Genomic DNA, 56,249 nt, shown 5'->3' on the forward strand with positions numbered 1-56,249 from the left:
AAAGCGGGCGATATGAAAAAAATGGGACTCGATTATGAGGAGCTAAAGCAAATTAATCCACGGATTATTCAATGCTCGGTGACCGGATTTGGTCAGACAGGTCCGCTTTCTGCAGAGCCGGGATTTGACCCCGTTATTCAGGCAATGAGCGGTTTAATGGATGTAACAGGACATTCTGATGGGGAAGCGACTAAAGTAGGAGTGCCAATTGCGGATATTTTAACATCCCACTATGTCGTAATCGGAATATTGTCTGCACTAAGGATGCGTGACATGACAGGCAAAGGCCAATTTATAGATCTGGCACTGCTTGATGTGCAAATGAGTTCCCTTGCAAATGTTGCAAGCGCGTATCTAAATACCGGTTTCAAGTCGAGCCGTCTTGGCAACCAGCATAATAATGTAGCGCCGTATCAAGTGTTTGAATGTTCGGATGGGCCGCTCATGTTCTGTGTCGGCACGGAAGATCAGTTCAAAAAGTTTTGCGAAATGATTAATCGCGATAGCTGGGTGACAGATGAGCGCTTTAAAACGAATTCGTTGCGCAAACAAAATGAAGTTGTGCTGGCAGGCTATATTTCCGAAATTACAAAAACGAAAACACGTGATGAATGGATCGAGCTCTTGCAGAAGTATAAAATTCCTGGAGGACGTGTGAATACTGTGGAGGAAGCGTTTCAGCAGCCGCAAGTAATCGCGCGAAATTTAGTAGGCGAAATCGAACATCCATCATACGGGACAGTGAAATTTGTAAAAAATCCTTTACAGCATTCAGAGCTTAATATTTCCTATGATTGCGGGCCACCGCAGTTAGGGGAGCATACGGAAAACCTGTTGAAAATTAATAAAAACTAGTTATACGGTAAATGTTCGGGTGAGATTTACAGATTATCAATTGAGTATTGTTTGAACAATAGTTTGATTTCTACTGTCGGAAAAGATAGGTGAAAAGTTTGTATGACTTTTAACATAGCCCCTTCTTTTTTAAATTGACTAGTTTTGCTACTATTAGGAAAAGGGGGGCTTTTGGATGGAACAACAGAAATTTGAAAAAATGTATTTAATGCAAACCGTACAAAAAACAATAGTAATTTTGCGTGCTTTCACGAAAGAACAGCCAAAGCTTTCTTTAACTGAATTAAATAAAAAGACAGGAATCGGTCTATCAAGCTTGCAACGTTTTGTTGCTACATTAGTATATGAAGGTTTTTTAATAAGGGATGACCGGACAAAGCAGTATCAGCTTGGTTTATCGCTAATTCACTTGGGGAAGCTTGTTGAGGAGGAATCAAGTATCATTACGATTGCCCAGCCAATTCTTCAGCAGTTGAACAAAGTGACGAAAGAAAGTATTTCGATGAGTATTATTGACGGCAATGAGCGCCGCTGTATTATGAATATCGAAAGTTCGTATGCTTTGTCGGCACGCAATCATGTCGGGGATACATCACCGTTATACGCGGGGGCCTCTGCAAAATCATTGCTGGCTTTTTTGCCGCAGGAAGAAATTGATCAATATTTGGATGAAGTGACGATGGAACATGTAACGGAAAATACGGTTGTCGATCGTGACCGGCTACTGGAGCAATTGCAGGAAATTCGGAATCAGCAATATGTTTTTACCAGGGCTGAGCGCATTATCGGAGCCTGTTCGTTCAGTACAGCGATTATTTCAAACGGGCGGCCGGTTGCATCGATTGCGATTATCATTCCGGAGGCACGCTTTGATGAAGATCAGTTTGAGGAATTACGTGAACTTATTTTGCGTGCAAAAGTCGATATTGAAAAACAGCTGAATAAATAAAACAATCCAACCGGGTGAAAAATCGGTTGGATTATTTTTTGTTAGAAAGAAAAAAACACTTTCTGCTCAAATCGAACAGAAAGTGCCTTGTGAAATTAGAATTGTAGATGTTTCTCGATATAAGCTTTTACTTCAGCGATCGGCATACGGATTTGTTCCATTGAATCACGGTGACGTACTGTTACTTGACCGTCTTCTTTTGAATCGAAATCGTATGTGATACAGAATGGCGTACCGATTTCATCTTGGCGGCGGTAACGTTTACCGATAGATTGTGACTCATCGAAATCAACCGGGAATGCTTTACGTAAATCAGCCCAAACGTCGCCAGCTTCTTCCGATAATTTTTTAGAAAGTGGCAATACAGCTGCTTTAAATGGTGCTAAAGCAGGGTGGAAGCGTAAAACTGTACGAGTGTCGTCGCCTTCTAATTGCTCTTCTTCATAAGCGTCGCATAAGAATGCCAATGTTACACGGTCTGCACCTAATGATGGCTCGATGCAGTACGGTACGTAGCGTTCATTTGAAACTGGATCAATATAAGTGAAGTCTTCACCTGAATGTTCCATATGCTGTTTCAAGTCGAAATCTGTACGGTCAGCGATACCCCATAGTTCGCCCCAACCGAATGGGAAGCGGAATTCGATGTCTGTTGTTGCATTTGAATAATGTGATAGCTCATCATCTTCATGATCGCGTAAACGCATTGAATCTTCTTTCATGCCTAATGCAAGAAGCCAGTTTTTACAGAACTCTTTCCAATATGAATGCCACTCAAGGTCTTCACCTGGTTTACAGAAGAATTCAAGTTCCATCTGTTCGAATTCACGAGTACGGAATGTGAAGTTACCTGGTGTAATTTCGTTACGGAAAGATTTTCCGACTTGGGCAATACCAAATGGCATCTTTTTACGCATTGAACGTTGAACATTTTTGAAGTTTACGAAAATACCTTGTGCTGTTTCCGGGCGCAGGTAAATTTCGTTAGATGAAGACTCAGTTACACCTTGATGCGTTTTGAACATTAAGTTGAATTGGCGGATATCTGTGAAATCGATTTTTCCGCAGTCCGGACAAGCTACTTCAAGCTCTTCCATTTTCTCTTTCATTTGATCAAAAGTCATACCGTCGACGATAATTTCTTTGCCTGTTTTTGTTAAAGAAGCATCTTCAATCAATTTATCTGCACGGTGACGCGCTTTACATGATTTACAGTCGATCATCGGGTCATTGAAGTTACCTACGTGACCAGATGCAACCCATGCTTTTGGATTCATTAAAATAGCAGCATCCAAACCTACGTTGTGTTCAGATTCCTGAACGAATTTTAGCCACCAAGCTTTTTTTACGTTGTTTTTAAGTTCTACACCAAGTGGACCGTAATCCCAAGTGTTTGCTAAACCACCGTAAATATCAGATCCCGGAAATACGAATCCGCGGTGTTTTGCTAATGATACAATTGTCTCCATTGATTTTTCTGCCATGAAAAAAACCTCCTATAAATATTTAATCAATCATGCCTCGGCATAATTGCGTCCAGATTTTTAGACCCACAGGATGTGGGTCAGTCAGCCGTTGTCACAGAATGTGACGTATTTAGGCTGACTTCTTTTTTCATCTAAAAAAATCTGTGACATCTGCCAGAGCTTATTTTTATTCAGCGAGTGTATAAACACTCGCTGAATAAAAATAAAAGCACCCGTCTCCGGGCACAAAAGCTCTGCCCGGGGACGAGTGCATCAAGACGATGTACCCGCGGTTCCACCCCGCTTGTTTTTAAATAAATAAAAACCTCTTTTATAAAAATAGCTCAGGGGCGCCGTTTCTCAATTCATTGTAGGCTTGCACTATCCCTACTCGCTTATGTTAGAATTGATACTTATTAATCCCTTCATCGCTTACATATTAATATTCATAAACAACAAGTGAGTTGTTCGCTAATATTGTAGCATGGGTTTGTTTTCTTCGCAATATAGAAGGAAATAGTATATAATAATTAATGATAAAGTATAACATTATTTGAAGCGGGTGAGTCCAATCGAACTCAATAAACGTCAAGATGTAATCTTGCAAATTGTAAAAGAAAATGGCCCAATTACGGGCGAACATATCGCTGAGCGCCTTGGATTAACGCGCGCTACATTGAGACCTGATCTAGCTATATTAACGATGGCTGGATTTTTAGATGCGCGGCCACGTGTCGGCTACTTCTATGCAGGCAAAAAAACAACGGCTGCCTTTACGGAATCAATGCTGAATTTAAAAGTGAAAGATTTTCAGTCGATCCCGGTAGTTGTTCCGGATGATATGACAGTCTATGATGCGATTATCCATATGTTTTCCGAGGATGTCGGAACACTTTTCGTTATTGATAAAGATGAAATATTACAAGGTGTGCTGTCTCGAAAAGATTTACTTCGTTCGAGTATAGGAACACAGGATTTAAATAAAATGCCTGTGCATATAATTATGACGAGAATGCCGAATATCGCCTATTGTGTTAATTCGGATTCATTAATCGTGGCGGCCAAAAAGTTAATAGAACGTGAGATTGATTCCATGCCGGTTGTTGAAGAAACTGAGCGGGGATTGGTCATTACCGGACGGTTAACGAAGACGAATATTACACGTGCATTTATTTCATTAGCTGAAACGCATGATTTATAGGTGATATTATGAAAAAATTGACTATATTTGTTGTATCAGATTCGGTCGGTGAAACTGGAGAAGCTGCTGTAAAAGCGGTAGTAAGCCAGTTTCGGCCGAATTTTGAAAAAGTAAGGATTCGAAAGTTTCCGCATATTGCAAATGTGGATGTGCTTGAAAAAATTGTCCAAATTGCTATCGCAAATGAGGCAACGATTGTTTTTACGCTTGTTGAAAAACAGATGAGACAAGCACTTCAAAAAATCGCAAGTGAATACAAGGTTCATGCAATCGACTTATTGGGCTCGATGCTTGACTTGATTGAAACTTCATTTGATGAAATGCCGTTGCAAAAGCCGGGCCTTGTCCATCAATTGGATGATGATTATTTCAAAAAGATTGATGCAATCGAATTTGCTGTTAAATATGATGACGGGCAGGATCCGCGCGGCATTTTGCTGGCGGACATTGTTTTGGTCGGTGTATCGAGAACGTCTAAAACTCCATTATCGCAATATTTAGCTCATAAACGGTATAAAGTGGCGAATGTGCCGCTCGTTCCGGAAGTGGACCCCCCAGCGGAATTAATGCAAATCGATCCGAATAAATGTTTTGGTTTAGTCATTACACCGGAAAAGCTCAACAATATTCGAAAAGAGCGTCTAATAACATTAGGGTTAACTGAAAATGCATTTTATGCTCAACATACTAGAATTGAGCAGGAAATTAGCTATTTTTATAGTATTGTTGATAAAATAGGTTGTCGAACGATAGATGTAACGAATCGTGCTGTCGAAGAAACAGCACACAAAATAATTGATATGCTAGAGCTTGATTGTAGATAGCAACCATAGCCGCCTCTTCAAAAAGGAAGAGGAGGTTTTTTTGGTGGAATAATATTTGAGATTTTTAAGAAACTAAGTGAACTATACTTTTGTTCCAGAATAATCTCGCATATTTCGCGGAATTTCGACATTTTTAGTTATATTCTGATTATTTTTTGAAATTATATAGCAACTATAGTCTTTTTGTTTTATAATAATAAAATTGTGGTAAAAATAATTATTATAGGGTAATTACAAATTTGTAATAAGAAATTTTGTCGTATTTTAGAGGATATTTGTAATTTATCTCGAATACTGTAGATGGTGATAATGTGGCTGGAAAAATACCCGAACATGTGATTGAACAAATTCGCTCGCAGTCCGATATAGTCGATGTCATTAGCGATTATATGCAGTTAACGAAGAGAGGGCGCAACTATTTTGGATTATGTCCATTCCATGGTGAGCAAACACCCTCTTTTTCCGTATCCAGCGATAAACAGATATTTCACTGTTTTGGCTGTGGGGCAGGAGGAAACGCCATTACTTTTGTAATGGATATGGAACATCTGTCGTTTCCGGATGCACTCATTAAACTAAGTCAACGTGCGGGAATCCCGCTTGAAATGGAATTGTCGACCGATCAATCGGTGTCGAATTCACCCATTTCAAAAAAAGAGCAGCAAATGCGAGAGGCTCATACGTTTGCAGTGGAGTTTTATCATCATATTTTAATGAATACAGAAGATGGCGAACCTGCATTAAATTATTTGCTTGAAAGAGGATTTACACGTGAGCAAATCGAAACACATCAGATAGGATGGGCGTTGCCGAATTGGGACACGCTGTCACTCTTACTGGAGCGCAAAGGATATGATCCTGAAGAAATGGCCGAAAGCGGTCTTATTATTCGTAAAGATAGTGATGACAGCTACTTTGACCGTTTCCGGGGACGGATTATGTTTCCGATCCGAGATGAAAATGGAAAAACGATTGCATTCTCAGGCAGGATTTTAAATTCCGATGGCGAAGATGCTAAGTACTTAAATAGTCCTGAAACGCCGATCTTCCATAAAAGTCAAGTACTTTATAATTTGGATAAGGCGCGGGCATCTATTCGTAAATCAAGACAAGTAATTTTAATGGAAGGCTTTATTGATGTTTTAGCAGCAAATCAAGCAGGTATATACAATGCTGTAGCAACGATGGGTACGTCTCTAACGCCCCAGCATATTACAAAGCTCAAACGCTTAGTTCAGCAAATTACGATTTGCTATGATGGTGATAATGCTGGTTTTGAGGCTGCCAAGCGTGCTGCACAGATGCTTCATCAAGAACAGATTAAAGTTGAGGTCGCTGTTTTACCAGATAAACTTGATCCGGACGAATATATTCGTAAACACGGACAAGAGGCATTTAAAAATCAAATAATAGAAAAGCCGCACGCTTATATTGCATTTATGATGATGCATGCGAAACGCGGCAAAAATTTCCAATTTGAAAATGACACACTTCAATACATTCAAGAAGTTCTGGAAACATTAAAAAATAATACTTCTCCAACTGAACGTGATTTATACATTCGTCAATTGGCAAATGAAACAAATATTTCCCAAGAGGCGATCAGTACCCAATTAAGAAAAATGGTCGCGGATAATGTGAAAGAGCAGAAACGCGATCAGAAAATGGTGGAAGAACCAACTGCTTTGCTTCAGAGGGAGCGTAAAAAAGACGCAACAGACCGTGCGGAAAGTATACTTTTAGCACATATGTTGCATGATGTAAATATTGTGAATAAAGTTCTCAGAGAGGGAAATAACGAACCTTTCATCCATGAGGAATATTTATCCGTATTTGTTCGTTTAATTGGTTTTTACGAAGAATATGAAATGGCTGATTTCCATCGATTCGTCGAAGTGTTGGATGATCATGATTTACGAAAAATCGTGATGGATGCTGCGTTACTTGAACGTGACCCTGATAATGGTGAAGCGGAGATAATTGATTGTTTAAAGCAAATCGAAAAACGCCGATTAGAACTAAAGATTGAACAATTAAAGCACGATCAAAAAGAAGCAGAAAAAATGCATGAGCATAGACGAGCACTTGAGATTGCCCAACAGATAATTGCATTAAATAGAAAGATAAAAATGGGCGTTTAACGCGATTTGTTTTTAGAAGGAGGAAGGTTTATGGCGGACAAGTCAAAACATTCAAAAGATACGGTAGTAAACGGGGTTTCATTAGAACAGGTAAAAAAGCAACTTTTAGCTAAAGCAAAGCAGGTTGGCGAAATGTCAATGAAGGAAATCTCTGAAACATTAGCATTTTTTGAACTGGAGAATGAAGAGATTTTCAACTTTGCCGATGAAATCGAAAAAAATGATGTAACAGTTGAAGGAAAAGAAGAATTTGAAGAAGAAGCGCTATCTAAGCAAGAATCAAGCGAAGAAGCATTCGACTTAAATGATTTAAGTGTTCCTCCTGGCGTTAAAATTAATGACCCGGTACGTATGTATTTAAAAGAAATCGGACGTGTGGATTTACTTTCTGCAGATCAGGAAATCCGTTTAGCGGAACGTATCGAACAAGGTGACGAAGAAGCACGTAAACGTCTGGCCGAAGCTAACTTACGTCTTGTAGTTTCGATTGCTAAACGCTATGTAGGCCGTGGAATGCTGTTCCTGGATCTTATTCAGGAAGGTAACATGGGTCTGATCAAAGCGGTTGAAAAATTCGACCACCGTAAAGGGTTCAAGTTCTCGACTTATGCAACTTGGTGGATTCGTCAAGCGATTACACGTGCGATTGCAGACCAGGCACGTACAATCCGTATTCCGGTACACATGGTTGAAACGATCAACAAATTAATCCGTGTACAACGTCAGCTTCTTCAGGATTTAGGCCGTGAACCTTCTCCAGAGGAAATTGGGGAGGAAATGGATTTAACACCTGAAAAAGTTCGTGAAATTCTAAAAATTGCTCAAGAGCCTGTATCATTGGAAACACCGATTGGGGAAGAAGACGATTCGCATTTAGGTGATTTCATTGAAGACTCGGAAGCACAATCTCCTTCTGATCATGCAGCATATGAGTTATTGAAGGAACAGTTAGAAGACGTGCTGGATACTTTAACAGACCGTGAAGAAAACGTATTGCGTTTACGATTCGGTTTAGATGATGGCCGTACGCGCACTTTGGAAGAAGTAGGTAAAGTGTTTGGCGTTACACGTGAACGTATTCGTCAAATCGAGGCGAAAGCATTACGTAAACTACGTCATCCATCTCGCTCAAAACGCTTAAAAGATTTCTTAGAATAAGCTAAACAGGGAAAAGATGAAGGAGTATATTACTCTTCATCTTTTTTTGTGTAAATATATCAGGTAATTACTATTTTCCAAGAATAATGGTATTGCTTTTTACCGATGATGTTCATTCAGGAATTATTTACAATATGAATAGCATATAAATACAGATTTGGAGCGAAACGATGTCAAATCCTAAAAAACAAATTATTATGAATGAAATTACATTTTGGAAACAAAACAAAATGTTACCGGAACATTATTGCGATTTTTTGATGACCCTTTATTCGGAAGGAAACCATCAAGAAGAGATTGCAGGGAAATCCAAAAATGCAGTCATAAATGTCGAAAAACGCAGAAACCGCATTGTATCGATGTTCTTCCCGATCAGTGCAATTGTTATTTTGTTGCTGCTGTTTACGATACAGTTCGAATGGGTTGTCATTTCAGTTGCCGCTGTATTTGCAGCAGGCTCTCTGATCGGGGCTATCTATTTTGCAAAAAGAAATCATCTAATGGCAGTGATGCTTCAGCTGGCGACCGCTTTATCCATTTTAGGTGTGACATTGAAAGTGAGTACAACGTATTTCGCCGGCAACAATGAAATGCTTTATATAATCCTTATTGTAAACTGTGTATTTTGGCTTTTAAGCGGCTTCATACTGAAGATTATTTATTTTACGATTTCAGGCATTCTTGGTTTAATTGCCATCATTAGTGCATGGATCTATTTTCTATAGGAAACCTAAAATAATACATACACCCTATACTATTCTTTTAAGCTATGCGGAAGTCGTGGAACTTTTATGCATAGCTTTTTTTGTGACCGTTTTACAAAATACTCTGCAAAATACATATATTTTCTGTAAAAATACATATTTTTAGATTACAATAGAATTGAAATGAAATAGGCTGAGAGGATGAATGGTATGCATTTTGATTTGACAACAGAGCAAGCGATGTTACAAAAGATGATACGTGAGTTTTCCGATGAAGTAGTGGCACCAGGAGCAGTCGAGCGCGATAAAACGAAAGCCTTCCCAGTAGAAATTTTTAAAGAACTTTCCAATATGGGCATTATGGGTCTGCCTTTTCCTGAACAATATGGCGGGGCGGGTGCAGATACAATCAGCTTTGCAATCGTTACAGAAGAGTTAAGCCGTACATGTGCTTCGACAGGAATTACATATTCGGCTCATATTTCATTAGGCGGTGCACCTTTACACTTATTCGGTACGGAGGCGCAGAAGGAAAAATACTTAACGCCGATCTGTACGGGTGAATCATTCGGCGCATTTGGTTTAACAGAGCCTAATGCCGGTTCTGATGCAGGTGGTACAGAAACTGCCGCTGTGTTGGATAATGGAGAATTTGTCATTAACGGGTCGAAAGTTTTTATTACTAATGCAAGTTATGCCAAACATTTAGCGTTAACAGCTATTACAAATCGGGATGGAAACAAAAAAGAAATTAGCGCCATTATAGTCCCGACTGATGCAAAAGGATTTACGATAAAGTCGAAATACGAAAAGATGGGCCTGAATGCCTCGAATACAACAGAATTGATTTTAGAAAATGTCCAAGTGCCGGAAGAGAACTTGCTTGGGGTCCGGGGAAATGGCTTTAAACAGTTTTTAACGACGCTGGACGGCGGCAGGATCGGTATTGCGGCAATGGCTGTTGGAATCGCACAGGGCGCATTAAATAAAGCCGTTCAATATGCAAAAGAACGCAAGCAATTCGGAAAGGCGCTGGCGGAGTTTCAGGCAACGCAGTTTAAATTGGCTGATATGGAGGTAAAAATACAATTAGCGCGGACATTTGTATACAAAGCGGCATGGCTGAAAGATCAGGGACGTCCATTCGGAAAAGAAGCTGCTATCGCAAAATACTATGCTTCCGAGATGGCAATGGAAGTTTGCGATGAAGCAATTCAAATTCATGGCGGCTACGGCTATATGAAAGAGTATGAAGTAGAGCGCTTTTTACGTGATGCAAAACTTTTGGAAATCGGTGAAGGAACATCTGAAGTACAGAAAATGGTAATTGCAAGACATATATTATGATAGAAATAGCAAATTGGTAAAATTGTTACAAAGCTAGTAAAACTTGTTCGTAAAGTCTTTCAGTTTTCTATAGAATCAAGTACAATTAATATTGTTTACTAGGCAAATGTCTAGCATGAAATAGAATATTTAATGAGGGAGGGGAACGCAATGAGAAACAATCCACTTATTCCTTACGTACTTATCATGGCATTCGGTATCGGACTAATTTTCTTCATGTCATTTGAGGGTGCAGCTGATAAAAACAGTGCGGACGGCGAACATTCAGGGGAAACTGCTGAATTAAATGGTGAAGATATTGCTCAAAAGAACTGTATTTCGTGCCACGGTGGTGATTTGACGGGTGGTGGAGGTCCTTCAATCGTTGGATTAGATGCTGAGCATATTAAAGACTACGCATTAAATGGTTCGGAAAACGGCGCTATGCCGCCAATTCTTAATAACGAAGCAGAAGCGGATGCAGTAGCAGAGTATATTTCAGGTTTATAATGAATAGCCAAGTGCAGAAATGGAGTGATCCTGTTCTGCACTTTTTTGTATTCTGGAAAGAGACGTTTATGTAAAAGTTCTATATAATAGGGGTAGTTTGTGATATAGAAAAGAGGATATATAAATATGAACGCACAAAAACTTTCAAAACGACTTGAAACGGTCGCTTCATTTGTCCCCACAGGAGCAATTGTAGCTGATATCGGAAGTGACCATGCCTATTTACCATGTTATTTAGTGCATAAAGGAATTGCTGCACGTGCAGTAGCGGGCGAGGTTGTAAAAGGACCTTATGAATCAGCCGTAAAACAAGTTCGCACTGAAGGCTTAACAGATAAAATTACAGTGCGCATGGCAGATGGACTGGCTGCTGTTGAAGAAGCGGATGAAATTACAGCTGTAACGATTGCAGGGATGGGCGGACCATTAATTGTGTCCATTTTAGAAAAGCATCCACAAGCTTTAAAAACGGTAACCCGTTTAATTTTACAGCCGAATATTCATGCAAAAGCGATCCGTGAATGGGCAATTGCTAATGGCTGGGCAATCCAGGATGAGGTCATTTTAGAAGAGGACGGTAAAATTTATGAGGTCCTAGTATTACAGCGCGGGGAAATGAAATTAAATGAAGCGCAAACATTGCTTGGGCCAAAGCTGATGGAAACGAAAGTACCTGTTTTCATTGAAAAGTGGTCACGTGAAATCGCAAATTGGCAACGTGTTCAACAAGCAATTTCAGAAGCGGAAAAAACACCTGAAAATCAGGAAAAGTATGAACAACTAACACATTACATTAAAATGGTACAGGAGGCGATTGCGTGAAATCCGTAAATGGCAACGAGATTATCCAATTATTTGAATCATGGTCACCTAAAAAATATGCATGCATGCCGAATGACCCCATCGGATTGGCCATTGGTACGTTAAATAAGCCAGTTACAAGAGTGCTTGTAACACTGGACGTGACACATGAAGTCGTTGATGAGGCAATCGACAACGGCTGCGAGCTTATTATTGCACATCACCCGCCAATCTTCATGAAGCTCTCGAACTTGCGTACAGATAATCCGAAAGGTGCACTGTATGAAAAGTGTCTGAAAAATGATATTGCAGTGTATGCAGCGCACACGAATCTCGATGTAGCGCCGGGCGGAGTCAATGATTTACTGGCAGATGCTTTACAACTGGAAAATCGTAAAATTCTGGATGTGTCCTTCGAAGAAAAAATGATGAAGCTAGCTGTCTTCGTACCTACCGATGATGCAGACGCTTTGCGTGATGTACTTGCTAAAGCCGGAGCCGGTAATTTAGGCCACTATGAGGCGTGCAGCTATACATTGCAAGGTAAAGGCCGTTTCCGTGCAACAGAAGGAGCAGATCCGGCTGTAGGGGAGATCGGCGAGCTTCACATCGAGGAAGAGGAAAAGGTGGAAGTCGTATTTCCGCAATCGATGAAAAATAAAATATTAAAGGCGATGCTTAACAGCCACCCGTATGAAGAGCCTGCATATGATTTGTTTACGATGGATGTTGACACGAATGAACAAGGACTTGGCCGAATCGGTAAGTTAAAACAACCGATGACATTACGGGAATTTGCCGGGTTTGTGAAAGTGCAGCTGGACGTGCCTTGTCTGCGTGCAGTTGGCCCCCTTGATCGTATTGTCCAGAAGGTTGCAGTTGTCGGAGGAGACGGCAATAAATATATTCGCACTGCAAAATTTGCAGGGGCAGATGTATTTGTAACAGGTGATATCGGCTTCCACATGGCACAGGATGCAGAAGTGGATGGCTTAAGCATTATTGATCCGGGTCATCATGTTGAAAAGGTCATGATTAAAGGTGTTGCAGAAAAAATGACTTCTTTATGTGCGGATCAAAAGTTACCAGTTGAATTTATCCAGTCTAAAATCAACACAGAACCGTTCCAGTTTATTTAATGTGAAAATCAAAAAGCCCATTTTTCTCGAGTGAGAGAAAAATGGGCTTATATTTAAGAGTTTTCGCCTTATTATTGAAATTTCTAGTTACGTACAGGAATCGCCTTTGCAGCCATTTCCTCGTCAAAGTCATTTTCGGATTTTGCCACTACGACACATGCTACACCATTACCAATAATGTTTGTTACAGCACGAGCTTCAGACATGAAACGGTCAACCCCGATTAATAGAGCAATACCTTCAAGCGGTACCATAGGGAATGCGGCTAATGTTGCAGCTAGAGTAATGAATCCCGACCCTGTTACACCTGCTGCCCCTTTTGAAGTAATCATTAATACCCCAAGAAGTGTGATAATTTCTAGCCAGGATAAATCAACACCATATGCCTGTGCGATGAATAATGCTGCCATCGATAAGTAAATAGAAGTCCCGTCCAAGTTGAAGGAGTATCCGGTAGGTACAACTAATCCTACTACTTGCTTCCCGCAACCATAGTTTTCTAACTTTCGCATCATCGCTGGTAAAGCCGATTCGGAAGAAGATGTACCGATTACGATAAAAATTTCTTCCTTAATATAGGCAATGAAGCGGAAAATGTTGAAGTTAAAGTACTTCGCAATTAAACCAAGCACGACTACAACAAACAGGAACATTGTAATATATACTGCGGCCATTAAAAGACCAAGAGATTTTAATGAACCTAAACCGAAATTACCAATTGTGTAAGCCATTGCACCGAACGCACCAATAGGCGAGAATTTCATTACAATCCCCACGATTTTGAAGAAAATTTCAGATACTTGTTCAAAAAATGTTATTACAGGACGCGTTTTTTCGCCTAAAGATGCCGCAGCAATACCGAATAGTACAGCAGCAAATAAAGTTGGAAGTAAAGCACCTTCAGCTAATGCACCAACAAAATTTTCAGGAATAATATCGTAAATGAATCCGCTTAAACCAGCTTCACTATTTTCTTCAGCAGCAGTTGTATATTTCGAAATATCCGTTTCTCCAGCTTTAGATGTATCGATTCCAGCCCCTGCATTTATGACAACAGCTACCATAATACCAATTGCAAGAGCGATTGTTGATACAATTTCGAAGTAAAGTAATGCTTTACCACCGATTTTACCAACCTTTTTCATATCACCCATGCCACCAATACCAATAACAACCGTTAAGAAGATAATTGGAGCGATCAACATTTTAATTAATTTAATAAATAAGTCAGCTAAAATTTTAAGACTTGCGCCGAATTCTGGCCAAAATGCACCGACGATAACGCCAAGAATGATGGCGATAATTACTTGGACTGTTAGATTTTTTAGTAATTTCAATTTTGCTTCCCCCTCTAATTTATCTATGGTAACGTTTACATTTGCAATAATAACGTAGGATTATTCGGAATATTTATTTTGTTGATAAAAAACATATCGTTCATTTTGGTCAATTTTTACTGCAATGATCTGAAACATTGATATAGCAAGGGTTTGCTTTGTTATAATACTGTTATAAAAGTTGAAGGTTTTGTACTATAACAAAAAGAAAGACTACTTATTTTCATAAGTAGTCGAATATTGTTTATTTTGTTCAATTGTTATTATCTTGAATTTCTTCACGAAGCTGTTTCAGGAAATCTTTATTACTTATTTTTTCATAGGAGCTATAAATAGGCTGTAATGCTTCCATCCATTGTTTACGTTGCTGCTCTGAAATAGTATAAAACTGAATATTCTCGTCTGCTTTTAGCTGCTGGTAGTTTTCTGCATTTAATGCGACTGCTTGATCATGCTGCCAGCGCTGCATTTCATCAAGTGAATCTTGAATTATTTTTTGCTGGTCGTCAGTAAGCGATTTCCAAAAATCGGCGTTCATCATTACACTGTAGGCAAGTATGCCGTGATTCGATAAGGTAATATTCTGTTGCATTGAATAATAGCCCTTTGAATATAAATTTGAAATTGTATTTTCCTGAGCAATGATTTCGTTATTTTGAATAGCGATGTATAAATCATTGAAAGTTTTTAAAATCGGCTTTGCTTTTAATAACAAAAACTGTTCTTTTAGTATATCACTTGGCATTATACGGATTTTGAGATCTTTAAACTGATCAACCTCAAGGAGTGGTGTTGTATTGGAAGCCATCTGTTTAAAGCCGTTATGCCAGAATGTCAAACCATGTACATTAATGCTTTCCAGCTCTTGCAGTAAGGAATCACTAAGATCGCCGTGCAGTATCTCATATACCTGTTCGTCTTTTTCAAAAATAAACGGCAGGTCAAGAACTTGCCAAGAAGGGAGTGCTTCTGTCATTTTGGAAATGGAAGGTGCAATCATTTGAATATCACCTTTTTTAAGTGCTGCTAATTCGTTCTCATCATTGTACAAAATACCATTTGGATAAATTTGCACTTGGATTTTGCCGTTTGATTTCTCTTTTACAACTTCTGCAAACTTATTAACCGCAAGCCCTTTTGGTGTATTTTCAGCTACAACGTGACTAAAGTTAATTACAATTTGGTCATCAAGCCCAACTTGCTCGTCGTCGTAAGGTAAGTCTTTTGTATTCCACACGTCGAAACGGGTTGAGATAGTAATGATTAACAGTAAAGCAGCAACGATAGCGGTTATGATATAAAGGCGCAATAGGATTCCCTCACTTACATTGAAATTTTTTGAATGTTGTAGAAAATCTCCACATACTTCGAAGTTTGTTATATTATATAGCAAAAAAGGAGGCACAAAATGAAAATGAAACAATTATCAATGAACGGAAAAATTGTGCTGCTTACCTTTTTCATTATTGCTTTCTCCTTTTTCGTAGCAGGAATATTATTGTTAAGCAATCTAACACGGGAACATGAAGAAACGGTAGGTAGCCGTGCCATGCTGATTGCCCGGACCATTTCGGATTTGCCGGAAATTCAAAAGCAGCTTGAAGAGCAGGATATACAATTGGCACAAACGATGATTACCCAAATTGTTCACGATATCAAAATTATTAATAAAGCGGAATATATTGTTGTCATGAATATGGATCGTATAAAATTATCGCATCCGTCTCCGAATCAACTAGGTCAAAAAAGTCAATCATCGGATATGCATGCTGCATTTAATGAAAATTATTATATTTCAAAAGCAATTGGAGAACAAGGCAAGACAATCCGGGCATTTGTACCAATTTTAAACGAGCAAAAAAAACAGGTTGGGGTTGTGGTCGTAGGATTTGCATTGCCAACATTTTGGAATATTCTTGCCGAAAATACGAATGAAATTATTTTGGCTGTGCTGTTGTCTTTCCTTTTTAGTATTTGGGGTGCCCATTTATTAGGGCGGCATATAAAACGTCAAATGTTTGGGCTGGAACCAATTGAAATTGCAAAAGTGTATGTCGAGCGGACTGAAACGTTTAATGCAATGCATGAAGGAATTATTGCAGTAGATAACAATATGGTAATTACGATTTTCAATCAAAAGGCAGGTCGTATTTTAGGTGTGGGTGGTAATCCAGAAAAATATATTGGAAAGAATATTTTTGATGTACTGCCTGATACAAGGTTACCTGAAATTGTCGAGAGTGGGCTTGCTGTATATAACCAAGAAATATATGTGAATAATCATAGTATTTTAAGTAATCGTATCCCGATTTTTGTAAAAGGAAAAACAGTCGGGGCGGTAGCAGTTTTTAAGGATCTGACGGAATTTAAACAGCTTGCAGAAGAATTGACAGGCGTTAAAGCATTTGTACAAGCGTTGCGTATTCAAACACATGAGTATAAAAATAAGCTACATACAATTGCGGGACTTTTACAGCTTGGTCATAATAAGCAGGCACTTGATTATTTATCGCAGGTAAAAATGCAGCATGATCAAGTGACAAAGTTTCTGAACGAGCGGATTTATAATGAAAATATATCAGGCCTATTGCTTAGTAAAATAAGTCGGGGAAATGAACTCGGAATTGAAGTGACGATCGATGAGGAGAGCCAGCTGACAAGATTTCCGGAACTGTTGGACCATCATGATTTTGTATTATTATTCGGTAATTTAATCGAGAATGCTTTTGATGCGCTTACGGTGATAGAACGTAATCATAAAGAAGTATTAATTTCCATTGATGATAACGATGGTATACTGGCAATTATGGTTACAGATAATGGTATCGGAATTTCAGAAGAAAGTTTAGAACAAATTTTAGAAAGCGGGTTTACAACGAAGGACAATGAAAACAGGGGCATTGGTTTATATTTGGTTAATGAGATTGTGAAAAAAGGGAATGGCACAATTGAAATATCAAGTGAAGTAAATAAAGGCACAACATTCATCCTGACATTCGAGTATTAGGAAAGGGGCTTTCTTATGAAGACCATTCAAGTATTATTAGTAGAAGATGACCCAATGGTGCGTGAAGTAAATCGTCAATTTATCGAACGGGTGGAAGGATTTAAAGTCATCGATATGGCATCAAACGGTATTAAAGGAATCGAAAAAATATTAGATCTAATGCCGGATTTAGTTGTAATGGATATATTTATGCCGGAGCAAGATGGAATTGAAACATTGCGCCAAATTCGTCAGCAAAATATAAATGTAGATTGTATTTCGGTAACAGCTGCAAATGATGTTCAAACAATCCAGCAAATTTTGCATTTAGGTGTTTTTGATTATATTATGAAGCCCTTTACATTTGAACGAATCGAGCAAACGTTAATTCATTATCGTCAATTTAAAGAAAAAATGCATGCAGCAGGAGATGTAACGCAGGCGGAATTAGATGAAATAATCGGTCAAGCAAGGGTTCAAAAGGAAGAGCAATTCCCAACCCATATGATGGCTCAAGAGCTTCCTAAAGGCTTTAATCGTGCCACAATGGATAAAGTATTGGTTTTTCTAAAACAGTATTCAGGTGGTGCCTCAGCAGATGATGTTGCAACAGGCATTGGTGTAGCTCGTGTAACAGCTCGCCGCTATTTAGATTTTATGGAGAAAAATCATCTGATTCGGGTAGATATACAATATGGAAGTGTAGGGAGACCGATTAATCAATATTTTATTAAAGAATAGCAAAGAACGTAATTCGTATAATTTTTCTACATATTAAAAGATCATCATTTTCCCTGGAAAGAGAAAAATGATGATCTTTGTTGTTAAAGATTAATAAGGCATAATTTTTTCAACTGGTTTTGGTGCTTTAATTTTCGGTAAAATTTTATCCAATGTTACAGAACGTACGATTTCATGTGTTGCAGGATCGTTTTTATCAAACTTTTCCAGGAATGAAATGACTTCCTTAACGATAGGTGTCGGTGTTGAAGCACCTGCAGTTACTGCTACAGTTTCAACGTTTTCAAGCCATTCAATTTGCAGCTCTGAAATATCCGAGATGCGGTAAGATGGAGTTCCCGCAATTTCTACCGATACTTGTGTTAAACGGTTCGAGTTGTTCGATTTGGGATCGCCAACTACGATTAATAAGTCGGAAGCACCGGCCTGTTCAGCAACTGCTTCCTGACGAACCTGTGTCGCTAGGCAAATTTCTTTATGCACTTCGACATGCGGGAATTTTTCTTTTAAACTATCCATTAGGAAAGCGACATCCCATTGGCTCATCGTCGTTTGGTTTGTTACGAGAATTTTTTCGTTTTCAAAAGCAAGATTATCGATATCTTTCATCGATTGAACTAAGTGAACGTGATCCGGTGCAACACCGATTGCGCCTTCTGGTTCAGGATGTCCCTTTTTACCGATATAAATAATATCGTAGCCTTCTGCTGTTTTTTCGCGGATTAAGTCATGTGTTACTGTAACGTCCGGGCAAGTCGCGTCAATTGATACGAGTCCCTTACGTTTTGCGATTTCTCGAATTTCAGGTGATACACCGTGTGCTGTGAAAATCACTGTGCCTTGCTCTACCTGTTCAATTATTTCTTTGCGGTTTTCGCCATCAAGCGTAATGATGCCATCTTGTTCAAAAGCATCTGTAACATGTTTATTGTGTACAATCATACCTAAAATGTAGATTGGTCTTGGTAAGGTCGGATCAAGTGCGGCATTGCGTGCAATGACCATCGCGTCTACTACCCCATAGCAGTATCCACGCGGATTAATTTTTACAACTTTCATTTATACGTAACTCCTTTCAAAGCCCTGTAATTTCATTATATAGGACGTGTATGCTTTATTCAAAGTTCGCTTACTGAAATCTCTATTAAATTCGACGTAAATGGCGCTAAATCTCGAAATGATAGCGCAAGTACAGAATTTTGCGAACTTTTGCTATAATAACAGAAATAAATAAAACGTAAAGTGGGGAAATGGGATGGCGTTTTCTTTTTTTAGGAGGAATAAGACCGCAGCATTAAAGAATCAGGTGGAGTTTTGCATGACAAATTTATCGCTCGGCGCAGCGGATGTGTATGATGTGCTATTAGAGCGCGAAGATATAGAGATAACGGAATCCGGCTGTACTTCAAACTGTGAGATTTGCGAATGTCATTTATTTGCGATTGTAAATGGTGAACTTATTAAAGCGGAAAATACCGATAAACTATTACAATATGTTGAAAGTGAGCTGGAAGAAAATTCAGTCTTGTTTTAAAACGTCTATGCGGGGAAAAAACATTACATAAGTTGAAAAATAGTTTTAAGTGAACGGGACAAATGAAAACTCTTCACTAAAACTTTATAACAAAATTTCAATAGAGGAGTGTTTCTTTTATGACAAACGTTGAAAATAAACAAGTTGGTGGTACACCCGCACAAACTCAACCATCACAACCCGGAATCGAAAGTAAAATGAATCCATTACCAACACAGCCTTATGACTATACGGGAAGCGGTAAGTTAAAAGGAAAAGTAGCAATTATTACAGGTGGTGATTCAGGAATTGGCCGAGCTGTTGCCATTGCCTACGCAAAAGAAGGGGCAAATCTTGTCATAAACTATTTGGAAGAAGAGCAGTCCGATGCAGAAGAAACGAAACAATTGGTTGAAAAAGAAGGCGTTCAGGCGGTTCTGGTAGAAGGGGATATCGGTAATTATGAAACAAGTAAAAAACTTGTAAAGACAGCACTAGACCATTTCAAGCAAATTAATATTGTCGTTAATAATGCAGCGGTACAATATCCTGTCGATTCATTTTTAGATATTTCGGTAGAACAATGGGAAAAAACATTCCGTACAAATATGGATGGTATTTTTTATTTATGTAAGGAAGCGGTTCCGCATCTGGGACAAGGAGATTCCATTATATGTACAACATCTGTCAATGCCTACCGCGGCCATTCGATTTTAATTGATTATACATCAACGAAAGGAGCAATTGTAGGCTTTGTCAGAAGTTTAGCGCAAAACATAGCCGATCGAGGGATCCGCGTAAATATGGTCGCACCAGGACCGATTTGGACACCGTTAATTCCTTCTACATTTGATGCAGATCAAGTAGCAGAATTCGGTACTGAAACGCCGTTAAAACGCCCAGGTCAGCCAAGTGAGCTTGCTGGGGCATATGTGCTGCTGGCATCCCAAGACGGAACATATATTACCGGCCAATGTATCCATGTGAATGGCGGCGGCATTATGTGTTCATAAAAGAGACTTGAGGAATGGATTGATCGGTAAAGCATATACGTTCGACAAATAGAAAGCTACTCCATTATGCATAAGAGAGGACTCGTAACAGCAATGGCGAATCTGCACTCATATGCTTGGGGTAGCTTTTTTGGTGTTATTCAAAAGGCGGCTGAAATATTTTTGGTAATGATGGTTTTGTTGTAATTTTCTCCTCAACCGGCTTTTGTTCTCGCCGGCTGCCTCGCGGATTTCCTCTATCTCTCATTTTTTCTCTCTCTCTAGGTCGTTCTTGCGGCATCGAAACAGTAGAAGACTCCAGCGGGTCCGATGTATCTTTAAATCCTTTGTATAAACGCCATAAAGCGGGCAGATTTTTAAACATTGGGGCTGCCTGCTGAATATAAGGGGTGAATTTTTGGGCATTATTAAATAAAGAGTTTGCTCCTGATAAAAATCCTTCAAGTTTTGGTACACCTGCTGCACCTTGCACAGGTGCTTGGGGCGGAATTGGCATTTGGTTCATAAACTGACCAGCTCCAGCAATTGCACCAGCTCCTGGAATCTGACCTACCCCTGGTGCGGGACCTCGCATCATGTATGGTGCATACATTGGAAAGCGTGGTGCAACCGGCATTTGATTCATCATTCCTTGAGGTGGAAAATAATAAGGTGGGCGCATATTAAACTCCTTTCTAAAAATCGACATGATATTACAATTTTCTTTCATAAATTCGTCCCAACAGTTTGACGTTGAAACTATTTACCGTTATGATATGCAGATGGTCACTTAAATGTACGAATTATGGTACAATAGGAAAGATGTAAGGAGGTACGTGAATGTCAAAATATACTGATTATCAATTCAAGCCATTTTTGCAGGACGCCATTGCAAAGCTTGGATTTACAGAGCCGACACCCATTCAAAAAGAAATGATTCCACTCGTATTAAAAGGTAAGAGTGCAATCGGACAAGCTCATACAGGTACAGGAAAAACACATAGTTTTTTATTGCCAATCGTAGAGCGTATCGCAGAAGAAAAACAAGAAGTACAGGCGGTTATCACATCACCGACTCGTGAACTGGCACAACAAATTTTTGATGCGTTGAACCAGCTTGTTGAAGGAACGGAAATTTCAACAAAATTATTTATCGGAGGTACGGACAAACAACGTACAATCGACCGTTTAAAAACACAGCCTCAAATTGTAGTAGGTACACCGGGCCGTATTAAAGATTTAGTAAAGGAAAATGCATTGCTCGTTCACACTGCGCCGATTCTAGTTGTCGATGAAGCAGATCTGGCATTTGACATGGGCTTCATTGAAGATATTGACGGCTTTGCATCGCATATGCCTGAAAAGCTTGAAATGTTCGTGTTCTCAGCGACAATTCCAGAAAAATTAAAACCATTCTTAAAGAAATACATGGATTCACCAGTCCATATTCATATGAATGACAAACGCCCGGTAGCGGAAGGCATTGATTTTGTATTAGTACCTGTTCGTTCGAAAGCGCGCAATACACGTCTACTTGAAGTTATTAAGGGAATCAATCCATTCCTTGCTGTTATTTTCTGTAATACACGTAAAAATGCAGAAGCTGTAGCGAGCTTTTTAGCAGAACAAGGTATCCGTGCAGGACAAATCCACGGTGATTTAAGTCCTCGTGACCGTAAAAAAATGATGAAGCAAGTGCGTGATCTTGAATTCCAATATATCGTAGCAACAGATTTAGCTGCGCGTGGTATTGATATTCAAGGAATTTCTCATGTCATCAACTACGAAATTCCGGAAGATCTGGAGTTCTTCATTCACCGTGTTGGACGTACAGCGCGTGCCGGCTCAAAAGGAACAGCAATTACGTTATACCAGCCGGAAGATGAGGATGCAGTTGTTCGCATCGAAAAAATGGGAATTCCATTTGTACAAAAAGATATTAAAAATGGCGAATGGTCTGATTTAAAAGACCGTCACCAACGTGCAAACCGTAAAGGTGAGCGTAAAGAAGATGAGATTGATGTTAAAGCCAAAGCCCTAGTACGTAAGCCGAAGAAAGTTAAACCAGGCTATAAACGTAATATGAAGTGGGAAATGGAAAAAGTGAAAAAGCGCGAACGCCGTATTAAAGCGCGCCGCAACAATAGATAATTTTGCAAAGGGCTGCTTAGAATGATATTTCTACGCAGCCTGTTTGTTCGTTAAATGGAGGAAAGTAGAATGTTATTAGGTTCACATGTTTCAATGAGCGGAAAAAAAATGCTGCTAGGTGCCAGTGAAGAAGCATTAAGCTATGGTGCCAATACTTTTATGATCTATACAGGCGCACCTCAAAATACGCGCAGAAAACCGATTGAAGAGCTGAATATAATGAAGGGTCTTCTTCATATGAAAGAAAACGGGCTTTCCAACATTGTTGTTCATGCACCTTATATTATTAATTTAGGAAATACGACAAAGCCGGAAACTTTTGAGCTTGGCGTAAACTTTTTGCAGGAAGAAATTAAACGTACTGCTGCATTGGAAGCTACCCAAATCGTGCTGCATCCGGGTGCTCACGTAGGTGCAGGCGTTGATGCGGGTATTGAGCGCATTGTAGAAGGTCTAAATGAAGTGCTGACACAAGATTACCCTGTACAGATTGCTTTGGAAACAATGGCGGGCAAAGGGACTGAAATCGGTCGTACATTCGAAGAGTTGGCAAGCATTATCGATGGTGTGACAAACAATGAGCGTCTGTCGATATGTATGGACACTTGCCATATTCATGATGCAGGCTACGATGTTGTCAATGACTTTGACGGTGTGTTAAATGAATTCGACAAAATTATCGGTTTGGACCGTTTAAAAGTACTGCATATCAATGACTCGAAAAATGTGCGAGGTGCTGCAAAAGACCGTCATGAAAATATCGGTTTTGGTGAAATAGGTTTTGAAGCGATGCACTATATTGTGCATCATCCACAGTTAATGCATTTACCGAAAATATTGGAAACACCATTTGTCGGTCCGGATGCTAAAAACAAAAAAGCGCCATATTTACACGAAATTGCGATGCTTCGAAATAGTGAATTCCAACCAGCATTAATAGATGCTTTGCGCGAATAACAAGAATTAGAAAAACATACTTGGCACAAATTTGATGCAAAGTATGTTTTTTTGCGTTTTTTATGACATAATTTGTTATAATAAGTTAACTGTAAATTAGCAATATTCAAAAGGAGGAACCAGTTGATGAAAAAAATATTTCAGCTTGTCATTCTATTTGCATTATTCTTTTCATTACCTATTCAAAGTTTCGCATCGATCAATGGTGCGGTTACAACGCATTTAGGGAAAAGTAATGCAGCGGTGACAATACGTGACGCGGAGAGCGGGAAAATCGTTTATTCACAAAACGGGGACAAGCTGATGCGACCGGCTTCGAATATGAAATTAGTTTCCGGTGCTGCCGCATTGTCGATTTTAGGTGAGGACTATCGTTTTAAAACGGATTTATATATCGATGGTATTATTGTCAACGATACGTTGAATGGAAATGTGTACATACAGGGCAGTGGCGATCCGACATTGAAAAAAGATGATTTCATGGAGTTTGCCAAAGTATTGAAGCGTAATGGTATACGTACAATAAATGGTCACTTAATCGGCGATGATACCGCATTTTCCGGTAGTACATTACCACCGGGTGTCTTGAAATCGGATGAGACGTATTACTTCGGGGCACGTACTTCTGCAATCACAATGTCACAAAACAATGACTTTGATGCGAGTACAGTTATTATTACTGCAAAGCCTGGTAAAGTCGGGGCCAAACCGAGCTATACGATTGAGCCGAATTTGAGCGGTATGGTCATTTCCAATCAAGCTAAGTCAGTGAGTAAAGGAAGTCGTAATACGATATCAATCAAGCGTGCCTACAACACGAACCGCATTATTATTTCCGGGAATCTTCCACAAGGGAGCAGCAAAAAGGAATGGGTAACATTGCAGGACCCGTCAAAAAATACTATGCAGGCAATTAAACAGACACTGCAAGGGACTGGTTTAAAATTTGTGAAGAGTTCGAAAGTGGAGTTAGGGAAAGTTCCGCAAAAGGCAACATTGCTCTATACAAATGAATCACGTACGCTGGCAGCCATTTTCCCGGCATTTATGAAGCTGAGCAATAACAGTATTGCCGATATTCTTGTAAAAGCGATGGGCAAGCAGCAACTAGGGGAAGGCAGTATGAATAAAGGTGTCACGTTACTGAAGAAATACAGTGCATCATTGAATATTCCTGTTACTAACTGGCGTTTTGCAGATGGCTCGGGACTGTCCAATTCAAATCGCGTAACATCAAACGGTCTTTCACAGCTTCTTTATAAAGTTCAAAAAGAACCGTATTTCGATACATTTTTTGATTCGTTGCCAGTCGCCGGCAATAAAGAGCGCATGATTGGCGGGACATTGAAAAGTCGTTTAACAAGCAGTGCGTTGCAAAATAGAATTTATGCAAAAACGGGCTATATTCCGAATGTGTATACATTATCAGGATATATGAAAGGCCAAAGCGGAAAACAATATATTTTCTCAATTTTACTGGAAAACAAATCGAGTGGCACTGTCTATATTGATCGTACAATGGCAGCACTTGTAAAAAACTTATAGAGGGGCAAAACAGATGGATAAATTACTACTAACAGGATTTGAACCGTTTTTATCAAATCCGATCAACCCTACAATGCAAGTAGTGCAGGCACTGAGCGGAAAGTCAGTTGGTCAGTTTGAAATTGCCGGCCATGTCCTGTCGGTGGACTTTGCAAAAGCACCGGCACAGTTTATGGCACTGGTCGAAGAAGTGAAGCCTACGATTATCGTTTCATTAGGATTAGCTGCGGGCATCACGAAAATTTCTCCGGAACGAGTTGCATTGAATGTAAAAGATGGGGAAAAGGACAATGCGGGAAATGCATTTGAAGATGCACCGATTAAAGAAGAAGGGGACGTTGCGTATTTGTCGACATTGCCGATCCGTAAAATTGTCAACCGTTTAAATTCTGCAGGTTATCCGACAGCAATATCCAATTCAGCAGGAACGTATTTATGTAATAATATTATGTATGAAGGCTTGTACCACGCTGCAAAGAATGAATCGGTTCGAGCTACAGGATTTATTCACATCCCTGCATCATTCGAGCTGGCGATTGAGCATGGCCGAATTCCAGGCTGGTCGATTCGTGATTTGACAGCTGCCATTGAACTTGCACTTGAAGTGTGTGCTGAAAATGTGGAAGTGGCAGGCAAAGTGCTTTAAATTAAATTCATTATCAATTATTTAAGAAAAGCAACAGGGCATCTGTTGCTTTTCTTTTTCACATTATACTGATTTTTACAATCCGACGAGCTTCATCAATTTTTTATAGCGTTTATCCCCGAGAAGCTTATGGATTTTTTGTAAAACCTCTTTTGGAACGCCGGTAAGAGCCCAGCTGATATTGGCATTCTTCAAAATTTTTTGCAGCTTCTGAACTTCTTCAATGCTCAATTCAAGTCCCTGCTGTTTTGCAAAATCCTGTAGTTGCCTGTCATTCATTCCTTTTAAGTTATCAAACCATTGTAACATTTGAATTGTCTTCATCCTTTCAAGTTTATCCCGCATTTACGGGTAGTAAGACTCCCGCCTCTAGATTGAAGCAGGGCGAAAAGGATAGGCGGGAGGTTAACTACCCGTAAAAGCCCGATTGGTGAAACTAACAATCAGTGGGGGATGAAAAAAATCCCCACCGATTGAAGTTTAACTTTATTCCCTTTACATGAACAAAAAACTGCATTATACTAACATGATGTAAATCGTAATGATTTTGAATTAGAAAGAAGCGAACGAGATGAAAAAACCATTGATTGAATTGAAGGATGTTTCCTTTCAATATGAATACACACAAGCATTGAAAAATATTTCGCTACGTGTCAATGAAGGCGACTTTTTGGCGTTAATCGGTCAAAACGGTTCCGGAAAATCGACACTTTTGAAATTAATTTTAGGACTGTTAAAGCCTATGTCAGGGGAAATTAAATTATTTGGCGAACAAGCGAACCATTTTAAACACCGCGAATGGATTGGCTATGTTTCGCAAAAATCCAATGCCTTTAACTCGGGGTTTCCTGCAACGGTCGAAGAAGTCGTGAAAAGCGGTTTATCACAAAAGGTCGGGCTCTTTAAACGCTATCCAAAAGATGCGGACTTTTTAGTAAAAGGTGCTTTAAAAGATGTCGGCATGGAAAAATTTCTGAAACGGAATATTGGTCAGCTTTCTGGAGGGCAGCAGCAGCGTGTGTTCATTGCACGTGCATTAGTGTCCGATCCGAAGCTCCTTATTTTGGATGAACCGACAGTCGGAATTGACCGCGAAAATGTGCAGGCATTCTATGATATGCTCGCACATTTGAATAAGCATCACAATATGACAATGATTTTAGTTACACACGATGTGGACACGGTTTCGGATCGTGTCAGTCATGTCGCATGCTTAAATCAGTCGATCCATTTCCACGGATACAAAAATGATTTTGATACGATTTCGGAAGAACAGATTGCTAGCTGGAACGGCCACTCTGTTCGAAAGATTCATTAAGAGGAGCAGGTCGTTATGATTGAAGCTATATTAACCTATGAATTTTTACAAAATGCCTTTTTCTCAGGGCTTGTTATTGGAGTAATTGCACCATTGCTTGGTGTATTTATCGTAGTAAGACGTCTATCGCTAATAGCTGATGCACTGTCGCATGTCACACTGGCAGGGATTGCAGGAAGCCTGTATTTGAGCCAATCGTTTGCAGCGCTGGCATTGCTGAACCCGATTTATCTAGGGATTCTCTCATCTGTAAGTGGTTCGATTTTAATTGAACGATTACGCAGACTATATAAACATTATGAAGAACTTGCGATTCCGATTATTATGTCCGGCGGTATCGGTGTGAGTGCCATTTTTATTTCACTTGCAAGCGGATTTAATGCTGATTTAATGAGCTATTTATTCGGCTCCGTATCTGCTGTATCGCGCCAGGATTTATATGTTGTGCTTGTAATTGCAGTAGTTGTCGTATTGTTTTTAGTTCTGTTTTTTAAAGAACTTTTCGTTTTGTCATTCGATGAGGAATATGCGAAAGCGAGCGGTTTACCTGCGAAATGGATTCATTTATTGTTCATGATCGTTGTCGCACTCGTAATCGCAGCAAGTATGCGTATTGTGGGCATTCTGCTTGTTTCAAGTCTAATGACATTGCCGGTGGCTGCAGCGATGCGATTAGCTCGCGGCTTTAAAGAAGCGATCATTTTAGCGATTGTATTTGGAGAGCTGGCCGTAGTAATCGGACTCGTTTCTGCATTTTACCTGAACTTGGCACCGGGCGGAACAATTGTTGTCACATCGATTCTGATTTTGCTGTTAGTAATTTTAATAAAAAAACTTGTTTTGAAATTCACGATTAAAACGGAAGGGGAAGAAGTACTGTGAATGCATCGCGCGCGTGGGAAATATTAAAGGACAATGGCTATAAAAAGACGGATAAACGAGAGTTGATTTTGGGGATGTTTGCAGCTACAGACAAATATTTGACTGCCCGTGATTTGTTATCAGTATTGAAAAAAGATTTCCCCGGGATGAGTTTCGATACAATTTACCGTAACTTGGCTACTTTTGTGGAGCTTGATATTTTAGAAGAAACAGAATTAAACGGTGAGCGTAATTTCCGTATGCATTGTGAGTCGGATCACCATCACCACCATTTTATATGCCGTGATTGCGGGAATGTAAAGGAACTGTCTGTTTGCCCCATGGAAATGCTCGGTGAAAAGCTGCCCGGTTATGCCGTTGAGGCCCATAAATTTGAAATTTACGGAAAATGTCCGGAATGTTTATAGTTAGCAATAAAAAATATTTATTTGCATAATTTTTTTTATATGCTAAAGTGATTAAGACAAATTGAATAAATTTGCAGGAAAAAGATGCATTATGCATAAATGGGAATTCGGTGCAAATCCGAAGCTATATCCGTAACTGTAAGCGTTGACGAAAATAAGTGAGAAACCACTGCTAATATAGCGGGAAGGTACTTATGAGTAGAGTGAAGCGCGGAGCCAGGAGACCGATCTTTTTCTTATCGTAACATCCCTCTTCGGAATTAAAGAGAATGTACGGCAGTCACTGATCGAATGAGCATCGTTTTACACTCTTTTTTTGATTTTTGAAGCCATCCATTTTCTTGGGTGGCTTTTTTTCGTTCACTCGGTAATTTCGGTGAGGCACTACTTGAAGTGAGGAGAATTATATGAAAAAGGATATCCGTTTTTCCTGTTATCCGTTTATGCGGGAAAAATCTTGCTGCGTCGATTATGAAATCCGCACCGATTCTTTGACGACGCGAATCGGGACAGTCTTTCCAACGTTAGCTGATGATGCATCCGGTCAAGTCGTTCTGGAAGACTTAAGGAAGATACAACCGTTAGCTTATCATGCCAATGGTTCGGTCCGAGGTAAATTGGCCATTACATCAGAGGATATACAATGGCTAAGCGATCGATACGACTTTTATGTAGATGAAGTCGGGGAAACGATTCAGCAATTTGTGCTGCCCCAAGGTATTGAAAGTGCCGCGAGACTCCACATTTGCCGGAGTGAGGCGAAAAAGTCTTACAGAGCATTACATAAAGTAAGTGAAGAAAGAGAAGTGGATGAAATTCTGTTTGATTTTCTCGGGTTGCTGGCCAATGTATTTTTTGTCATGGCGGTCTTTATGAATCAGCAGCATCAACAAGATGAAATTTCATTTATCTCAAAATCCTATCCAACGAAAAAGAAAAAAGGAGTTACAACAAATGAAATCAAATAACAAATGGGTCGTTGCTTTAGCGGCAACATTATTACTGGCAGCATGTGGATCAGATGAGGGGAAAACAGAAAAGGACATTAATAATGCATCCAAAAATGATGGCGCTCCCTATACAGTTGTAGATGACCGTGGTGTTGAAGTGACATTCGAAGAAGTACCGGAAACGATTATTTCCCTGCAACCAAGCAATACAGAAATTTTGTTTGAACTGGGCGTTGGAGAACAAATTGTCGGTGCTACAGAATTTGATACATATCCGGAAGCCGCACAAGAAATTGAACGTGTGTCCACTTCTACAGTCATTAATGCAGAACGAATTGTTGAATTAGATCCGGATGTCGTGATTGCTTACACAATCGGAGATGAAACACAAATTACCCAATTGGAAGATGCAGGTTTAAAAGTATTTGTAATTGCCTCTGCGGCGACATTTGATGATGTTTATTCGGATATTATCCAGCTATCTGAAGTAATGGGTGTCGAAGATAAAGGGGATGAAGTTGTAGCTGACATTAAGGCGCAAATCGAAACAGTACAGGAAAAAACAGCGGATATCGATGCGAAGAAAAAAGCCTATTATGAAGTATCGCCAGCTCCGGATCTTTGGACTACCGGCAGCAGTACGTTCCAGCAGGAAATAATGGATCACGCAAATGTTGAAAATATTTTTGCTGATCAGAAGAGCTGGATCAGTGTGACGGAAGAAGATGTTATAACTCGTAATCCTGAAATTATTATTACACCTGCAACGTATATGGAAAATGCAGTTGAGGAAATTTTAGGACGTACAGGCTGGGATAAAATACAGGCAGTCACAGACAAGGCAGTTTATTTAGTGGATGGGGATATTATGTCACGTCCTGGACCACGAATTGGTGAAGCGGTAGAAATTATGGCGCAATCAGTATACCCGGAATTGTTTAAATAAGTATAGAATAGAAGGACATGCCTTAGTTTAGGCATGTTCTTTTTACATACAAGGATGAGGAGGGAGACGCTTGATCTTTATAACGGGTGGCGTACGCAGCGGGAAAAGTGCTTTTGCAGAGAAATATGCAAGGCGGTTAGGTGAAGTCAATACGCTCTACTATGTTGCGACAGGCGTATCCTTTGATGAGGAAATGAAAAAAAGGATTGTCCGCCATCAGCAGGATCGTGAAAATCAGAATGCCAACTGGACCACAGTGGAAATGCAAGTTGAAGTTCCTGTAGCAATCCGGCAGCTTTCAAACGATGCAGTTGTGCTTTTTGAATGTGTGACAACATGGCTTTCGAATGTACTGTATACATACGAACAAAAAAATGAAAGTAGCGAATATATCGATAATTGTATCGGATCGATGCAAAAGCAATTGCTAACTTGGCGGAAGCAAGGTGCTACAATAATAGTTGTATCAAATGAAGTGCTGGATGAATTGCCTTCACAATATGATGAGGTAAATCTTTATCGTAAATTGTTGGGAGAGCTTCACCAATGGATTGTACAAAACAGTGATGAAGCATATGAAGTACAATTTCAGCTTGTACAGCGTTGGAAGTAAGGAGGAAACAAGTTGAAAAATAGTTGGAGCGGTTTTTTATTAGCGTGGCAATTTTTTTCGGCGGTGCCGATTAAAAAACAGCTGGATATGAATGCCAAGTCTGTTACATGGATGTATGGATTTTTGCCGATTGTCGGATTGCTGATCGGATCCATAATTAGTATTGGTGTATTTATACTATCTCGTTATAGTGAGATTTCGGACTTGCTGTTGGCGATTTTAATTGTTATCGGGTTGATCGCCCTTACAGGGGGACTGCATTTAGACGGATGGATCGATATGAGCGATGCGTTCTTTTCTTATGGAGAAAAGCAGAAACGGCTGGAGATATTAGATGATCCGCGTACAGGCGCTTTTGGGGTTATTAGTGTTTTTTGCTTACTCGTATTAAAAATCGGTGTTATTTATGAAATGCTGTTGCATGGTCATTTGTCGATTGTGCCGCTTTTAATTTTCATACCATTTATTGCAAGAATGGGGATGCTGCTTTATTTTGTGACGATGCAGCCTGCAAAGGAAAAGGGACTTGCTGCTTATTTTAAAGGGATCGTCATTCAAAATAAGCTTGCTGTTTTAATTGGCGTACAAAGTCTCCTGGCATTTGTATGCTGGTTTTACATTGGCGTTTTCAGCTTGTTTGTCTTAGTGGTCGTGATGCTGCTCACCGTTGCTATTTACCGGAATTGGTCTAAGAAACATTTTGGCGGTGTAACAGGTGATTTACTCGGTGCACTCGGTGAAGGGTTGGAGGTTGTACTATGGCTAACGATATTACTGTGCATTTAATCAGGCACGAAAAAACGAAAGCAAATGTGGAACGCAAATATATTGGCTGGACAGACGAGCCGATTTTGAAAAAAGTGGAAGCTGAGATTGAACTACAGCCTGGCATTGTTTATGGGAGCGATTTGCGGAGATGCCATGAGACTGCACAATGTTATTTTCCGAATGCCGAATTTATTGCTTCTCAAAATTTGCGTGAGCTGCATTTTGGGGACTTTGAAATGTGTACATATGAACAATTACAGCATAATGAAACATACCAAGCTTGGATTGATGAACCGCTTGAAAATCCGATTCCGAACGGAGAAACATTTTTCCAGTTCAAGCAGCGCGTATTGAATGGCTTTCATGGGGTTGTAAATGAAAAGAAAGAATATACATTCATCGTACATGGAGGAGTAATTCGATTATTACTTGCCTTATACGGAATGAAGGAACAGACTTTTCAGCAAACAGTGGCCAATCATCGTACGATTTATACAATGGGCTGGGATACGATAGATGAATTCATAGGAGGTGCGAGATGTACGTTATACTCGGAGGCGCACATAACGGTAAACGAAAATATGCAGAAAAACTGATTGCACAGTTACCGGCAAAAGAACTGATTGTCTGTGAAGGATACCTGCCAAAATTGGAAAGTATGAAAGAAAACGAGCGCTACATATTAAGTAATTTTGAACAGATAATTTTACCGTATCTTCAAGAACCGGAAGAAAAGGCGGCACAGCAAATTTTCGAACAGATTATTCAAATAGCGGGCAGGGCAGAACTGTTTTGTATTTGTACAGATACGAGCCGCGGCGTTGTACCGCTTGAAAAAGAAGCTCGACAATTAAGAGATACTTGCGGCCGGCTTTATCAGAAGCTCTGTAATGAAGCACAGACGGTTATTCGTGTATGGTACGGCATCCCACAAATTTTAAAAGGAGATTCTCATGGACAAAACTAAATTACGTCTGATTATTTTAACAGCATTAATTGCGGCAATTTGCGTGATTGGGAGCTTTATTAAAGTGCCGGTAGGGATAGTAGGAACAGCTGCACTCGATTCTGCCCCGGCTCTTATTAGCGCAATCTTTCTACCGCCAGTTTTTGCGGGAACGGCAGGAGCACTCGGACATATCGCGACAGGTCTTACATCCGGTTTTCCGCTAGGCATTTTACATCTATTAATTGCAGCGGAAATGTTTATTATAGTTGCAGTTTTTGCGATTATGCACCAAAAAGGCTTTCATATTTTAAAATGGCTATTTGTAATTTTCGCAAATGGTGTCATTGCACCGATTCCGTTTTATTTTATTATTTCTCCGGCTTTTTATATCAGCTCAATTGCCTCTTTAACAATTGCAACAGCTGTGAACTGTCTTATCGCAATACTTGTTATGCCTGTATTGAAAACGGTCGTGCAGCGGGTAGGGGCTAATGTATGAGAAATGCGATAGAAGTAAACGGGTTGGTCGTATCCATCGATAATTCCGGGTGTATCGGCACAAAAGAGCATGATATTGTACAGGTACCCAATGAAATCACCGCTTATTTTACAGCTCGTACCGCTATTTTAGAGCAACTTTGCGCAGGCGCAGTTCCGGTTCAATTATTAATGGCCAATTTTTCGGGCGATGATGTCTGGACGGAATACGAGCAAGGGTTTAAAAAGGCATTTTCCGAAATGGGGCTTGAGATGCCCCCTTTAATGGGCTCGAGTGAAACGAATTTCCAGTCGCTTCAGTCAGCTGTCTCTCTCACAATGCTTGGGAAAAAAAAATTCGAACGAAATATGATCAATTGCGGATTTTATGTCGTCGGCGAACCGCTTGTCGGAAATGATGTGATAGAAAATCCGCACAAAATAGCACAGTTAGATGAGTTGTATGAAGGATTGGTCAACGGTATGATCCAAGCGATATGGCCAACAGGTTCTAAAGGAATCGGGGTAGAAATTACACGCTTTATCGGAGAAAATTATACAGCAGATGTCGATTTAACCGGTTCGGCAGGTCCATCATGTGCAGTGTTAGTTGCTGTAAAAAGAGCGCATGAAGAAATGTTTAAAACTAACATGACAGCTCCTGTTAGAAAATTTATAAAGTTAAAGAATGATTGTTAAGGAATTTGCTCGAAAACTAATGGAACTGCTGGAAAAAAATATTTTTTGACGGAAATTAAAAAATACTAAATTTTCTAAAAATAAAGTGGTATGATAGAGTGTATCAACTTAAATTAGTTAAGGAGTCTGAAATTATGACAACATACCAAATTACAACTGAGTTATCAACAAATAGAAAACAAAAAACACCTGCAGAACAGCTTGGTTTTGGTAAGATTTTTACTGACCATATGTTTGTTATGGATTATGAAGATGGAAAAGGATGGAATAATGCGACGATTACACCATATGCTCCGATTACATTAAGTCCTGCTGCGATGGTATTCCACTATGGACAAGCGGTATTTGAAGGTTTAAAAGCATATATGACAGAAGATGGTGAAGTCCAGCTATTCCGCCCGGACCGTAACTTCCAGCGATTAAATTCTTCCAATGCACGCCTTTGCATTCCGCCGATTGATGAGGATTTTGCATTGGAAGCATTAAAAGAATTACTTCGAGTAGATCGCGAGTGGGTTCCGACAGCGCCAGGTACATCACTTTATATTCGACCATTTATTATTGCGACAGAAAGCTATTTAGGTGTAAATCCTGCGAAAAGCTATAAATTTATGATTATCATGTCACCGGTTGGCTCTTATTATAAAGAAGGCATTAACCCGGTTAAAATTTTAGTAGAACAGCAATATGTGCGTGCCGTAGTTGGCGGTACTGGTGAAGCAAAAACAGCCGGGAACTACGCGTCGAGCTTAAAAGGTTCAGAAATTGCTGCGCAACAAGGCTATTCTCAAACATTATGGCTGGACGGCAAGGAAAATAAATACGTAGAAGAAGTCGGCAGTATGAACATCTTCTTTAAAATTTCAGGAAAAGTAATTACACCTGCATTAAACGGCAGTATACTACCTGGCATTACTCGCGATTCTATGATTCAAGTATTAAAATCAAAAAATATTCCGATTGAAGAGCGGGCAGTTGCTTTTGAAGAAGTTATAGAAGCGGCTAAAAACGGCACACTGGAAGAGGCATTCGGTACAGGAACCGCAGCTGTAATTTCGCCGGTAGGGGAGCTGAAATGGCTGGATGAAGTCATTTCTGTCAACAACGGCCAGATCGGTGAAGTAACGCAAATGCTTTACGATACATTAACAGGCATTCAATACGGTAAAGTAGAAGATCCATTCGGTTGGACGGTTAAAATTTAATAAAAAGAAAATACAGCATTTTCCGTTATGGAAGAATGCTGTATTTTTATTGCCTAAATTATTTTTCTAGGACTTCTTCAACTCGTGAAAAGTCTTCGCGAGGAATTATTGCCGATTTTTCAAATGCATTTTTTCCGACATATGTTTCAATAAGTTCTTTCACATCAATACCGGAAGAGGCTTTTAACGTTTCCTGTAAACCGGCCATTAAATCAGTCGCATAACCCGTCACTTTACCAGCGCCGCCGTTTGCACCGCCACCTGTATCAACAACTGTAATCTTGTCGATATTTGAAAGTGGGCTGGCAACTTGTTTAGCGTACTCTGGTAACATTTTAACAATCATATCAAGGACAGCCGCCTGACCGTACTGTTCAAACGCTTCTGCAATTTTCTCTTTCGCTTCTGCTTCCGCAAGACCGCGCAGACGGATAATTTCTGCCTCAGCTGTACCTTGTGCACGCTCTGCATCTGCTTTCGCCAGACCGTCTAAACGAATGCGTTCTGCTTCAGCTTGTGCCTGTGCTTCAATACGGTATTTCTCCGCATCTGCCTGCGCAAGCTCTTTACGTTTTTGTGCTTCTGCGTTTTGTTCGATCGCATAACGGTCCGCATCTGCCTTTTTCTTTACTTCTGAATCATATTGCTTTTCACGACGTAGAATTTCTTTTTCTTCTAATTCAATTTGCTTTTGACGTTCAATGATTCGTACTTGCATTTCCTGTTCTGTTACTTCCTGTTTAGCACGTGCAGATTCCAATTCGTACGCCTGGTCGGCACGGGCTTTTGCGATATCCTGCTCGCGACGGTATTCAGCCACTTTTAACTGATTATTTTTCTCCGCTTCCGCAATTTCAGTAGCACGCTCTAATTCTGCCTGTTGTGCTTCCTGAGCTGCTTGAGCACGTTTAATACGTGTTTCTTTGTCTGCTTCAGCAGTTGCGATATCGGCATCACGTTTCACTTGAGCGATTCGTGGCTTACCTAGAGAGTCCAAATAGCCGTTTTTATCGCGAACATCTTTAATTGTAAATGATACAATGATCAAGCCCATTTTCGCTAAATCCTGAGATGCGACACGTTGTACTTCCTGTGAGAACTTATCACGGTTTTTGTAAATTTCCTCAACTGTCATCGATCCTAAAATCGAACGTAAATGACCTTCCAGTACTTCGCGTGCTTCACTTTCGCGTTCTTGTTTATCTTTCCCTAAGAATTGCTCGGCAGCTGTTGCAATTTCTGAAATTGAACCACCGATTTTGATGATGGCTGTTCCATCAGCCATAACTGGAACACCTTGCTCTGTATAAACTTCCGGAGTTGTTACTTCCAATTTGCTTGAAAGTAGACTAAGTGGCTTCGCCTGCTGGAAAACCGGGAATACAAATGTACCACCACCGCGAATAATTTTAATGCGGTTTCCTGAATCATCGGTATGTACATTTTTGCTTCCTAAATAACTACCTGTTACGATTAATGCTTCATCCGGACCGGCTGTACGATATTTCATAATATAGACCGCTACAAGAGCGACAATTAAAAATACGACTACCCCGACTGTTATTAAAATTCCTGATATACCTGCCAAACCTGACATGAAAATTCCTCCCTGTTTCTAAAAATGAAGTTCTTCTTTCTCATAAATCGCGACCATTGCTGTACCACCCTGCATTTCAATAATTAATACTTGCGTGTCATATGGAATCTCTACTTGATGAAAACTTGCTGCACGCTTTGAAATAATGCCGTTTGCCGTTTTAATCACCATTTCCCCAAAACCTTCAAGAGGAACAGGTACAATCACTCTTCCAACCTGACCTTCAAGCGATTCATCTGTATAGGCAAGGGACACCTCCGCTGAACGTAAAGGAACAAGCAGGAAAAAATAGAGAAGTGCTGTCAATAAACTCGCAATTATAAGAGCGATGATGAATGTGATGAAACTTGTCAAGCCAGTAAACTGTTCCAGCAAATAGCCCGCAGCCGAAGTGAATGTAATAAACGAAAGGATTACAGCTGGGTCAAAAAATGGTGTTCCATCGATGGACACATCCGCAACATCTGCAAAAAATAAGTAAAGAATAGTGCAACACCCAATAACGATTAAGATGATTAAATAAATGGTTTCAATGGAATAACCAAACAAGTTGCCACCTCCTTAATGCTATTTAATTAATTTACGGATGAAATGGAAAAAAGTTTCAAAAAAGTTTATTATTTTCCGGAAATATTAAATGTATGCCAATTCAAGTGATTGACATACATCATGCCTAGAGGGGAGGGGGCTTATTTCAGTTGGAAATCGTTTTTGATCTGAACGGTTAGCGGACTGTTCTTTTCTATGTATTCCATCATTAATTCGGGGATGAATTTATCGGCTTCACGAACAGGCTTTTTTTTAAACATTGGCATTTGGTGCGCACCTGTTGCACGGTAACTATTGACGGCAACTTCAAAGATCTCATTATCCCGAATTGGATTTCCTTCAAAAGTTAGCTTCGTGATACGTTGACCTGCCTGTTGACGTAAATCAATTGCGTAATCAATGCCACCCCACAAATCATAAATATACGGCTGGGGCTCCGGGTAGTACACGACCATACTAAAATCAATTACACCTTTATCATTTAGCGCAAAGACAGCTGCACTTTGTTCAATCGCCCGGCGGATTTCAGCTCCTGTCATTTTAATGACGAGCAGTCGGTTAGGTCGAGGAAGATTATGTAAAACGTGTTCACGGGTTATTTTTCCCGGAAAGCCGCCTTGTGCATGGTAGGGCAGTTCGATGACCGAAATTTGGGCACCGGTGTAATGGAGCTGCATATCATGAAGCAATTGTGTATACGCGGTCATTTTTTTACGGGGCGTAAAAAAGTCCGGATAATTCAGCGCTTCACCCGCTGTTCCGATTTGTTGTTTTTTCCACGCCTCAAATTCGGGAAAAGACTGCATTTTTAATGTGGAATCAACTTGGACGATAGCTGGTTCAAAAGAAAACCTACCATGTTCCACAGTGACATCGATTTGCGCAAAGCAATGTGCATTTGCTCCCGGCTGTACGACCGTGACACCGTTTGCCACTGTGGCAATTTCCAAATGCTGATGTCCTGTAATGAATAGATCAATGCCTTCTATTTCATGAAGCATACGATAGCCTTCATTTTCGCCTTCTTCCAGATCTATAAGGTGACCGCTATGAATATCCCGTTCAAAACCGCCGTGATAGCTTAAAATGACAAGCTGTACCTGTTCAATCTCGCGGACATGCTTAACGGTTTTTTTCGCACATTCAAATGCGTTTTCGAAGTGCAGATGTTTTGTCGATTCACATTCATCCCAGTTTTTTGTGAAATGTGTCACAATCCCTATGACAGCAATCCGTAGACCGTTTATTTCTTTAATAAAATATGGTTCGGCAAACCCTGGAATATTTGCGGCAATCCAAGGGAAATTGGAGGCGTTGCGGATCGCTTGAATATTTTCGGTAGAATAGTTGAATTCATGATTTCCGAAAACTGCAACATCATAGCCAAGTGTGTTCGCAAGTTCGATTTGCGGGTGCTGTTCCTGGACAATATAATCGTAATAATAACTTAAATGACTGCCTTGCAAAAAATCGCCATTATCGATTAGCAAAGCGGGCTGTCTAGCAGAAATCATTTGCGCAAGCTGTGAAAAGCGTTCGGTATGTCCATGGATATCGCTTGTCGCAATAATAGTAAATTTCATTGAGAAAACTTCCTTTAATATTTCATTTTCCTTATTATAGCGTGAATTATTGCGCGACAGTTCTGAAAGTGCTTAAATAAATATATGAGTAGTTTACGCTAAATTATAGGAGTTGGTAATTATGATTACTGTAACAAACCGTATTCAAGTAAAAAAAGGTTTTGCTGAAAAAATGGCCCCAAAATTTGTACAACCAGGCCCATTACAGGAATTCGAGGGTTTCCAAAAGGTGGAAGTGTTAGTTTCGACACAATTTGAAGAATATGACGAAATGAGCGTTGTCATGTACTGGGATTCAAAAGAAAGCTTTGCTGTATGGCGTGAAAGTGATGCATTCAAACAATCACATAAACGTCCATCTGAAGGTGAAGGCGGAGGCCACCAAGGTGAATCACCAATGCTTGGTTCACAAATAGTGATCGCCGAAGTGGCAGGCACAATCTCAAAATAGTGTTAAGGGGTGTCCTAATGTTTTCGTTAGGGCACCTTTATGCTATACATACTCTTATTAAAATACATACAGAGCTTATGTTTTAACAAATAGTGAATGAAAACAGAAGGGTGTTTTAAATGTCGAATATGGAGCAATATTTTTACGACGGGCAGTTTTTGAAATGCTATGAAGAAGCGAAACGCCAATTACAGAGCGGTGAAAATAAACAGGCAACGCAATTTTTGACTGTTTTTGAAAAATACGAGTATGAGAAATTTCCGAAGCCCACAGCACAGATTCCGCAAAGTGCAGAACGTGCCAATGAAAGCTATCCTGAAAATGACGAGGTTGAACAACTGCGGGCAATTAAAGATGAACAGCAGTTTTCGGAAAAAGTGAAACAGCTTGAACATGATGCACGGACAGCGGATGCTGAAAGGAAAGCACAGTCGTTTTATGTACAGGGACACCTTTTTTTAATGGCGCACCATTATGATGAAAGTGTGCACTGCTTTATGGAAGCGGTGAAGCATCATCCAAATAAGGCATTGTATTACGGGATTGCAGGGCAGACGATGAACCGCTTTAACTGGTCACCGTTTGATGTAATGGTCTATATTGAGCGGGCGATCGATCTGGATCCGGAAAACGCAAGATGGTACTGGAATAAGGCACTCGTTTTAACACAGCTTTACAAAGACTTGAATGCCGAGCCGTTTTTGGAAAATGCGTTAATTACAATTGAAAAAGCAATCGAGGCGTGCCGCGAAGACCAGGTATCGCTGCGTTCAGGCATTGATTCAACATTGGAAAATCTGAAAGAATATCTTTTCAATTAACCAAGCACCTGTAGATGGAGGAAAAAGTATGAAGTTTTTATCTTGGAAAGGTATTTCGATATACTTAACGATCATTTTATTTTTACTCATTTTTATTCAGATTCTTGACTGGAATAAAGGGAACGACAAAGAGGGGCAATATGCGGCAGAGCTGGAAAAAGCGTATTTGGATTTGGTTGATTTCCAAACGTATATATTGAACGATGAAGTGAAGGTCGATGACAATAAGCATGTGCTGACGATGTACGAGAAAAACTTTCAATATCAGCTAAGCATGTTCATTGATATTTTCGGCAATAAAAAAGTGGATGATGAGAACCTTTTTGATTCCTACAAACAAATCGATGAGGCATTGGCTGCATTTTATGAAGCGGAAAGCGCGGAACAGCAGGGACAGGCACATGAGCAGTTGCTCGATGCTAAACAATCGCTGTTTACAATATTGAATGACCTGAAATAGTATGGGGCTCACGAACGCTTTGGTGGAAGCGTGCGTGGGCTTTTTTTCATGGGGTTGGGTGCGCGGGGTTGAATGTTCTAATAACCGTGCTGGAAGTTCTAATAAAACCGAAAAAGTTCTAATATATCACTGGTTTTCTAATATATGTTGCGGATCTTCTAATAAGTGTCTCCGATTTTCTAATATCGCTGTCAGAAGTTCGAATAAGTCTCTTAGATCTGCTAATAAACTAGAAAAAGTTCTAATAAATCAAAGTACGGCGACTCTATAGCAACCCTTCACCCCAAAAAAGCCGCCCTAAAGTTATCTATCAACTCTAGGACAGCCTCAGCATTCACATTCATTACTTTTTCTTCTTTTTATCCTTCACAAACGTAAACACGATCATCGCAACCCAAATTACAACGATTGCTATAAGAATGTAAAAGTTTTTAGGGGAGCTGGATAAATTCAACTCATCCGCTAAAATTCCACCAATAGACTGCAATTGCGCACTTAATAATATAATCAGCGCACCAATAAATAACATGATTTTAGGATTGATCGCAAAGCGCAGCACCACAATGATGAACAAAGCCGAGAAAATCAGCAATAGGGTGAAGAGGGGATCCAGTAATGTAAGTGTCCCGTCCTTTGCAAAGTTTTCGTACGTAAATGTCATAAATAATTCTCCTTACTTTACTAATCCGTTTTGAAATGCATAGACGACAGCCTGTGTGCGGTCCTGCACTTCGAGTTTACTTAAAATATTGCTGACATGGGTTTTCACTGTTTTTAATGCGATAAACAGTTCTTCTGCTATTTCCTGATTGGCAAGGCCGCGAGCCATACATAACAGAACTTCCATTTCCCGTTCTGTTAAATGGTTATGCAGGGCAGGGGCTGTTCCGCGCATACGGGCCATTACCCGTGTCGTTGCTTCCGGTTCAAGAACGGTTTCCCCGGCCATCGTTTTCCGGATTGCGTCGGCAATTTGTTTGGCGTTGCTCGTTTTCAGTATATAGCTGACAGCACCTGCTTCAAGTGCCGGGTATAATTTATCGTCATCGATAAAGCTCGTGACAATCATTACTTTTGCTTGCGGCCATTGCGTCAGAATTTCGGCAGTCGCTTCAGCACCCGTTTTGATCGGCATCACATTATCCATCAGCACAATATCCGGTTTTAGCGAAAGCACTGTTTCGATCGCTTCCTCGCCGTTTGTTGCTTCACCGATGACTTCGATATCGGGTTGTGCCGATAAATAGGCGGCAACCCCGATTCGAACCATTTCGTGATCATCTACTATGACAACTTTAATCATTCATTTGTTCCTCCTTTTTAAGCGGAACTTTAACCTCGACAATTGTACCTTCATCCGGTACAGAGACAATTTTATACGTGCAGCCAATTTCGACAGCGCGTTCGGCAATATTGCGCAGACCGTAAGAAGTCGTTTTATCTCCATCCACATTAAATCCTAGGCCATTATCTTGAATACGCAAAATCGCCAGCTGGTCGCGTGCAATTAATAGCAGTTCGACTTCTGTTGCTTTAGCATGCCGTAATGTATTTGATAAAGCTTCTTGTGCAATTCGGAATAAATGATCTTCTTCCGCTTTCGATAATCCGATTTCTTCAATTTGGTAATCAATATTGAAATACACTTTTTCCTGTAATTCTACAATCAGATCTTCTAAACCTTCCGCCAAGCTTTTATTGTGAAGGGCAACAGGGCGCAAGTGAAGGAGAAGCGCGCGCATTTCGAGCTGTGCCTGCTGGACGATTTTCTCCACCTGCCCCAGCTGCTTTTGTGCAAATTCATCTTGACGCTGTTCTGTAAGCGCGGAGAGAAGCATGGATGCCGCAAACAGCTGCTGGGATACAGAATCATGCAGTTCGCGAGCAAGACGCTGACGTTCTGCAAGGAGCCGCTCCTGGACGATGGCGTCATTAGTTTCCACTTTTTCATTGGATAACCGCTGCAAAGATGTCCGCTGTGTTTCAATTAATTCATTCGTCTCACGTAATGCCTTTTTTAATGAGCCGTTTGCTTTTTTAAATTTTTGTGCAAAATCTGGCTCCGCTACTTTTTTCACAATGCGGGTCATCTGATTTTCTTTTATTTTTAATGCGATCGATATCCATAATGAAATAAAGAAGCTCGTCGTTGTTGCGATAATGGCGATCACGGCAACAATCGGCATTGTATACTCATCACTTTCCCATAAAAAGCGCCAGGTCTCTTCTTGCGGCTGGCCGAGCAGGAAAACGAAAATATTCATGGCAAAAGTCGCAAAAACCATAATGAGTATAAAAAAGCGTAAAATAAATGCAATCATCCGCGCTGCACCTCCACATCGCCAATCCAAGATGTCACATAAACGACAAGGACACGTTTTGCATCCATTTCCCCATCCTCAAAAAGGAGCTGTTCATTAATACACTGCTTTGGCGCATAATGCAGGTAGGTTGCTTCACCGTATAAAGTGGAGTAATGAAGTTGAATTGTTACTTCGTAAGGCACGATAACCCGTACTTTTCCGAGAGATTGATGGATCACGATAATCGACTTCCCGTTTGGTAAAATGGTTTCGGTCGCATCGATTGTAATATCGCCGATAAAGCGTTGAATATGAACATCTTTCCAATGATAGCTTTCTGTCGGAGCCCCCGTAGTTCCGATTAATTGATTCTGATTCGATGTATTGGCAAAGTGACTTTTAATTTCCATCACTTGCTCTTTTTTCGTTAAGTATTGGTATAAAAGAAAGACAAGCACACCAATGATTAAAAGGCGCAGTGTCCAAATATTAATAATAGCAAAGAATAATAGAACGAGTCCCGTCCATAATAAATAACGCTTCTTCTTTTTAAAGCTGAAAAATAGAAACAGTGCACCTAAAATCAGTAAAAACACGGTGCCATTATTGAAAAGTGTCAATTCGATCAATACGACAAGTGCCATACTAATCGCGATAATTGCAAGCTGGTCAGATGTAATTTTCGGCATAGTGCCTCCCCCTATAACGTGCAAAATGGAGAAAGCACGGTGCCTTCTCCTTTACGCATTATATCATTATTTTGGTTGTTCTATGAGTTTTTGTTCTTTTTCAAGCTGCGCCAATCGAGCTTCAAAAGAGGTTACTTCATATTTACGCTCGATATTTTCAGATAATTCATCAATATAAGTTGATAGTTCATCGAAATTATCGGCATTGTCCGATGTGAGAACTTTATCCATCTGGTGGTTGGCACGTACGACATTTTCTTTGCCCATCAGCTGTAGTTGGCGCACTTTCATGTCTTTTATTTTATGTTTCATCGTTTCGAATTTGCGTTCCAGTGCAAAGTATTCTGTATTCGCGGCATCAATGCTTGAAAGAAGGGCATGTTTTCTGGCAGTGTAAGCCGTTACTTCTTCCTGTGCAAACACAATCAGTTCAGCCTCTTCAGTTGACTGAGCCAATAAAAGCTGGTTTTCACGCTTCTCAAGCATTTCAATCGTTTGTGAAAGTTGGAGTTCCAGCTCTTTTTTCAGCTGAGCCTGACGCGCAAGCAATTTTCCAGTTTCTTCAGTTTGTTTTTCTGCTTCACGAATATAGTGGTTCAGCATTTTAATCGGGTTTTTATCGACCTTTTTGTCAAACATATCATGTAAATCCGCCTGAATTGAATATTTGAATTTTGTAAATAAATTTCTCATTGTCCATCGCTCCTATTTGTTTAAATTTGCCCATTCACGTTCAAAGTTTGTAAATGGATCTTCTTGCTCTTTTTTGCCTGGTAAAAATTCAATCTTTTCGTTTTTACGTGCTTTATAAAGATAAAACAATACACCGATTGCGGCTAAACCGATAAAGCCAGGGATGTTTGATAAGGCACTTACTAAACCGGCTAAAGCGACAACAAGGCTCATTACTTTTCCGAAAGTAGATTTACTTTCTGTGTAATAGTGCAGACCTGCTGCCAGAAGTGCTCCTGAGATTAATAAGCCGGCTACTGGCGCGAGCAGGCAAAGTGCGATGATCGCTGTGATAAAAGCCGCTGAATATAAGAAAAACTTTTTCATTATGTGTTCCTCCTTGTAGTTGATATGTTCATGTTACCGTGGATTTAAAAATCCGATAACGACCTGTTACCGTATTTTCATCTAGGTCTCGAGACTGAGACGGACTCAGACAGTTATATGGATGACTTAACTTCTCTCTGGAGAAGTTAAAATATATAGAAACGTAATAACTTTTATTGTATAATGCTTGTTGGAGAGTTTTTCTCGGTACATAAGTAGTGGAGGAGGTTGGACAAAATGGCTTTATGGTTAGGAATTACACTTATCGTCGTAGCTTTAATCGGGGGCGTGGCAATTGGGTTCTACGCAGCTCGTCAATATATGATGAAGTATTTAAAAGAAAACCCGCCAATTAATGAACAAATGATTCGCGTGATGATGGCACAAATGGGACGTAAACCGTCTGAAAAACAAGTGCGTCAAATGATGGCTCAAATGAACAAATTCCAAGATAAATAATGAAAAGTTGGACTACCTTTCGCATTCTATTGAGTGAAGAAGGTAGTTTTTATTTTCTGCAAACAAAAATTCAGAATATTTTGTTGAAAAGAAAAATAATCTAGTCTATCCTTATATAGATTGTAAGTATTGGAGGGAAGAAAATGGCAACAGAGAAAACGAATGTAGAGAGCTTTGATTTGGATCATACGATAGTGGTCGCACCGTATGTACGTTTAGCGGGCACAAAAGAAGGGGCGAAGGGCGATGTCGTGACAAAATATGATATCCGCTTTAAGCAGCCGAACAAAGAGCATATGGAAATGCCGGCACTTCATTCACTGGAACATTTAATGGCAGACCGTATCCGCAATCATAGTGACGCGGTTGTCGATATCTCGCCAATGGGCTGTCAAACAGGCTTTTATGTCTCCTTTATGAACTATGATGACTACGAAGGCGTGTTGGCAATTTTGGAAAAGACCGTTCAGGATGTGTTGGCGGCGACTTCTGTTCCTGCCTGCAATGAAGTCCAATGCGGTTGGGCGGCAAGCCATAGTTTAGAAGGTGCGCAACAGTTGGCAAAAGAATTTTTAGCCAAACGCGGTGAATGGCATATCGTTTTTAATGATTAATAGGAAACGTGTAGTGCCCTCATTTAATTGGGGGCTTTTTTGTGTTCCGGTCTCCAAACGAAAAAGCACTTCCTGTTCAATAAATGAACAGAAAGTGCTTATTTCTTTTAGATTAAAGAATCTGTTGTATTGCGGTATGCCGGTACATAGTCATGCAGGAACTTGGCTACCGTTTGTTCATAGTCACCCGGGTTATCGTTGAATGATTTCGCATGCTCTCCTTTTTCAAACAGTTTCAGCATTTTAGGTTCGGGTTTTAGTTCGAACAGTTCTTCGGTCATTGAGGAAGGGATGAAATCATCCGGTGTACTGTGAATAAAGAGGACGGGCTTTTGAATTTGTTTTACAGCATCAACCGGCATTACTTCTTTTACGGAATAGCCGTCGCGGATTCGCATGAAAAAGTCGGCGAAAGGAAGTGTATATTTCGAATCGATCGGTACAACACTTTCAAAGATTTGTTTTAGAAGCTCGGGGAAATTCGAAAAAGCACAGTCGGAAACATAGAAATCCGCATTATCTGATAACGTGCCTGCATAGAGCAGTGTCGTTGCCGCACCCATTGATTCCCCGTGAATACCGAGCAGGGCATCTTCCCCGGTGATATTTCGGATCGTTTCGACTACTGCCTGTAAATCGTATTTTTCGTAATGGCCGTAACTTGTTGTTTTTCCTTGAGATTCTCCGTGACGGCGATGATCATATACAAATGCATTAAAACCAAGCCGTTCAAACATTCGGGCATAGCGCATCGAGTTAATTTTATTTTCAGTGACGCCATGGCAGATGATGACTGTATTTTTCGTTTCCAAAGGTTTTAAATAGATGCCGCTTATTTTATAGCCATTTGGAGAATCAATCAGTAAAATTTCTTTCGGGCAGCCTTCATACCATGCTTCATCAAAGCGTTTTGCCGCAATTTCGCGTTCGCGGATGAAGGCATCGTCCTTTTTCTTTATATACATAATGTGATTTGTCATCACGACACCAGTGATCGTTGTAGCAGCTGCCAGCAGCGTTGTTACAATACTGCCAGATAAAAACAGTGTACGTTTTTTCATGAAAATCACTCCTTAATTAATTTAATATTCGATGAATTATTGGGATAAATCAACTAATATGTATCTATTTATTACTGGAAACTTTTGTGTGAAAAATGCAGAATATTTGATAAAATCTTTGTAAGCAAGTAATTGATTATATTTGCTCACAAAGGGACCATTCACAATAAAGGGGGATATATTCATGACAGAAGTTGTAATAGTAAGTGCAGTACGTACGCCAATTGGTGCTTTTCAAGGGGCATTAAAAGATATTTCGGCTACGGCTTTAGGGAGTATTGTAATAAAAGAAGCATTGAATCGTGTTCAATTAGATCCATCAACAGTTGATGAAGTTATTATGGGGAATGTTCTCGCAGCAGGTTTAGGTCAAAACCCGGCAAGACAGGCAAGTATACAAGCGGGTCTTCCATACACAGTTCCAGCGATGACAATTAATAAAGTATGTGGTTCAGGCTTAAAGGCCGTTCATTTAGCAGCACAGGCAATTATTGCCGGGGATGCGGAAGTAGTTGTCGCTGGAGGCTTTGAAAATATGAGTCAAGCACCATATATTATGCGAAATGCAAGAGAAGGTTTCCGCATGGGAGATCAAAAACTTATCGATACATTAATTCAGGATGGCTTATGGTGCGCATTTAATGATTACCATATGGGGATAACTGCTGAAAATCTATGTGATCAATATGAAATTTCTCGTCAGGAACAGGATGAATTTGCAGCACGTTCTCAAGCCCGTGCATCGGAAGCGATTTCCGCTAATAAATTTGCTGAAGAAATTGTTCCTGTAGAAATTCCTCAACGCAAGGGGGAGCCGGTTATTTTTTCACAAGATGAATATGTGAAACATGGAACAACAGCAGAAAAATTAAACGGATTACGACCTGCCTTCAAGAAAGACGGTTCGGTTACTGCAGGGAACGCATCCGGAATTAATGACGGAGCTGCAGCAGTTGTTGTTATGTCAAAGCAGCGCGCTTTTGAATTAGGTCTTACACCACTTGCTACAATTGTTGCAAATGCCAGCGCAGGGGTTGATCCTTCTGTAATGGGGATTGGACCGGTAACGGCAGTGAAAAAAGCTTTGTCGAAAGCGAATGTAACATTGGATGAAATGGATTTGATTGAAGCGAATGAAGCATTTGCTGCTCAGGCGATTGCAGTTGATCGCGAATTGGCGTTCAATCATGATAAACTAAATGTAAATGGCGGGGCAATTGCACTTGGTCACCCAATCGGGGCAAGCGGAACACGCATTTTGGTTACATTATTACATGAAATGCAAAAACGGGATGCAAAATTAGGTCTTGCAACATTATGTATTGGTGGCGGGCAAGGTGTTGCAACAATTGTACAACGCTAAAATTAAATGTAGGTGAAAATGATGGCAAAAAAGAAACAGCAAAGAACGGCGAATGAATTCGAGCTTCCAAAAGATAAGGCGGCAACATTGGCTGATCAGTTAGGCGGCGATGTATTGGCCAAGCTAAAGGCAGCGAAGCAGGAAATGGTGGCAGACGAAAAGGCGCAAGAAGAAGAACGTCTGGCGAAAGCAGCATTCGAACGCAAACAACGCGAGAAAAATATGAGCTTTGAAGAACTGTTAAATCAATACGGAGACAAAGGTTCGAAATTTTAGCAGAATCTAAAGCGACCCATATGGAAGCTTAACAAATATGAAAAGATAGCACACTTATATTCGTGTGCTATCTTTTTTGAATACAACAATAATAAGTTTTGCGAACACCAACAATGTTAATGCACCACATGCATCGAGTATGACATCTTCTACGAGGCCGCTGCGACCCGGAATCATACTTTGGCGGTATTCATCGAGGCTTGCAATTATTACGGCTGTCACAAAGGCAAGAACGATTGGAAAGTGCCACTTCAGTTTTCGGTATAAGGTATAAAATAGAACCGCTAATAAACCGTATCCGAAGAAATGGGTTGCTTTCCGGATAAGAAACTCAAGGAATTGAAAATAGCCTCGTGTTTCAACCGATATAATTTTTCCCCAATATGGAATTTCAAACTGACTTAACCATGCTTCAAAAGGTTTGTCTTTTAATAGATCCTTTAACGCGGGAACAATCGTTTGCTGTTCATAGCTCATATTTGACATTACCATGACAACGATTATTCCTATGATTACGAGAACAATCCACTTTTTCATCTATGCTCGGTATAACGGTCGGTTTTTGTCCAGCTGTCGATCTCCGAAATATTTTGCAGTGTTTGCGCTTTTTCGTACGCATCAAGATTTTGCTGGAGTTGCATGACCGTACGCGCCCCAATAACTGTTGAAGCAACCGTTGGGTATTGTAAATTGAAAGCGAGGGCAGTTGCATGAACATCACCGAATTGCTGTTCAATTTTTTGCAGCACATCTTTTGCTGCCGCTTCATCATAGCTCATATAGGACTTTAAGCGTGTGCGCCATTCATTCGTCAGCAAGCCTTTTGCAATCGATCCGCGTGTTACGACAGAAGCACCAGTCTGTTGAATCTGGTCGAAAAATTCGCTTGCACGTTCATCAAAAATATTAAACTGCATCATATTGCTGATTGCATTACTGTTTTGCAGATATGGCATGAAAACATTCGGTCGGATAGAGGAAATGCCATATTCGCGAATAAGTCCTTCTTTTTTCAGACTTTCAAATGTGTCGGTAATTTCTTCCCAATTATCTTCGGTCGTACCGCCATGTAACTGGTAAAGATCCAAGTAATCTGTCTGTAGTCGTTGCAGGCTGTCGCGGACCGCTTTATTAATATAATTTGCGGATGTATCCCAGCTCCAACCGTCTTTTCCTTCTTCCCAACGATTCCCGACTTTAGAAGCCAGATAAATATTGTTGCGGTGATGCTTCAGTGCCGCGCCAACAACTTTTTCATTTTCCCCCTGATTATACAGATCGGCGGTATCAAAATAATTAATGCCTGCATCAATTGCAGCATGAATGACCTCTTCTGCTTCTGCTGGATTTGGAGGTAATGACATACAGCCTAAACTAATTTCAGAAATATGAAGATTGCTTGTCCCTAATTGTCGTTTTTTCATGTTAATTCCTCCCTGGTTCAATATTTTAGAAAAGCTCTTACTAATGGTACAATGAATATAAGCAAGAGAACAAGTGGAGGCATGGTCATGAAAAAATTCGAAGAAAAAACTATTCAATCCCAACCCATCTATTCCGGGAAGGTTATTTCATTAAAAGTAGACGATGTATCGCTTCCGAATGGTGAAACAGGGAAGCGTGAAATTATTAATCATCCAGGAGCAGTTGCAGTAATTGCCATCACGGAAAACAATAAAATTTTACTTGTTGAGCAGTACCGTAAAGCTCTTGAACGTTCCATTGTGGAAATTCCTGCCGGTAAGCTGGAAAAAGGGGAGGAGCCTATTGTAACGGCCCGCCGCGAACTAGAGGAAGAGACAGGGTATACGTCTGATCATTTCGAATTTATTCAGGCTTTCGCTACTTCACCCGGATTTGCGGATGAAATTATTCATATTTACGTAGCAGAAAAGTTAAAAAAATTAGACATTCCTGTTGAATTAGACGAAGATGAATTTGTAGAGTTAATGGAAGTATCACTGGAAGAAGCAGAAGCGATGGTTACAGACGGCCGTATTTACGATGCCAAAACAGCATTTGCGATTTTATGGCTGAAGTTAAAAATGAAATTAAATCAATAATTGTTTACGCATAAGGACAATTTATGTGCATAAGTTGTATGGACAAGGAGGCGTCCAAATGCGTAAATATCTATATATTCAATATACTTCGATGATCGTCGTATGTTTCATTTGTGGTGTGGTTTGTTATCAGTTATTCGATATTGAACAAGTGCAGCAAATTATTAAATACAGTGATCGTAGACTGCTCCAAATGGAAAAACCTGAATTGCTTTGGAGTGTAGTTCCTTTCATAGTTGCCTTAAGTATTGTATTATTCTTTTCGACACATAAATATTTGCCACGTATAGGCCTTATCTTTATTGCAATAAAAGTAACATTTTTAGGCTTTAGCTCGGTGTATTTACTTGTACAGCATGAATCTATTAAACTCTATGCATTTTGGTGGTTTCCATTTCAGTTAATCTATTGTGTATTATTAATTATGCTCTATCAAATAACTACTAAAACTACGAGTAGACGAGCATTGAAAACGGTAATGCCATGGAATAAGATCATTTTCCTGATAGTCGTGATGGTAATTGTTTTTGGAGTCGAAAATTTAGCAATTACTTATTTATTTAAATAATCATTGTCTTGTAATGAGATTTACTCATTTGGTATAATGAAAAGAGTTTAGGAGGGCGTCACATATGGAGAGCCGTATTGATCGAATTAAAAAGCAACTGCATAGTGCGAGCTATAAGCTGACGCCACAGCGAGAAGCAACAGTAGCGGTTTTACTGGAGCATGAGGAAGATCATTTAAGTGCTGAGGATGTTTACTTATTAGTAAAAGAAAAAGCACCAGAGATTGGACTAGCTACTGTATACCGTACATTGGAGCTTTTAACAGAGCTGAAAATTGTCGATAAAATTAATTTTGGTGATGGGGTGTCCCGTTATGATTTACGTCAAGAGGGCGCGAAGCATTTCCATCATCATCTAGTTTGTATCGAATGTGGCGCAGTAGATGAAATTCAAGAAGATTTACTAGAAGATGTAGAAGAAATTGTGGAGAAACGTTGGAACTTTATAATCAAAGATCACCGTCTGACATTCCATGGCATCTGCTGGCGTTGTCATGATAATAATGACAACTCTGGAGACAGCAATGCATAATCTATAATCAAAAAAGGGACAGCATATTTTGCTGTTCTTTTTTTGCGCCCTATTTTGCTTTTGCCGGATAATTATAATGGGCAGGCGAGCATATGCACAAAAAAACTCTATTTCCCTCGGTTGAGGGAAATAGAGTTTTAGATATTATTTATTTTCCCGGATGATGGGCAACAATTAGAATCTTACCTGCATCCAGATCATTCTTTGCAGTGGCATGTTCACTTTCGCCTACACCGATGTCAGCAAGCTGATGGTGCAAATCTTCCGGAGTACTTTGGAAGAAGTTTTTAATCGAAGCCAGTAAGCCTTTGTCATTTTCCGTTGTTTCAGGAGTTTTGCTCGCATCAACATTGAAAAAGTCGGCAATATCTTCCGCGCGTTTATTGCTGTTTGCGAAAACATGAATATGATCGCGATCATAACCTTCGTTAATAAATGATTCGATTACTGATTTTGCCTGCACACCGTTTTCTACTGATTTGATAACTGCCATATATATACACTCTCCTTTGTATGAATACTAGTGTTATTCCCGAATCCCTTAAATTAAAACGTTAAGAGTTTCATACAATCGTAATTCAGCTTTCAGGAGAACGTGCATACAGATGGAAACTATCTTGTTAAAACGGCTACTGTTCTATTAGATCGTGCATTTTTTTGATTTCTAAAAATTGCAGCTGGTGGCCATCAATTTCATGGATTTTAAATGCATAGTTTTCGAAAATAAATGTATCCTCAATATTCAGGTCAGGCATGTTTGTGAAGTACCAGCCCCCGATTGTATCAACATTCGATTCTTCAATATCAAGAAACAGCAGTTTAGAAACATCTTCAAGCAATACTTTTGAATAGACTAAATAATGGTCTTCACCGATTTTACGAATATCTGAAACTTCATCATCGTCAAACTCATCGCGAATTTCACCGACAAGTTCTTCCAAAATATCTTCTACGGTAATCATACCGCTCGTTCCGCCATATTCATCAAGTAGAATCGCAATGTGAATACGCTTTTTCTGCATAATTTGAAGCAAACTTTGAATCGGTGTAGTTTCAATTGTGCGAACGACCGGATTAATATAGTCTTCCAATTTAAACGTTGCCGGATTGATTCGATTATTCATACCGAGTGTTAAAAAGTCTTTAATGTTTAAAAAACCTAATATATTGTCGCGGTCCCCATCGTAAACCGGGTAGCGTGTATAGCGTTCCTCTGAAACTTGTGTTAAAACTTCTTCGAACGTTGCAGTTACATCAAAGCCAACAATATCTGTACGGGGAACCATAATTTCGCGAGCGATTTTATCATCGAATTCAAATACATTGTTTACATATTTTAATTCGTTTACATTGATCTCGCCGGATTTATAGCTCTCCGATAGAAGCAGGCGCAATTCCTCTTCCGTATGAGAGAGTTCATGTTCGCTCGCTGGTCGCATCCCGAACAATTTTAATAATAAACGTGCTGAACCATTTAACAGCCAGATTAATGGGAACATAAGTTTATAGAATAATTGTATAGGCTTTGCGAATGCCAGTGTAATAGCTTCCGCTTTTTGGATGGCAATTGTTTTAGGTGCAAGTTCACCTACTACTACGTGGAAGAATGTCGCTAAAAAGAATGCGCCACCCAATGTAAACCAATGAATATATTCTGTGCCAATTCCAATCGATTCAAATAGTGGGTGAAGTATAAACTCAAATGTGGATTCACCGACCATACCGATCCCTAGCGCTGTTACCGTAATACCTAATTGACATGCCGATAAATATTCATCAAGGTGGGATGTTACATTTTTAGCTGAAATGGAACCGGCTTTACCCTCAGCTACAAGTTGGTCAATACGGGATTGACGTACTTTTACGATCGCAAATTCCGTTGCAACAAAAAAGGCCGTAAAAGCGATTAAAACCGCGAAAATAATTAAGTTAATGATTGTGGTCAAACGAGCGTCCTACTCACGAAGTAGAACGTTCACCTCCTAGTTATTTAAAATTAATAATAGTGATTGCATGAGTGCAACACTTTCAGGCGAAACTTTTTTACGGAGTTTCTGCCGTTCTTTGTCATCTAAATGTTCCATTAATACCGTTACATCATGTTCAAGCTTGCGCATTTGCAAACGAATATCCTGAATATCGATTTCTTCGGGTTCCTCTTTTGAAGGGCCAAGTGAGCGGTGAATTTCTTCGAGGCACTTGCCAAGATTCTTCTGCTCCTCAATCCAGTGTATACGTTCAATCATCTCTTTATCATAGTAGCGATAATTGGATGCCGAACGTTCAACTTTTAGAAGGCCCAAATTCGTATAATAATCAATTGTTCGTTTTGTCACGCCAGTTGCTGTAGCAAGCTCTCCGATTTTTAGTTTGTCGATCCCAAATTATCACCTCGATCTGTCACGTTTTACTTTCAAGAATACCGTATATAGTGCATTTTGTAAATGGGATGATATCATATGTGAAAGCTGTACTTCACTGAAAAAATGAATGAACGAAGGATAAAACGTCACTTCAATTGTACGAAAATGGTAATATAAATGTATAGAATGCAAGAGGGGCGATTAATATGCAAGCTTTAAAAGATTCAATAGAAGATTATCTACATTTTATTAAAGTCGAACGTCAGCTATCTGATAATACATTACAATCCTATAAGCGTGATTTAGTCGCATATGCCCGTCACATCCATCATGAACAGCAGATCATGGAGTTTGATAAAGTTATGCGTGAACATATTTTGCTTTATTTGGACAGCTTAAGGTCTGTAGGAAAATCATCGAAGACGATATCGAGACAAATTTCATCGATCCGTTCTTTTCATCAGTTTTTATTGAGGGAAAAAGTGACGAATCAGGACCCTACCGTTCATTTGGAAATGCCTAAAAAAGAAATGTCTTTACCAAAAGTATTATCAATAGAAGAAATTGATGCACTTTTAACAGCACCATCCGTCGAAAAACCACAGGGCACTCGGGATATAGCCATTTTGGAAATGATGTACGGTTCCGGGATGCGCATAAGTGAACTGATTGAACTGAACTTGGAGGATGTTCATATGACAATGGGCTTCGTCCGCGTATTTGGTAAAGGCGGAAAAGAACGTATTATACCGCTTGGACGAAGTGCGATTTCTGCCTGTGTAAATTATTTGGAACAGGCGAGACCTCAGCTTTTAGGCGCTGCACCTAAAAATGATGCGTTTTTCATTACGCAGAGAGGGAAAAGATTCACGAGACAAGGCTGCTGGAAAATCATCAAGGAGCATGCGGCAACAGCAGGTATTTCCAAAGAAATTACGCCGCATGTTCTGCGCCATTCCTTTGCGACACATCTGATTGAAAATGGTGCCGATTTGCGTGCAGTACAGGAGCTTCTAGGGCATGCAGATATATCAACGACACAAATTTATACACATGTAAGTAAGACCCGTTTATCGGAAGTATATAAACAATTCCATCCGCGTGCTTAAAAACGCCAAAATCGCGTAAGACTAATGGAGAGCTTAACTTTTTTCTATTATAAATAAATCTTTTGAAATCGGATGTCTGACCTTTACTTTGTTTATGCGTTTTATGTAAAATAGAATGGAAGAAGAGGAGTTGAAAGCATTATGCAACCGTTTAAGAAAGTACATGTAATTGTAATGGATTCTGTTGGTATCGGTGAAGCACCTGATGCCGATAAATTTGGCGATGCTGGCTCAAATACATTAGGACATATCGCAGAAAAAATGAATGGCTTAAATATGCCGAATATGGAGAATTTGGGTTTATCGAATATTCGTGAACTTAAAGGAATTAATAAAACTGAAAAATCTGCTGCATTTTACGGCATGATGCAGGAAGCATCTGTTGGTAAGGATACAATGACAGGGCACTGGGAGATTATGGGGCTGAACATCGATACTCCGTTTAAAGTATACCCGGACGGCTTTCCCGCGGAACTGATTTCTAAGTTGGAAGAAGCTACTGGCCGTAAAGTACTTTGTAATTTACCTTACAGTGGAACCGCTGTCATTGACGATTATGGTCCTGAACATATGGAAACAGGTGCGATTATTGTGTATACATCAGCAGACCCGGTTATGCAAATTGCAGCACATGAAGAAGTTATTCCTGTAGAAGAACTTTATAAAATTTGTGAAATTGCACGTGAATTAACATTGGATGCTGAATTTTTAGTAGGTCGTGTAATTGCCCGTCCGTTTGTTGGCGCACCAGGCAACTTTACACGTACATCAAACCGGCATGACTATGCATTGACGCCATTTGGACGCACGACAATGGCTGAAATGAAAGACTCGAATCTTGATGTCATTGCGATCGGTAAAATTTCGGACATCTTTAATGGTGACGGGGTAACGGAAGCAATTCGTACGAAAGACAACACGGATGGTATGGATAAAATGGCGGAAGTTGTTCGTCGTGATTTCCATGGTATCAGCTTCCTGAACTTAGTGGACTTTGATGCGAACTTTGGACACCGACGTGATCCGATCGGCTATGGTCAAGCATTGGAAGAATTTGATCGTCGTTTACCGGAAGTTCTGGATGCATTATCAGCGGATGATTTGCTGATAATAACGGCTGACCACGGAAATGACCCGACATTCCCTGGCACAGACCATACACGTGAATACGTA

At 39.9% G+C, this 56,249-nt stretch carries 64 protein-coding genes and 1 riboswitch (2 of these 65 cut by a window edge); of the genes, 43 read left to right on the forward strand and 21 right to left on the reverse strand.

Translation table 11 applies throughout. The annotated features are described in order from the left end of the window. Positions 1–855 carry the 3' portion of a CaiB/BaiF CoA transferase family protein gene (locus ABS917_RS01670; protein ID WP_350477378.1) on the forward strand. Its footprint begins 285 nt before the window's first position, so only the last 855 of its 1,140 coding nucleotides appear in the window; its start codon lies off the left edge, out of view; the stop codon is at positions 853–855. A 175-nt stretch (positions 856–1,030) separates the two neighbouring features. Further along, positions 1,031–1,804 (forward strand): IclR family transcriptional regulator, encoded by a 774-nt coding sequence (locus tag ABS917_RS01675; protein WP_350477379.1) that lies wholly within the window; start codon positions 1,031–1,033, stop codon positions 1,802–1,804. A gap of 95 nt (positions 1,805–1,899) precedes the next feature. Here ABS917_RS01675 and ABS917_RS01680 read toward each other — a convergent pair whose 3' ends face one another. Continuing rightward, positions 1,900–3,288: a glycine--tRNA ligase gene (locus ABS917_RS01680; protein WP_350477380.1), complete on the reverse strand. Its 1,389-nt coding sequence runs from the start codon at positions 3,286–3,288 to the stop codon at positions 1,900–1,902. A gap of 544 nt (positions 3,289–3,832) precedes the next feature. Here ABS917_RS01680 and ccpN point away from each other — a divergent pair. From ccpN to ABS917_RS01725, 9 genes are all read left to right on the forward strand, one after another. Beyond that, on the forward strand, positions 3,833–4,471 hold the full coding sequence (gene ccpN, locus ABS917_RS01685) for a transcriptional regulator CcpN (RefSeq protein ID WP_008403112.1): 639 nt from the start codon (positions 3,833–3,835) through the stop codon (positions 4,469–4,471). Positions 4,472–4,479: 8 nt separating this feature from the next. Then, on the forward strand, positions 4,480–5,295 hold the full coding sequence (locus ABS917_RS01690) for a pyruvate, water dikinase regulatory protein (protein WP_350477381.1): 816 nt from the start codon (positions 4,480–4,482) through the stop codon (positions 5,293–5,295). Positions 5,296–5,606: 311 nt separating this feature from the next. Next, complete coding sequence (gene dnaG, locus ABS917_RS01695) at positions 5,607–7,436, forward strand: DNA primase (protein ID WP_350477382.1); 1,830 nt, start codon at positions 5,607–5,609, stop codon at positions 7,434–7,436. A 30-nt stretch (positions 7,437–7,466) separates the two neighbouring features. Next, entirely contained in the window at positions 7,467–8,594 is a 1,128-nt protein-coding gene (rpoD, locus tag ABS917_RS01700) for an RNA polymerase sigma factor RpoD (protein ID WP_339175709.1), read from the forward strand. 170 nt (positions 8,595–8,764) lie between these two features. Beyond that, positions 8,765–9,319 carry a hypothetical protein gene (locus ABS917_RS01705; protein WP_350477383.1) on the forward strand — a complete coding sequence of 185 codons (555 nt, stop codon included), beginning with the start codon at positions 8,765–8,767 and terminating at the stop codon, positions 9,317–9,319. Positions 9,320–9,508: 189 nt separating this feature from the next. Continuing rightward, positions 9,509–10,645: an acyl-CoA dehydrogenase family protein gene (locus ABS917_RS01710; RefSeq protein ID WP_350477384.1), complete on the forward strand. Its 1,137-nt coding sequence runs from the start codon at positions 9,509–9,511 to the stop codon at positions 10,643–10,645. Between the two features lie 150 nt (positions 10,646–10,795). Then, positions 10,796–11,134 (forward strand): c-type cytochrome, encoded by a 339-nt coding sequence (locus tag ABS917_RS01715; RefSeq protein WP_350477385.1) that lies wholly within the window; start codon positions 10,796–10,798, stop codon positions 11,132–11,134. A gap of 126 nt (positions 11,135–11,260) precedes the next feature. After that, positions 11,261–11,956, forward strand: a complete 696-nt coding sequence (locus ABS917_RS01720; RefSeq protein ID WP_350477386.1) for a tRNA (adenine(22)-N(1))-methyltransferase — start codon at positions 11,261–11,263, stop codon at positions 11,954–11,956. After that, positions 11,953–13,074, forward strand: a complete 1,122-nt coding sequence (locus tag ABS917_RS01725; protein ID WP_350477387.1) for a Nif3-like dinuclear metal center hexameric protein — start codon at positions 11,953–11,955, stop codon at positions 13,072–13,074. Before ABS917_RS01720 ends, ABS917_RS01725 begins: the two co-directional genes overlap by 4 nt. Before the next feature lie 83 nt (positions 13,075–13,157). Here the strand turns inward: ABS917_RS01725 and dctA are convergent, their stop codons facing one another. Further along, entirely contained in the window at positions 13,158–14,411 is a 1,254-nt protein-coding gene (gene dctA / locus ABS917_RS01730; RefSeq protein WP_087615303.1) for a C4-dicarboxylate transporter DctA, read from the reverse strand. 253 nt (positions 14,412–14,664) lie between these two features. After that, on the reverse strand, positions 14,665–15,720 hold the full coding sequence (locus ABS917_RS01735; RefSeq protein ID WP_350477388.1) for a DctP family TRAP transporter solute-binding subunit: 1,056 nt from the start codon (positions 15,718–15,720) through the stop codon (positions 14,665–14,667). 105 nt (positions 15,721–15,825) lie between these two features. On the opposite strand from ABS917_RS01735, the gene ABS917_RS01740 reads away from it, so the two are divergent. Beyond that, positions 15,826–17,418, forward strand: coding sequence for an ATP-binding protein (locus ABS917_RS01740; protein WP_350477465.1), 1,593 nt, complete (start codon positions 15,826–15,828; stop codon positions 17,416–17,418). Between the two features lie 15 nt (positions 17,419–17,433). Continuing rightward, complete coding sequence (locus ABS917_RS01745) at positions 17,434–18,138, forward strand: response regulator (RefSeq protein WP_350477389.1); 705 nt, start codon at positions 17,434–17,436, stop codon at positions 18,136–18,138. 90 nt (positions 18,139–18,228) lie between these two features. On the opposite strand, the gene ABS917_RS01750 is transcribed toward ABS917_RS01745, so the two are convergent. After that, on the reverse strand, positions 18,229–19,197 hold the full coding sequence (locus ABS917_RS01750) for a 4-hydroxy-3-methylbut-2-enyl diphosphate reductase (protein WP_350477390.1): 969 nt from the start codon (positions 19,195–19,197) through the stop codon (positions 18,229–18,231). A 196-nt stretch (positions 19,198–19,393) separates the two neighbouring features. Here ABS917_RS01750 and ABS917_RS01755 point away from each other — a divergent pair, with 196 nt between their 5' ends. Together ABS917_RS01755 and ABS917_RS01760 are read left to right on the forward strand one after the other, a co-directional pair. Further along, positions 19,394–19,672 carry a YuzB family protein gene (locus ABS917_RS01755; protein WP_350477391.1) on the forward strand — a complete coding sequence of 93 codons (279 nt, stop codon included), beginning with the start codon at positions 19,394–19,396 and terminating at the stop codon, positions 19,670–19,672. Between the two features lie 119 nt (positions 19,673–19,791). Continuing rightward, positions 19,792–20,664, forward strand: coding sequence for an SDR family oxidoreductase (locus tag ABS917_RS01760; RefSeq protein ID WP_350477392.1), 873 nt, complete (start codon positions 19,792–19,794; stop codon positions 20,662–20,664). Positions 20,665–20,800: 136 nt separating this feature from the next. Here ABS917_RS01760 and vrrA read toward each other — a convergent pair whose 3' ends face one another. Further along, positions 20,801–21,325, reverse strand: coding sequence for a VrrA/YqfQ family protein (vrrA, locus tag ABS917_RS01765; RefSeq protein ID WP_350477393.1), 525 nt, complete (start codon positions 21,323–21,325; stop codon positions 20,801–20,803). A gap of 158 nt (positions 21,326–21,483) precedes the next feature. Here vrrA and ABS917_RS01770 point away from each other — a divergent pair, with 158 nt between their 5' ends. The 4 genes from ABS917_RS01770 to ABS917_RS01785 all read left to right on the forward strand — a co-directional run bounded on the left by ABS917_RS01770 (position 21,484) and on the right by ABS917_RS01785 (position 25,942). Next, positions 21,484–22,794: a DEAD/DEAH box helicase gene (locus ABS917_RS01770; protein WP_350477394.1), complete on the forward strand. Its 1,311-nt coding sequence runs from the start codon at positions 21,484–21,486 to the stop codon at positions 22,792–22,794. A gap of 69 nt (positions 22,795–22,863) precedes the next feature. After that, positions 22,864–23,751: a deoxyribonuclease IV gene (locus ABS917_RS01775; protein WP_350477395.1), complete on the forward strand. Its 888-nt coding sequence runs from the start codon at positions 22,864–22,866 to the stop codon at positions 23,749–23,751. A gap of 126 nt (positions 23,752–23,877) precedes the next feature. Then, entirely contained in the window at positions 23,878–25,296 is a 1,419-nt protein-coding gene (gene dacB / locus ABS917_RS01780) for a D-alanyl-D-alanine carboxypeptidase/D-alanyl-D-alanine endopeptidase (RefSeq protein ID WP_350477396.1), read from the forward strand. 13 nt (positions 25,297–25,309) lie between these two features. Continuing rightward, on the forward strand, positions 25,310–25,942 hold the full coding sequence (locus tag ABS917_RS01785) for a pyroglutamyl-peptidase I (protein ID WP_350477397.1): 633 nt from the start codon (positions 25,310–25,312) through the stop codon (positions 25,940–25,942). 75 nt (positions 25,943–26,017) lie between these two features. On the opposite strand, the gene ABS917_RS01790 is transcribed toward ABS917_RS01785, so the two are convergent. Next, complete coding sequence (locus ABS917_RS01790; protein ID WP_350477398.1) at positions 26,018–26,251, reverse strand: isopropylmalate synthase; 234 nt, start codon at positions 26,249–26,251, stop codon at positions 26,018–26,020. A 262-nt stretch (positions 26,252–26,513) separates the two neighbouring features. On the opposite strand from ABS917_RS01790, the gene ABS917_RS01795 reads away from it, so the two are divergent. From ABS917_RS01795 to ABS917_RS01850, 12 genes are all read left to right on the forward strand, one after another. Beyond that, positions 26,514–27,260, forward strand: a complete 747-nt coding sequence (locus tag ABS917_RS01795; RefSeq protein WP_251689055.1) for a metal ABC transporter ATP-binding protein — start codon at positions 26,514–26,516, stop codon at positions 27,258–27,260. A 15-nt stretch (positions 27,261–27,275) separates the two neighbouring features. After that, positions 27,276–28,142 carry a metal ABC transporter permease gene (locus ABS917_RS01800; protein WP_350477399.1) on the forward strand — a complete coding sequence of 289 codons (867 nt, stop codon included), beginning with the start codon at positions 27,276–27,278 and terminating at the stop codon, positions 28,140–28,142. Further along, positions 28,139–28,549 (forward strand): Fur family transcriptional regulator, encoded by a 411-nt coding sequence (locus tag ABS917_RS01805; RefSeq protein ID WP_350477400.1) that lies wholly within the window; start codon positions 28,139–28,141, stop codon positions 28,547–28,549. Before ABS917_RS01800 ends, ABS917_RS01805 begins: the two co-directional genes overlap by 4 nt. A gap of 65 nt (positions 28,550–28,614) precedes the next feature. Further along, positions 28,615–28,796, forward strand: a riboswitch (cobalamin riboswitch). Between the two features lie 160 nt (positions 28,797–28,956). Next, positions 28,957–29,517, forward strand: a complete 561-nt coding sequence (locus tag ABS917_RS01810; RefSeq protein ID WP_350477401.1) for a hypothetical protein — start codon at positions 28,957–28,959, stop codon at positions 29,515–29,517. Beyond that, a complete protein-coding gene (locus tag ABS917_RS01815; RefSeq protein WP_350477402.1) occupies positions 29,504–30,445 on the forward strand; it encodes an ABC transporter substrate-binding protein in 942 nt (313 codons plus the stop codon). Before ABS917_RS01810 ends, ABS917_RS01815 begins: the two co-directional genes overlap by 14 nt. A gap of 70 nt (positions 30,446–30,515) precedes the next feature. Beyond that, positions 30,516–31,058, forward strand: coding sequence for a bifunctional adenosylcobinamide kinase/adenosylcobinamide-phosphate guanylyltransferase (locus ABS917_RS01820; RefSeq protein WP_350477403.1), 543 nt, complete (start codon positions 30,516–30,518; stop codon positions 31,056–31,058). Between the two features lie 12 nt (positions 31,059–31,070). Beyond that, entirely contained in the window at positions 31,071–31,844 is a 774-nt protein-coding gene (gene cobS / locus ABS917_RS01825) for an adenosylcobinamide-GDP ribazoletransferase (protein WP_350477404.1), read from the forward strand. Continuing rightward, positions 31,817–32,422 carry a histidine phosphatase family protein gene (locus ABS917_RS01830; protein WP_350477405.1) on the forward strand — a complete coding sequence of 202 codons (606 nt, stop codon included), beginning with the start codon at positions 31,817–31,819 and terminating at the stop codon, positions 32,420–32,422. Before cobS ends, ABS917_RS01830 begins: the two co-directional genes overlap by 28 nt. Then, a complete protein-coding gene (locus ABS917_RS01835; protein WP_350477406.1) occupies positions 32,365–32,793 on the forward strand; it encodes a bifunctional adenosylcobinamide kinase/adenosylcobinamide-phosphate guanylyltransferase in 429 nt (142 codons plus the stop codon). The genes ABS917_RS01830 and ABS917_RS01835 overlap by 58 nt, the downstream gene beginning before the upstream one ends. Then, a complete protein-coding gene (locus ABS917_RS01840) occupies positions 32,780–33,274 on the forward strand; it encodes an ECF transporter S component (protein WP_350477407.1) in 495 nt (164 codons plus the stop codon). Before ABS917_RS01835 ends, ABS917_RS01840 begins: the two co-directional genes overlap by 14 nt. Next, positions 33,271–33,951, forward strand: coding sequence for a hypothetical protein (locus ABS917_RS01845; protein ID WP_350477408.1), 681 nt, complete (start codon positions 33,271–33,273; stop codon positions 33,949–33,951). Before ABS917_RS01840 ends, ABS917_RS01845 begins: the two co-directional genes overlap by 4 nt. A 134-nt stretch (positions 33,952–34,085) precedes the next feature. After that, the gene (locus ABS917_RS01850; RefSeq protein ID WP_350477409.1) at positions 34,086–35,156 is read left to right on the forward strand and encodes a branched-chain amino acid aminotransferase; all 1,071 of its coding nucleotides are present in this window, start codon (positions 34,086–34,088) and stop codon (positions 35,154–35,156) included. Positions 35,157–35,214: 58 nt separating this feature from the next. On the opposite strand, the gene ABS917_RS01855 is transcribed toward ABS917_RS01850, so the two are convergent. From ABS917_RS01855 to ABS917_RS01865, 3 genes are all read right to left on the reverse strand, one after another. Then, a complete protein-coding gene (locus tag ABS917_RS01855; protein WP_350477410.1) occupies positions 35,215–36,753 on the reverse strand; it encodes a flotillin lipid rafts scaffold protein FloT in 1,539 nt (512 codons plus the stop codon). A gap of 18 nt (positions 36,754–36,771) precedes the next feature. Next, a complete protein-coding gene (locus ABS917_RS01860; RefSeq protein ID WP_350477411.1) occupies positions 36,772–37,302 on the reverse strand; it encodes an NfeD family protein in 531 nt (176 codons plus the stop codon). Positions 37,303–37,442: 140 nt separating this feature from the next. Further along, positions 37,443–38,885, reverse strand: a complete 1,443-nt coding sequence (locus tag ABS917_RS01865) for a bifunctional metallophosphatase/5'-nucleotidase (protein ID WP_350477412.1) — start codon at positions 38,883–38,885, stop codon at positions 37,443–37,445. Between the two features lie 121 nt (positions 38,886–39,006). Here ABS917_RS01865 and ABS917_RS01870 point away from each other — a divergent pair, with 121 nt between their 5' ends. From ABS917_RS01870 to ABS917_RS01880, 3 genes are all read left to right on the forward strand, one after another. Beyond that, entirely contained in the window at positions 39,007–39,336 is a 330-nt protein-coding gene (locus ABS917_RS01870; protein ID WP_339198385.1) for a heme oxygenase, read from the forward strand. Between the two features lie 119 nt (positions 39,337–39,455). Then, complete coding sequence (locus ABS917_RS01875) at positions 39,456–40,157, forward strand: tetratricopeptide repeat protein (protein ID WP_350477413.1); 702 nt, start codon at positions 39,456–39,458, stop codon at positions 40,155–40,157. Between the two features lie 28 nt (positions 40,158–40,185). Next, positions 40,186–40,617 (forward strand): iron ABC transporter substrate-binding protein, encoded by a 432-nt coding sequence (locus tag ABS917_RS01880; RefSeq protein WP_350477414.1) that lies wholly within the window; start codon positions 40,186–40,188, stop codon positions 40,615–40,617. A 343-nt stretch (positions 40,618–40,960) separates the two neighbouring features. Here the strand turns inward: ABS917_RS01880 and ABS917_RS01885 are convergent, their stop codons facing one another. From ABS917_RS01885 to ABS917_RS01910, 6 genes are all read right to left on the reverse strand, one after another. Continuing rightward, on the reverse strand, positions 40,961–41,278 hold the full coding sequence (locus ABS917_RS01885; RefSeq protein ID WP_350477415.1) for an acyl-CoA dehydrogenase: 318 nt from the start codon (positions 41,276–41,278) through the stop codon (positions 40,961–40,963). A 12-nt stretch (positions 41,279–41,290) separates the two neighbouring features. Then, positions 41,291–41,920 (reverse strand): response regulator transcription factor, encoded by a 630-nt coding sequence (locus tag ABS917_RS01890; protein ID WP_350477416.1) that lies wholly within the window; start codon positions 41,918–41,920, stop codon positions 41,291–41,293. Further along, on the reverse strand, positions 41,913–42,938 hold the full coding sequence (locus tag ABS917_RS01895) for a sensor histidine kinase (RefSeq protein WP_350477417.1): 1,026 nt from the start codon (positions 42,936–42,938) through the stop codon (positions 41,913–41,915). Before ABS917_RS01895 ends, ABS917_RS01890 begins: the two co-directional genes overlap by 8 nt. Further along, on the reverse strand, positions 42,935–43,609 hold the full coding sequence (gene liaF, locus ABS917_RS01900) for a cell wall-active antibiotics response protein LiaF (RefSeq protein WP_350477418.1): 675 nt from the start codon (positions 43,607–43,609) through the stop codon (positions 42,935–42,937). The genes ABS917_RS01895 and liaF overlap by 4 nt, the downstream gene beginning before the upstream one ends. A 66-nt stretch (positions 43,610–43,675) precedes the next feature. After that, a complete protein-coding gene (locus tag ABS917_RS01905; protein WP_350477419.1) occupies positions 43,676–44,302 on the reverse strand; it encodes a PspA/IM30 family protein in 627 nt (208 codons plus the stop codon). 12 nt (positions 44,303–44,314) lie between these two features. Further along, positions 44,315–44,668 (reverse strand): lmo0954 family membrane protein, encoded by a 354-nt coding sequence (locus tag ABS917_RS01910; protein ID WP_350477420.1) that lies wholly within the window; start codon positions 44,666–44,668, stop codon positions 44,315–44,317. A 237-nt stretch (positions 44,669–44,905) separates the two neighbouring features. On the opposite strand from ABS917_RS01910, the gene ABS917_RS01915 reads away from it, so the two are divergent. After that, positions 44,906–45,127 carry a YneF family protein gene (locus ABS917_RS01915; protein ID WP_008408061.1) on the forward strand — a complete coding sequence of 74 codons (222 nt, stop codon included), beginning with the start codon at positions 44,906–44,908 and terminating at the stop codon, positions 45,125–45,127. Positions 45,128–45,270: 143 nt separating this feature from the next. After that, entirely contained in the window at positions 45,271–45,741 is a 471-nt protein-coding gene (locus ABS917_RS01920) for an S-ribosylhomocysteine lyase (RefSeq protein ID WP_350477421.1), read from the forward strand. 107 nt (positions 45,742–45,848) lie between these two features. On the opposite strand, the gene ABS917_RS01925 is transcribed toward ABS917_RS01920, so the two are convergent. Continuing rightward, on the reverse strand, positions 45,849–46,802 hold the full coding sequence (locus tag ABS917_RS01925) for an alpha/beta hydrolase (RefSeq protein ID WP_350477422.1): 954 nt from the start codon (positions 46,800–46,802) through the stop codon (positions 45,849–45,851). Between the two features lie 184 nt (positions 46,803–46,986). On the opposite strand from ABS917_RS01925, the gene ABS917_RS01930 reads away from it, so the two are divergent. Both ABS917_RS01930 and ABS917_RS01935 read left to right on the forward strand, forming a co-directional pair. Further along, positions 46,987–48,165, forward strand: coding sequence for an acetyl-CoA C-acetyltransferase (locus ABS917_RS01930; protein WP_350477423.1), 1,179 nt, complete (start codon positions 46,987–46,989; stop codon positions 48,163–48,165). Positions 48,166–48,186: 21 nt separating this feature from the next. Further along, positions 48,187–48,441 carry a YqkE family protein gene (locus tag ABS917_RS01935; protein WP_350477424.1) on the forward strand — a complete coding sequence of 85 codons (255 nt, stop codon included), beginning with the start codon at positions 48,187–48,189 and terminating at the stop codon, positions 48,439–48,441. Positions 48,442–48,495: 54 nt separating this feature from the next. On the opposite strand, the gene ABS917_RS01940 is transcribed toward ABS917_RS01935, so the two are convergent. Together ABS917_RS01940 and ABS917_RS01945 are read right to left on the reverse strand one after the other, a co-directional pair. Next, positions 48,496–48,978, reverse strand: coding sequence for a VanZ family protein (locus tag ABS917_RS01940; RefSeq protein WP_350477425.1), 483 nt, complete (start codon positions 48,976–48,978; stop codon positions 48,496–48,498). Continuing rightward, on the reverse strand, positions 48,975–49,865 hold the full coding sequence (locus ABS917_RS01945; protein ID WP_350477426.1) for an aldo/keto reductase: 891 nt from the start codon (positions 49,863–49,865) through the stop codon (positions 48,975–48,977). Before ABS917_RS01945 ends, ABS917_RS01940 begins: the two co-directional genes overlap by 4 nt. Before the next feature lie 87 nt (positions 49,866–49,952). Here ABS917_RS01945 and ABS917_RS01950 point away from each other — a divergent pair, with 87 nt between their 5' ends. The 3 genes from ABS917_RS01950 to fur all read left to right on the forward strand — a co-directional run bounded on the left by ABS917_RS01950 (position 49,953) and on the right by fur (position 51,604). Further along, positions 49,953–50,504 carry an NUDIX domain-containing protein gene (locus tag ABS917_RS01950; RefSeq protein WP_350477427.1) on the forward strand — a complete coding sequence of 184 codons (552 nt, stop codon included), beginning with the start codon at positions 49,953–49,955 and terminating at the stop codon, positions 50,502–50,504. Between the two features lie 58 nt (positions 50,505–50,562). After that, the gene (locus ABS917_RS01955) at positions 50,563–51,072 is read left to right on the forward strand and encodes a hypothetical protein (RefSeq protein WP_350477428.1); all 510 of its coding nucleotides are present in this window, start codon (positions 50,563–50,565) and stop codon (positions 51,070–51,072) included. A 64-nt stretch (positions 51,073–51,136) separates the two neighbouring features. After that, the gene (gene fur, locus ABS917_RS01960; protein WP_079525722.1) at positions 51,137–51,604 is read left to right on the forward strand and encodes a ferric iron uptake transcriptional regulator; all 468 of its coding nucleotides are present in this window, start codon (positions 51,137–51,139) and stop codon (positions 51,602–51,604) included. A gap of 148 nt (positions 51,605–51,752) precedes the next feature. Here the strand turns inward: fur and ABS917_RS01965 are convergent, their stop codons facing one another. The 3 genes from ABS917_RS01965 to ABS917_RS01975 form a co-directional block, all read right to left on the reverse strand. Then, positions 51,753–52,097, reverse strand: coding sequence for a YflT domain-containing protein (locus ABS917_RS01965; protein ID WP_350477429.1), 345 nt, complete (start codon positions 52,095–52,097; stop codon positions 51,753–51,755). Positions 52,098–52,233: 136 nt separating this feature from the next. Then, positions 52,234–53,550 carry a hemolysin family protein gene (locus ABS917_RS01970; protein ID WP_350477430.1) on the reverse strand — a complete coding sequence of 439 codons (1,317 nt, stop codon included), beginning with the start codon at positions 53,548–53,550 and terminating at the stop codon, positions 52,234–52,236. Positions 53,551–53,586: 36 nt separating this feature from the next. Beyond that, on the reverse strand, positions 53,587–53,940 hold the full coding sequence (locus tag ABS917_RS01975) for a MerR family transcriptional regulator (protein ID WP_483316041.1): 354 nt from the start codon (positions 53,938–53,940) through the stop codon (positions 53,587–53,589). Between the two features lie 233 nt (positions 53,941–54,173). Between ABS917_RS01975 and xerD the strand changes: the two genes are divergently transcribed. Then, a complete protein-coding gene (gene xerD / locus ABS917_RS01980) occupies positions 54,174–55,076 on the forward strand; it encodes a site-specific tyrosine recombinase XerD (protein WP_350477431.1) in 903 nt (300 codons plus the stop codon). A 141-nt stretch (positions 55,077–55,217) separates the two neighbouring features. Then, positions 55,218–56,249: the 5' portion of a phosphopentomutase gene (gene deoB / locus ABS917_RS01985; RefSeq protein WP_350477432.1), read on the forward strand. 147 nt of this gene lie beyond the right edge of the window; only the first 1,032 of its 1,179 coding nucleotides appear in the window; it begins with the start codon at positions 55,218–55,220; its stop codon lies off the right edge, out of view.

The organism is Solibacillus sp. (assembly GCF_040273735.1).
Classification (GTDB): domain Bacteria; phylum Bacillota; class Bacilli; order Bacillales_A; family Planococcaceae; genus Solibacillus.

What these genes read in the sequence shown, in the direction of transcription:
- ABS917_RS01675 (WP_350477379.1), top strand. Translation starts at nt 1,031, where the DNA reads ATGGAACAACAGAAATTTGAAAAAATGTATTTAATGCAAACCGTACAA.
- ABS917_RS01680 (WP_350477380.1), bottom strand. Translation starts at nt 3,288, where the DNA reads ATGGCAGAAAAATCAATGGAGACAATTGTATCATTAGCAAAACACCGC.
- ABS917_RS01690 (WP_350477381.1), top strand. Translation starts at nt 4,480, where the DNA reads ATGAAAAAATTGACTATATTTGTTGTATCAGATTCGGTCGGTGAAACT.
- rpoD (WP_339175709.1), top strand. Translation starts at nt 7,467, where the DNA reads ATGGCGGACAAGTCAAAACATTCAAAAGATACGGTAGTAAACGGGGTT.
- ABS917_RS01705 (WP_350477383.1), top strand. Translation starts at nt 8,765, where the DNA reads ATGTCAAATCCTAAAAAACAAATTATTATGAATGAAATTACATTTTGG.
- ABS917_RS01710 (WP_350477384.1), top strand. Translation starts at nt 9,509, where the DNA reads ATGCATTTTGATTTGACAACAGAGCAAGCGATGTTACAAAAGATGATA.
- ABS917_RS01715 (WP_350477385.1), top strand. Translation starts at nt 10,796, where the DNA reads ATGAGAAACAATCCACTTATTCCTTACGTACTTATCATGGCATTCGGT.
- ABS917_RS01720 (WP_350477386.1), top strand. Translation starts at nt 11,261, where the DNA reads ATGAACGCACAAAAACTTTCAAAACGACTTGAAACGGTCGCTTCATTT.
- ABS917_RS01740 (WP_350477465.1), top strand. Translation starts at nt 15,826, where the DNA reads ATGAAACAATTATCAATGAACGGAAAAATTGTGCTGCTTACCTTTTTC.
- ABS917_RS01745 (WP_350477389.1), top strand. Translation starts at nt 17,434, where the DNA reads ATGAAGACCATTCAAGTATTATTAGTAGAAGATGACCCAATGGTGCGT.
- ABS917_RS01750 (WP_350477390.1), bottom strand. Translation starts at nt 19,197, where the DNA reads ATGAAAGTTGTAAAAATTAATCCGCGTGGATACTGCTATGGGGTAGTA.
- ABS917_RS01755 (WP_350477391.1), top strand. Translation starts at nt 19,394, where the DNA reads ATGGCGTTTTCTTTTTTTAGGAGGAATAAGACCGCAGCATTAAAGAAT.
- ABS917_RS01760 (WP_350477392.1), top strand. Translation starts at nt 19,792, where the DNA reads ATGACAAACGTTGAAAATAAACAAGTTGGTGGTACACCCGCACAAACT.
- vrrA (WP_350477393.1), bottom strand. Translation starts at nt 21,325, where the DNA reads ATGCGCCCACCTTATTATTTTCCACCTCAAGGAATGATGAATCAAATG.
- ABS917_RS01770 (WP_350477394.1), top strand. Translation starts at nt 21,484, where the DNA reads ATGTCAAAATATACTGATTATCAATTCAAGCCATTTTTGCAGGACGCC.
- ABS917_RS01775 (WP_350477395.1), top strand. Translation starts at nt 22,864, where the DNA reads ATGTTATTAGGTTCACATGTTTCAATGAGCGGAAAAAAAATGCTGCTA.
- dacB (WP_350477396.1), top strand. Translation starts at nt 23,878, where the DNA reads ATGAAAAAAATATTTCAGCTTGTCATTCTATTTGCATTATTCTTTTCA.
- ABS917_RS01785 (WP_350477397.1), top strand. Translation starts at nt 25,310, where the DNA reads ATGGATAAATTACTACTAACAGGATTTGAACCGTTTTTATCAAATCCG.
- ABS917_RS01790 (WP_350477398.1), bottom strand. Translation starts at nt 26,251, where the DNA reads ATGTTACAATGGTTTGATAACTTAAAAGGAATGAATGACAGGCAACTA.
- ABS917_RS01795 (WP_251689055.1), top strand. Translation starts at nt 26,514, where the DNA reads ATGAAAAAACCATTGATTGAATTGAAGGATGTTTCCTTTCAATATGAA.
- ABS917_RS01800 (WP_350477399.1), top strand. Translation starts at nt 27,276, where the DNA reads ATGATTGAAGCTATATTAACCTATGAATTTTTACAAAATGCCTTTTTC.
- ABS917_RS01810 (WP_350477401.1), top strand. Translation starts at nt 28,957, where the DNA reads ATGAAAAAGGATATCCGTTTTTCCTGTTATCCGTTTATGCGGGAAAAA.
- ABS917_RS01815 (WP_350477402.1), top strand. Translation starts at nt 29,504, where the DNA reads ATGAAATCAAATAACAAATGGGTCGTTGCTTTAGCGGCAACATTATTA.
- ABS917_RS01830 (WP_350477405.1), top strand. Translation starts at nt 31,817, where the DNA reads ATGGCTAACGATATTACTGTGCATTTAATCAGGCACGAAAAAACGAAA.
- ABS917_RS01835 (WP_350477406.1), top strand. Translation starts at nt 32,365, where the DNA reads ATGTACGTTATACTCGGAGGCGCACATAACGGTAAACGAAAATATGCA.
- ABS917_RS01840 (WP_350477407.1), top strand. Translation starts at nt 32,780, where the DNA reads ATGGACAAAACTAAATTACGTCTGATTATTTTAACAGCATTAATTGCG.
- ABS917_RS01845 (WP_350477408.1), top strand. Translation starts at nt 33,271, where the DNA reads ATGAGAAATGCGATAGAAGTAAACGGGTTGGTCGTATCCATCGATAAT.
- ABS917_RS01850 (WP_350477409.1), top strand. Translation starts at nt 34,086, where the DNA reads ATGACAACATACCAAATTACAACTGAGTTATCAACAAATAGAAAACAA.
- ABS917_RS01855 (WP_350477410.1), bottom strand. Translation starts at nt 36,753, where the DNA reads ATGTCAGGTTTGGCAGGTATATCAGGAATTTTAATAACAGTCGGGGTA.
- ABS917_RS01865 (WP_350477412.1), bottom strand. Translation starts at nt 38,885, where the DNA reads ATGAAATTTACTATTATTGCGACAAGCGATATCCATGGACATACCGAA.
- ABS917_RS01870 (WP_339198385.1), top strand. Translation starts at nt 39,007, where the DNA reads ATGATTACTGTAACAAACCGTATTCAAGTAAAAAAAGGTTTTGCTGAA.
- ABS917_RS01875 (WP_350477413.1), top strand. Translation starts at nt 39,456, where the DNA reads ATGTCGAATATGGAGCAATATTTTTACGACGGGCAGTTTTTGAAATGC.
- ABS917_RS01880 (WP_350477414.1), top strand. Translation starts at nt 40,186, where the DNA reads ATGAAGTTTTTATCTTGGAAAGGTATTTCGATATACTTAACGATCATT.
- ABS917_RS01885 (WP_350477415.1), bottom strand. Translation starts at nt 41,278, where the DNA reads ATGACATTTACGTACGAAAACTTTGCAAAGGACGGGACACTTACATTA.
- ABS917_RS01890 (WP_350477416.1), bottom strand. Translation starts at nt 41,920, where the DNA reads ATGATTAAAGTTGTCATAGTAGATGATCACGAAATGGTTCGAATCGGG.
- ABS917_RS01895 (WP_350477417.1), bottom strand. Translation starts at nt 42,938, where the DNA reads ATGATTGCATTTATTTTACGCTTTTTTATACTCATTATGGTTTTTGCG.
- liaF (WP_350477418.1), bottom strand. Translation starts at nt 43,609, where the DNA reads ATGCCGAAAATTACATCTGACCAGCTTGCAATTATCGCGATTAGTATG.
- ABS917_RS01905 (WP_350477419.1), bottom strand. Translation starts at nt 44,302, where the DNA reads ATGAGAAATTTATTTACAAAATTCAAATATTCAATTCAGGCGGATTTA.
- ABS917_RS01910 (WP_350477420.1), bottom strand. Translation starts at nt 44,668, where the DNA reads ATGAAAAAGTTTTTCTTATATTCAGCGGCTTTTATCACAGCGATCATC.
- ABS917_RS01915 (WP_008408061.1), top strand. Translation starts at nt 44,906, where the DNA reads ATGGCTTTATGGTTAGGAATTACACTTATCGTCGTAGCTTTAATCGGG.
- ABS917_RS01920 (WP_350477421.1), top strand. Translation starts at nt 45,271, where the DNA reads ATGGCAACAGAGAAAACGAATGTAGAGAGCTTTGATTTGGATCATACG.
- ABS917_RS01925 (WP_350477422.1), bottom strand. Translation starts at nt 46,802, where the DNA reads ATGAAAAAACGTACACTGTTTTTATCTGGCAGTATTGTAACAACGCTG.
- ABS917_RS01930 (WP_350477423.1), top strand. Translation starts at nt 46,987, where the DNA reads ATGACAGAAGTTGTAATAGTAAGTGCAGTACGTACGCCAATTGGTGCT.
- ABS917_RS01935 (WP_350477424.1), top strand. Translation starts at nt 48,187, where the DNA reads ATGGCAAAAAAGAAACAGCAAAGAACGGCGAATGAATTCGAGCTTCCA.
- ABS917_RS01940 (WP_350477425.1), bottom strand. Translation starts at nt 48,978, where the DNA reads ATGAAAAAGTGGATTGTTCTCGTAATCATAGGAATAATCGTTGTCATG.
- ABS917_RS01945 (WP_350477426.1), bottom strand. Translation starts at nt 49,865, where the DNA reads ATGAAAAAACGACAATTAGGGACAAGCAATCTTCATATTTCTGAAATT.
- ABS917_RS01950 (WP_350477427.1), top strand. Translation starts at nt 49,953, where the DNA reads ATGAAAAAATTCGAAGAAAAAACTATTCAATCCCAACCCATCTATTCC.
- ABS917_RS01955 (WP_350477428.1), top strand. Translation starts at nt 50,563, where the DNA reads ATGCGTAAATATCTATATATTCAATATACTTCGATGATCGTCGTATGT.
- fur (WP_079525722.1), top strand. Translation starts at nt 51,137, where the DNA reads ATGGAGAGCCGTATTGATCGAATTAAAAAGCAACTGCATAGTGCGAGC.
- ABS917_RS01965 (WP_350477429.1), bottom strand. Translation starts at nt 52,097, where the DNA reads ATGGCAGTTATCAAATCAGTAGAAAACGGTGTGCAGGCAAAATCAGTA.
- xerD (WP_350477431.1), top strand. Translation starts at nt 54,174, where the DNA reads ATGCAAGCTTTAAAAGATTCAATAGAAGATTATCTACATTTTATTAAA.